63 protein-coding genes (2 of these 63 cut by a window edge) are annotated in these 57671 nt (G+C 34.8%); 25 read left to right on the top strand and 38 right to left on the bottom strand.

All coding sequences use genetic code 11. The annotated features are described in order from the left end of the window. Window positions 1-1098, top strand: partial view of a glycerol dehydrogenase gene (locus RHO11_13745; GenBank protein WVD61509.1) — the 3' portion only. It extends 36 nt beyond the left edge of the window; only the last 1098 of its 1134 coding nucleotides appear in the window; its start codon lies beyond the left edge, outside the window; it ends in the stop codon at window positions 1096-1098. A 5-nt stretch (window positions 1099-1103) separates the two neighbouring features. Further along, entirely contained in the window at window positions 1104-2861 is a 1758-nt protein-coding gene (dhaK, locus tag RHO11_13740; protein ID WVD61508.1) for a dihydroxyacetone kinase subunit DhaK, read from the top strand. Window positions 2862-2927: 66 nt separating this feature from the next. Here the strand turns inward: dhaK and RHO11_13735 are convergent, their stop codons facing one another. The 3 genes from RHO11_13735 to RHO11_13725 form a co-directional block, all read right to left on the bottom strand. Then, on the bottom strand, window positions 2928-3698 hold the full coding sequence (locus tag RHO11_13735; GenBank protein WVD61507.1) for an ABC transporter permease: 771 nt from the start codon (window positions 3696-3698) through the stop codon (window positions 2928-2930). Further along, window positions 3691-4629 carry an ABC transporter ATP-binding protein gene (locus RHO11_13730; protein WVD61506.1) on the bottom strand — a complete coding sequence of 313 codons (939 nt, stop codon included), beginning with the start codon at window positions 4627-4629 and terminating at the stop codon, window positions 3691-3693. Before RHO11_13730 ends, RHO11_13735 begins: the two co-directional genes overlap by 8 nt. 203 nt (window positions 4630-4832) lie before the next feature. Next, complete coding sequence (locus tag RHO11_13725) at window positions 4833-5411, bottom strand: YdcF family protein (protein WVD61505.1); 579 nt, start codon at window positions 5409-5411, stop codon at window positions 4833-4835. A 668-nt stretch (window positions 5412-6079) separates the two neighbouring features. Between RHO11_13725 and RHO11_13720 the strand changes: the two genes are divergently transcribed. Then, window positions 6080-7384: a carbohydrate porin gene (locus tag RHO11_13720; protein WVD61504.1), complete on the top strand. Its 1305-nt coding sequence runs from the start codon at window positions 6080-6082 to the stop codon at window positions 7382-7384. Window positions 7385-7537: 153 nt separating this feature from the next. Here the strand turns inward: RHO11_13720 and mnmE are convergent, their stop codons facing one another. Next, window positions 7538-8899: a tRNA uridine-5-carboxymethylaminomethyl(34) synthesis GTPase MnmE gene (gene mnmE / locus RHO11_13715; protein WVD61503.1), complete on the bottom strand. Its 1362-nt coding sequence runs from the start codon at window positions 8897-8899 to the stop codon at window positions 7538-7540. 251 nt (window positions 8900-9150) lie between these two features. Here mnmE and RHO11_13710 point away from each other — a divergent pair, with 251 nt between their 5' ends. Continuing rightward, window positions 9151-10515, top strand: a complete 1365-nt coding sequence (locus tag RHO11_13710; GenBank protein ID WVD61502.1) for an MFS transporter — start codon at window positions 9151-9153, stop codon at window positions 10513-10515. 85 nt (window positions 10516-10600) lie between these two features. On the opposite strand, the gene RHO11_13705 is transcribed toward RHO11_13710, so the two are convergent. Both RHO11_13705 and RHO11_13700 read right to left on the bottom strand, forming a co-directional pair. Continuing rightward, complete coding sequence (locus tag RHO11_13705) at window positions 10601-11026, bottom strand: MerR family transcriptional regulator (GenBank protein WVD61501.1); 426 nt, start codon at window positions 11024-11026, stop codon at window positions 10601-10603. After that, entirely contained in the window at window positions 11026-11598 is a 573-nt protein-coding gene (locus RHO11_13700) for a DNA-3-methyladenine glycosylase I (GenBank protein ID WVD61500.1), read from the bottom strand. Before RHO11_13700 ends, RHO11_13705 begins: the two co-directional genes overlap by 1 nt. Window positions 11599-11740: 142 nt before the next feature. Between RHO11_13700 and glyQ the strand changes: the two genes are divergently transcribed. From glyQ to ybaK, 4 genes are read left to right on the top strand one after another with little or no spacing between them, the layout of a single operon-like run. Further along, complete coding sequence (glyQ, locus tag RHO11_13695; GenBank protein ID WVD61499.1) at window positions 11741-12661, top strand: glycine--tRNA ligase subunit alpha; 921 nt, start codon at window positions 11741-11743, stop codon at window positions 12659-12661. A 12-nt stretch (window positions 12662-12673) separates the two neighbouring features. Further along, window positions 12674-14740, top strand: coding sequence for a glycine--tRNA ligase subunit beta (glyS, locus tag RHO11_13690; GenBank protein ID WVD61498.1), 2067 nt, complete (start codon window positions 12674-12676; stop codon window positions 14738-14740). A 54-nt stretch (window positions 14741-14794) separates the two neighbouring features. Beyond that, window positions 14795-15625, top strand: coding sequence for a YciC family protein (locus tag RHO11_13685; protein WVD61497.1), 831 nt, complete (start codon window positions 14795-14797; stop codon window positions 15623-15625). Then, on the top strand, window positions 15609-16094 hold the full coding sequence (gene ybaK, locus RHO11_13680; GenBank protein WVD61496.1) for a Cys-tRNA(Pro) deacylase: 486 nt from the start codon (window positions 15609-15611) through the stop codon (window positions 16092-16094). Before RHO11_13685 ends, ybaK begins: the two co-directional genes overlap by 17 nt. A 60-nt stretch (window positions 16095-16154) precedes the next feature. On the opposite strand, the gene RHO11_13675 is transcribed toward ybaK, so the two are convergent. The 9 genes from RHO11_13675 to RHO11_13635 all read right to left on the bottom strand — a co-directional run bounded on the left by RHO11_13675 (window position 16155) and on the right by RHO11_13635 (window position 23725). Then, window positions 16155-18089, bottom strand: coding sequence for a PTS sugar transporter subunit IIA (locus RHO11_13675; GenBank protein WVD61495.1), 1935 nt, complete (start codon window positions 18087-18089; stop codon window positions 16155-16157). A gap of 12 nt (window positions 18090-18101) precedes the next feature. Further along, window positions 18102-18848, bottom strand: a complete 747-nt coding sequence (locus RHO11_13670) for a KDGP aldolase family protein (protein WVD61494.1) — start codon at window positions 18846-18848, stop codon at window positions 18102-18104. 46 nt (window positions 18849-18894) lie between these two features. Beyond that, window positions 18895-20025: a DgaE family pyridoxal phosphate-dependent ammonia lyase gene (locus tag RHO11_13665; protein ID WVD61493.1), complete on the bottom strand. Its 1131-nt coding sequence runs from the start codon at window positions 20023-20025 to the stop codon at window positions 18895-18897. Continuing rightward, window positions 20009-21136: an amidohydrolase/deacetylase family metallohydrolase gene (locus RHO11_13660; protein WVD61492.1), complete on the bottom strand. Its 1128-nt coding sequence runs from the start codon at window positions 21134-21136 to the stop codon at window positions 20009-20011. Before RHO11_13660 ends, RHO11_13665 begins: the two co-directional genes overlap by 17 nt. Before the next feature lie 82 nt (window positions 21137-21218). Next, entirely contained in the window at window positions 21219-21872 is a 654-nt protein-coding gene (locus RHO11_13655; GenBank protein WVD61491.1) for a DUF4310 family protein, read from the bottom strand. A 24-nt stretch (window positions 21873-21896) separates the two neighbouring features. After that, a complete protein-coding gene (locus tag RHO11_13650) occupies window positions 21897-22649 on the bottom strand; it encodes a DUF4311 domain-containing protein (GenBank protein WVD61490.1) in 753 nt (250 codons plus the stop codon). A gap of 21 nt (window positions 22650-22670) precedes the next feature. After that, window positions 22671-22967 carry a DUF4312 family protein gene (locus RHO11_13645; GenBank protein WVD61489.1) on the bottom strand — a complete coding sequence of 99 codons (297 nt, stop codon included), beginning with the start codon at window positions 22965-22967 and terminating at the stop codon, window positions 22671-22673. A gap of 17 nt (window positions 22968-22984) precedes the next feature. Further along, on the bottom strand, window positions 22985-23359 hold the full coding sequence (locus RHO11_13640; protein WVD62909.1) for an SFCGS family glycine-rich protein: 375 nt from the start codon (window positions 23357-23359) through the stop codon (window positions 22985-22987). 27 nt (window positions 23360-23386) lie between these two features. Next, window positions 23387-23725 carry a hypothetical protein gene (locus tag RHO11_13635; protein ID WVD61488.1) on the bottom strand — a complete coding sequence of 113 codons (339 nt, stop codon included), beginning with the start codon at window positions 23723-23725 and terminating at the stop codon, window positions 23387-23389. A gap of 298 nt (window positions 23726-24023) precedes the next feature. Between RHO11_13635 and RHO11_13630 the strand changes: the two genes are divergently transcribed. Further along, window positions 24024-25007 carry an MDR family oxidoreductase gene (locus tag RHO11_13630; GenBank protein WVD61487.1) on the top strand — a complete coding sequence of 328 codons (984 nt, stop codon included), beginning with the start codon at window positions 24024-24026 and terminating at the stop codon, window positions 25005-25007. A 137-nt stretch (window positions 25008-25144) separates the two neighbouring features. On the opposite strand, the gene pnuC is transcribed toward RHO11_13630, so the two are convergent. Then, on the bottom strand, window positions 25145-25822 hold the full coding sequence (gene pnuC / locus RHO11_13625) for a nicotinamide riboside transporter PnuC (GenBank protein WVD61486.1): 678 nt from the start codon (window positions 25820-25822) through the stop codon (window positions 25145-25147). Between the two features lie 14 nt (window positions 25823-25836). After that, window positions 25837-27072, bottom strand: a complete 1236-nt coding sequence (nadR, locus tag RHO11_13620) for a multifunctional transcriptional regulator/nicotinamide-nucleotide adenylyltransferase/ribosylnicotinamide kinase NadR (protein WVD61485.1) — start codon at window positions 27070-27072, stop codon at window positions 25837-25839. Window positions 27073-27419: 347 nt separating this feature from the next. Here nadR and RHO11_13615 point away from each other — a divergent pair, with 347 nt between their 5' ends. The 7 genes from RHO11_13615 to mltF all read left to right on the top strand — a co-directional run bounded on the left by RHO11_13615 (window position 27420) and on the right by mltF (window position 33358). Beyond that, window positions 27420-28577 (top strand): hypothetical protein, encoded by a 1158-nt coding sequence (locus RHO11_13615; protein WVD61484.1) that lies wholly within the window; start codon window positions 27420-27422, stop codon window positions 28575-28577. 57 nt (window positions 28578-28634) lie between these two features. Next, the gene (locus tag RHO11_13610; GenBank protein WVD61483.1) at window positions 28635-29180 is read left to right on the top strand and encodes a hypothetical protein; all 546 of its coding nucleotides are present in this window, start codon (window positions 28635-28637) and stop codon (window positions 29178-29180) included. A gap of 325 nt (window positions 29181-29505) precedes the next feature. Further along, on the top strand, window positions 29506-29835 hold the full coding sequence (locus RHO11_13605; GenBank protein WVD61482.1) for a phage tail protein: 330 nt from the start codon (window positions 29506-29508) through the stop codon (window positions 29833-29835). Beyond that, window positions 29832-29978, top strand: coding sequence for a hypothetical protein (locus RHO11_13600; protein ID WVD61481.1), 147 nt, complete (start codon window positions 29832-29834; stop codon window positions 29976-29978). Before RHO11_13605 ends, RHO11_13600 begins: the two co-directional genes overlap by 4 nt. A 27-nt stretch (window positions 29979-30005) precedes the next feature. Next, window positions 30006-30305, top strand: coding sequence for a transposase (locus RHO11_13595; protein ID WVD61480.1), 300 nt, complete (start codon window positions 30006-30008; stop codon window positions 30303-30305). Then, window positions 30251-31150: an IS3 family transposase gene (locus RHO11_13590; GenBank protein ID WVD62908.1), complete on the top strand. Its 900-nt coding sequence runs from the start codon at window positions 30251-30253 to the stop codon at window positions 31148-31150. The genes RHO11_13595 and RHO11_13590 overlap by 55 nt, the downstream gene beginning before the upstream one ends. A 726-nt stretch (window positions 31151-31876) precedes the next feature. Beyond that, window positions 31877-33358 carry a membrane-bound lytic murein transglycosylase MltF gene (gene mltF / locus RHO11_13585; protein WVD61479.1) on the top strand — a complete coding sequence of 494 codons (1482 nt, stop codon included), beginning with the start codon at window positions 31877-31879 and terminating at the stop codon, window positions 33356-33358. Window positions 33359-33386: 28 nt separating this feature from the next. Here the strand turns inward: mltF and tadA are convergent, their stop codons facing one another. The 8 genes from tadA to RHO11_13545 form a co-directional block, all read right to left on the bottom strand. After that, complete coding sequence (gene tadA / locus RHO11_13580; protein WVD61478.1) at window positions 33387-33902, bottom strand: tRNA adenosine(34) deaminase TadA; 516 nt, start codon at window positions 33900-33902, stop codon at window positions 33387-33389. A 23-nt stretch (window positions 33903-33925) separates the two neighbouring features. Continuing rightward, the gene (gene dapB, locus RHO11_13575) at window positions 33926-34747 is read right to left on the bottom strand and encodes a 4-hydroxy-tetrahydrodipicolinate reductase (GenBank protein ID WVD61477.1); all 822 of its coding nucleotides are present in this window, start codon (window positions 34745-34747) and stop codon (window positions 33926-33928) included. A gap of 135 nt (window positions 34748-34882) precedes the next feature. Further along, window positions 34883-35491 (bottom strand): FKBP-type peptidyl-prolyl cis-trans isomerase, encoded by a 609-nt coding sequence (locus RHO11_13570; protein ID WVD61476.1) that lies wholly within the window; start codon window positions 35489-35491, stop codon window positions 34883-34885. 299 nt (window positions 35492-35790) lie between these two features. Continuing rightward, window positions 35791-36243 (bottom strand): 50S ribosomal protein L9, encoded by a 453-nt coding sequence (rplI, locus tag RHO11_13565; GenBank protein ID WVD61475.1) that lies wholly within the window; start codon window positions 36241-36243, stop codon window positions 35791-35793. A gap of 21 nt (window positions 36244-36264) precedes the next feature. Then, complete coding sequence (gene rpsR / locus RHO11_13560; protein WVD61474.1) at window positions 36265-36492, bottom strand: 30S ribosomal protein S18; 228 nt, start codon at window positions 36490-36492, stop codon at window positions 36265-36267. 17 nt (window positions 36493-36509) lie between these two features. Continuing rightward, window positions 36510-36809: a primosomal replication protein N gene (gene priB, locus RHO11_13555; protein ID WVD61473.1), complete on the bottom strand. Its 300-nt coding sequence runs from the start codon at window positions 36807-36809 to the stop codon at window positions 36510-36512. Between the two features lie 3 nt (window positions 36810-36812). Next, window positions 36813-37211: a 30S ribosomal protein S6 gene (gene rpsF, locus RHO11_13550; protein ID WVD61472.1), complete on the bottom strand. Its 399-nt coding sequence runs from the start codon at window positions 37209-37211 to the stop codon at window positions 36813-36815. Between the two features lie 164 nt (window positions 37212-37375). Continuing rightward, on the bottom strand, window positions 37376-37996 hold the full coding sequence (locus RHO11_13545) for a TfoX/Sxy family DNA transformation protein (protein ID WVD61471.1): 621 nt from the start codon (window positions 37994-37996) through the stop codon (window positions 37376-37378). Window positions 37997-38337: 341 nt separating this feature from the next. Between RHO11_13545 and RHO11_13540 the strand changes: the two genes are divergently transcribed. Continuing rightward, window positions 38338-39006 carry a hypothetical protein gene (locus RHO11_13540; GenBank protein WVD61470.1) on the top strand — a complete coding sequence of 223 codons (669 nt, stop codon included), beginning with the start codon at window positions 38338-38340 and terminating at the stop codon, window positions 39004-39006. Between the two features lie 3 nt (window positions 39007-39009). Here the strand turns inward: RHO11_13540 and glnB are convergent, their stop codons facing one another. Beyond that, window positions 39010-39348, bottom strand: a complete 339-nt coding sequence (glnB, locus tag RHO11_13535) for a nitrogen regulatory protein P-II (GenBank protein ID WVD61469.1) — start codon at window positions 39346-39348, stop codon at window positions 39010-39012. A gap of 32 nt (window positions 39349-39380) precedes the next feature. Next, window positions 39381-40976, bottom strand: coding sequence for an NAD+ synthase (locus RHO11_13530; GenBank protein ID WVD61468.1), 1596 nt, complete (start codon window positions 40974-40976; stop codon window positions 39381-39383). 136 nt (window positions 40977-41112) lie between these two features. Here RHO11_13530 and aroB point away from each other — a divergent pair, with 136 nt between their 5' ends. Beyond that, the gene (gene aroB / locus RHO11_13525; GenBank protein WVD61467.1) at window positions 41113-42195 is read left to right on the top strand and encodes a 3-dehydroquinate synthase; all 1083 of its coding nucleotides are present in this window, start codon (window positions 41113-41115) and stop codon (window positions 42193-42195) included. A gap of 128 nt (window positions 42196-42323) precedes the next feature. Here aroB and RHO11_13520 read toward each other — a convergent pair whose 3' ends face one another. The 3 genes from RHO11_13520 to RHO11_13510 all read right to left on the bottom strand — a co-directional run bounded on the left by RHO11_13520 (window position 42324) and on the right by RHO11_13510 (window position 44735). Continuing rightward, entirely contained in the window at window positions 42324-42560 is a 237-nt protein-coding gene (locus RHO11_13520; protein WVD61466.1) for a DinI-like family protein, read from the bottom strand. A 138-nt stretch (window positions 42561-42698) separates the two neighbouring features. Next, on the bottom strand, window positions 42699-43160 hold the full coding sequence (locus RHO11_13515; protein WVD61465.1) for a GNAT family N-acetyltransferase: 462 nt from the start codon (window positions 43158-43160) through the stop codon (window positions 42699-42701). Window positions 43161-43676: 516 nt separating this feature from the next. Continuing rightward, a complete protein-coding gene (locus tag RHO11_13510; GenBank protein ID WVD61464.1) occupies window positions 43677-44735 on the bottom strand; it encodes a DNA cytosine methyltransferase in 1059 nt (352 codons plus the stop codon). Between the two features lie 62 nt (window positions 44736-44797). Here RHO11_13510 and RHO11_13505 point away from each other — a divergent pair, with 62 nt between their 5' ends. The 3 genes from RHO11_13505 to RHO11_13495 all read left to right on the top strand — a co-directional run bounded on the left by RHO11_13505 (window position 44798) and on the right by RHO11_13495 (window position 46860). Then, window positions 44798-45055, top strand: a complete 258-nt coding sequence (locus RHO11_13505; protein WVD61463.1) for a helix-turn-helix transcriptional regulator — start codon at window positions 44798-44800, stop codon at window positions 45053-45055. Between the two features lie 2 nt (window positions 45056-45057). After that, window positions 45058-46149 (top strand): hypothetical protein, encoded by a 1092-nt coding sequence (locus RHO11_13500; GenBank protein WVD61462.1) that lies wholly within the window; start codon window positions 45058-45060, stop codon window positions 46147-46149. Between the two features lie 483 nt (window positions 46150-46632). Further along, window positions 46633-46860 (top strand): EexN family lipoprotein, encoded by a 228-nt coding sequence (locus tag RHO11_13495; protein ID WVD61461.1) that lies wholly within the window; start codon window positions 46633-46635, stop codon window positions 46858-46860. A 41-nt stretch (window positions 46861-46901) separates the two neighbouring features. Here the strand turns inward: RHO11_13495 and mobP1 are convergent, their stop codons facing one another. The 7 genes from mobP1 to RHO11_13460 form a co-directional block, all read right to left on the bottom strand. Then, complete coding sequence (gene mobP1, locus RHO11_13490; protein ID WVD61460.1) at window positions 46902-48398, bottom strand: MobP1 family relaxase; 1497 nt, start codon at window positions 48396-48398, stop codon at window positions 46902-46904. Next, entirely contained in the window at window positions 48374-48907 is a 534-nt protein-coding gene (gene mobC, locus RHO11_13485; GenBank protein ID WVD61459.1) for a plasmid mobilization relaxosome protein MobC, read from the bottom strand. The genes mobP1 and mobC overlap by 25 nt, the downstream gene beginning before the upstream one ends. Window positions 48908-49020: 113 nt before the next feature. After that, complete coding sequence (locus tag RHO11_13480) at window positions 49021-49974, bottom strand: type IV secretion system protein (protein ID WVD61458.1); 954 nt, start codon at window positions 49972-49974, stop codon at window positions 49021-49023. Window positions 49975-50462: 488 nt separating this feature from the next. Next, the gene (locus RHO11_13475; GenBank protein ID WVD61457.1) at window positions 50463-51497 is read right to left on the bottom strand and encodes a helicase RepA family protein; all 1035 of its coding nucleotides are present in this window, start codon (window positions 51495-51497) and stop codon (window positions 50463-50465) included. After that, window positions 51497-51715, bottom strand: a complete 219-nt coding sequence (locus tag RHO11_13470) for an AlpA family transcriptional regulator (GenBank protein WVD61456.1) — start codon at window positions 51713-51715, stop codon at window positions 51497-51499. The genes RHO11_13475 and RHO11_13470 overlap by 1 nt, the downstream gene beginning before the upstream one ends. Before the next feature lie 120 nt (window positions 51716-51835). After that, the gene (locus tag RHO11_13465) at window positions 51836-52330 is read right to left on the bottom strand and encodes a hypothetical protein (GenBank protein WVD61455.1); all 495 of its coding nucleotides are present in this window, start codon (window positions 52328-52330) and stop codon (window positions 51836-51838) included. Window positions 52331-52635: 305 nt separating this feature from the next. Then, the gene (locus tag RHO11_13460; protein WVD61454.1) at window positions 52636-53859 is read right to left on the bottom strand and encodes a tyrosine-type recombinase/integrase; all 1224 of its coding nucleotides are present in this window, start codon (window positions 53857-53859) and stop codon (window positions 52636-52638) included. Between the two features lie 609 nt (window positions 53860-54468). On the opposite strand from RHO11_13460, the gene RHO11_13455 reads away from it, so the two are divergent. The 4 genes from RHO11_13455 (at window position 54469) to RHO11_13440 (ending at window position 57165) form a co-directional block, all read left to right on the top strand. After that, on the top strand, window positions 54469-55200 hold the full coding sequence (locus RHO11_13455) for an antA/AntB antirepressor family protein (protein WVD61453.1): 732 nt from the start codon (window positions 54469-54471) through the stop codon (window positions 55198-55200). Window positions 55201-55439: 239 nt separating this feature from the next. Beyond that, window positions 55440-56216 (top strand): BRO family protein, encoded by a 777-nt coding sequence (locus tag RHO11_13450; GenBank protein WVD61452.1) that lies wholly within the window; start codon window positions 55440-55442, stop codon window positions 56214-56216. A gap of 55 nt (window positions 56217-56271) precedes the next feature. Further along, window positions 56272-56562 carry a helix-turn-helix transcriptional regulator gene (locus RHO11_13445; protein ID WVD61451.1) on the top strand — a complete coding sequence of 97 codons (291 nt, stop codon included), beginning with the start codon at window positions 56272-56274 and terminating at the stop codon, window positions 56560-56562. Between the two features lie 30 nt (window positions 56563-56592). Next, the gene (locus RHO11_13440) at window positions 56593-57165 is read left to right on the top strand and encodes a serine acetyltransferase (protein ID WVD61450.1); all 573 of its coding nucleotides are present in this window, start codon (window positions 56593-56595) and stop codon (window positions 57163-57165) included. Between the two features lie 93 nt (window positions 57166-57258). Here RHO11_13440 and RHO11_13435 read toward each other — a convergent pair whose 3' ends face one another. Continuing rightward, on the bottom strand, window positions 57259-57671 hold the end of the coding sequence (locus RHO11_13435; protein ID WVD61449.1) for an IS481 family transposase. 628 nt of this gene lie beyond the right edge of the window; the window shows 413 of its 1041 coding nt (coding positions 629-1041); the start codon falls outside the window, past its right edge; the stop codon is at window positions 57259-57261.

The raw sequence follows: 57671 nt of genomic DNA, 5'->3' as shown, positions 1-57671 counted from the left end.
CAAGGTGAAAATGAGTTATTAAACTTAGGTTATTTTGTTAAAAGCTTTGGTACATCAGCACTACTTATAGCTCATAAAGATGATATTGCTAGAGTAAAAACGCAGTTAGATAGTACCTGTAAAACTTTTGGTGTCAGCTTTGTGGCAAGTAATTTTGCAGGAGAATGCTCTCGTCAAGAAGTGAAACGTTTACAACAAATAGCGCAGCAGCAAAAATGTGACTGTATTATTGCATTAGGTGGTGGTAAAGCCATTGATACCGCTAAATGTGTTGCAGAAGGAAATAATCTGATTATCGTTCCAACTATTGCCGCAACCGATGCACCAACGAGCCACTCAGCCGTCTTATATACCCCTGAAGGTGCTTTTGACGACTATGCCTATTTTAAACAAAATCCAAATGTTGTTCTAGTTGACACAACCGTTATCGCTAAAGCCCCTACCCGTTTTCTTGTATCAGGAATGGGGGATGCGCTATCCACCTATTTTGAAGCGAGAGCGAATCAGCGTTCTTATTCAAATGTTAATGCTGGATTACCTTGTGGTGCTCTTAATGGTAGCTGTAGTGGAGCCAAACCAACACTAGCTGCTTTTGCATTAGCCACGCTTTGTTATGAAACACTACTGAAAGATGGTGAAAAAGCGAAAATAGCATGTGATAATAATGTCGTCACTCCAGCGCTTGAAAATATTATCGAGACTAATATTCTCTTATCAGGACTTGGTTTTGAAAGTGGCGGACTTGCTGGCGCACATGCCATTCATGATGGTTTAACTATTTTAGAGCCAACGCATCACTATTTCCATGGTGAAAAGGTCGCCTTCGGTACCCTTGCTCAACTGGTTTTAGAAAATGCGCCACAAGAAGAGATTGAACAGGTGATGGATTTCTGTTTATCAATTGGTTTACCTGTTTGCCTTGCCGATCTAGGTGTTGAAAGCATTAGTGATGATGAGATAACCGCTGTTGCAGAAAAAGCTTGCATTAAAGAAGAGTCGATTCATGCTATGCCATTCCCAATTACTATCGATTCAGTTAAAGCGGCAATTATTGCGGCGGATAAAATGGGCAGTCGCTATAAAGAATTTTGGAGTTAAGCATAATGAAAAAAATAATGAACCAGCCAGAAACAATGGTTTTAGAAATGTGCCAAGGTATTGTGGCTGCCAACCCACAATTAGAATTAATGGCTAAATATAAAGTCATTAAAAAGCGTGATATTAATAAAAATAAAGTCACATTAATTAGTGGTGGTGGTAGCGGCCATGAACCAGCACATGCTGGTTTTATTGGTAAAGGTATGCTAGATGCCGCGGTTTGTGGCGATGTTTTTGCATCACCATCACAAATTCAAATATATCAAGCAATAAAATCGACTAAAAGTGATAAAGGAACACTCCTCATCATAAAAAACTACAGCGGTGATATGATGAACTTCCAAAATGCAGCTTTTTTAGCTGAAATGGATGGAATTACGGTTGATTATGTCAAAGTAGATGATGATATTGCCGTGCAAGATAGCCTGTATACCGTAGGACGTAGAGGGGTTGCCGGTACAGTATTAGTCCATAAAATTGCAGGCAGTGCTGCCGAATCTGGCTTATCACTAGCTCAAGTCAAAACTGTTGCGAATAAAGCAGCTAGCCACGTTCGTAGCATCGGATTTGCATTTGACTCTTGCACAGTCCCGGCTAAAGGTACGCCAACGTTTAGCTTAGCTGATGATGAAATGGAGTATGGTGTTGGTATTCATGGTGAACCAGGTATCAAACGAGAAAAAATTATTTCAGCACAAGCCTTAGCAAAACGGATGGTCGACGCGTTAAGTGAAGATCTAAAACTGGCTAAAAATGAGGAAATAGCCTTACTAATTAATGGTTTTGGTGCGACACCATTATTAGAACTCTATGTACTAAATTATTATGTCACCCAAGAGTTAGCGGCAAAACAGACCACTATCGATAAAATTTTAGTTGGTAACTATATGACCAGTATCGATATGGCTGGAGCATCAGTTTCAATTATGAAGCTTGATAATGAATTAAAACAGTATTTACATATTCCATGCCAAACACCAGCCCTACATATCACAAAAGAAGATAGCAATTATCATTTTGATCCAAAATTACTATTTTCAACGACTATCGTTGATGTTCAGGAAACTGAACTTACTGATATTGGTAATAACCAAGTCATGGGGAATAACTTTTCGTTTGGTAATTTAAAATATCTCATTCATGAAATGGGTGAAATTATTATTAAAAATGAGCAACCATTTTGTGATCTTGACTCATACGCTGGAGACGGTGACTTTGGTATGAGCGTAGCGAAAGGATTTAAGCAACTCAAACGAGAATGGAATGATATTATTGCTCAATCTAAAGATATTGGCAGTTTTCTCGATCACTGTTCAATTGTAATTATGGAACATTGTGGCGGTGCATCTGGTCCAATTTGGGGATTCGCCTTTAAATCAGCAGCGAAAAGCTGTATTGCAAAACAATCATTATCGCTCTCTGACTTTGCCGATATGCTACAAGCAGCAGTAAATGGTATTCAAACCGTTGGTAAACGCTCATTTGGACGAGGGGCTGTAGTTGGTGATAAAACGCTAATCGATGCCTTAGTGCCATGTGCAGATAGCTGGAGTCAGCTGGCTAATTCATCAAGTTCAATAAAAGAAGCCTTTGAAGCAGGAGCTAAAGCCGCTGTTGATGGTGCAGAAAAAACCAAACTCATCGCAGCAAGAATGGGACGAGCCGGTACAGTTGGCGAACGTAGTATTGGTTATCCAGATGCAGGCGCTTATGCATTAGGGGTTATTTTTACTGAGCTTACTACAAAGTTAAAATTTTCTTAAGATTGATAATAAAACTCGCTAATTGCTAGCTAAAATTAGCGAGTTATTTTAAGATATTTTTAGTAATTAGCTGCGTAGTCCACGGCCACTTTCAATAATTCGCCAGCAGATGATATACATCACCACCACAAAAAGAATTAGCATTGAGAAAGTGAATATTAACGAAACATCGGAAACACCTAAAAACCCATAACGAAAACCATTGATCATATAGACAATCGGGTTAAGCTTTGATACCCATTGCCAAAAAGTCGGTAACAATGTTAATGAGTAAAATACCCCACCTAAATAAGTTAAGGGTGTCAATACAAAGGTTGGAACAATACTAATATCATCAAATGATTTTGCAAAAACAGCATTCAATAAACCTGCTAATGAAAAAAGAATCGCTGTCAGTAGCAATGTACAAATTATCATCGCCCAAGAGTGAACATCATAACTAACAAAAAGCATTGAAATAATGGTTACTAATATGCCAGTGAAAACTCCTCGCGCAACACCACCACCAACATATCCCCAAATAATGATGTGAGTTGGAACTGGTGCAACTAATAACTCTTCAATATTGTGTTGGAATTTAGAACTAAAGAATGAAGAACAGACATTGGTATATGAATTGGTGATCACCGACATCATAATTAAACCCGGCACAATAAACTGCATATAACTAAAGCCGCCCATATCACCAACGCGTGAACCGATTAAATTACCAAAAATAATGAAATAAAGCGACATAGTCACGACTGGTGGGATCAGTGTTTGTACCCAAATTCGCATAAATCGGGTGATCTCTTTACGCCAAATACTTTTAAGGGCAATCCAATATAAACTATTCATGACTCTCTCCTTTAAATTCACCACGCACTAAATCAATGAATAGTTCTTCAAGACGATTCCCTTTATTATGCATACTGATGATCTGAATTTGTTGCTGTTCAAAAAGTTTAAAGAGCGGATTTAATCCTTTCACTTTATCAATTTCAATTTCGAGCGACCCCGGCTCTATAATTTTATAGCGGTATCCAGCTAAATCTGGTGTTTTATCAATGGGTAAATAATCAAAAATCAACGTCTCATTTTTAGCATTAGCCAGTAAATTTTTCATTGATGTATTGGCAATCAACTCACCATTTTGAATAATACCAATATTACGGCATAGCATTTCTGCTTCTTCTAAATAATGGGTCGTTAAAATAATAGTAATACCCTGCTGATTAATATCTCGTAAGAAGTCCCACATTGAACGACGCAGCTCGATATCAACGCCAGCGGTAGGTTCATCTAGAATCAATAATTTCGGCTCATGGACTAGCGCTCTGGCAATCATTAAGCGACGCTTCATCCCACCCGATAACATTCGAGCCCGACTATTACGTTTATCCCACAGATCAAGAATACGTAGGTATTTTTCAGCTCTCGCTATCGCTAATTTACGAGGCAACCCATAATAACCACCTTGGTTTACAACTATTTGTAAGACTGTTTCAAACGGATTAAAATTGAACTCTTGTGGTACTAATCCTAATTGCCGTTTAGCATTGACAACATCAGACTCTAAATCATAACCAAAAATTTTAACCTGACCTGATGTTTTATTTACTAATGAACTAATAATACCGATCGTAGTGGATTTTCCAGCCCCATTTGGCCCCAGTAGTGCATAAAAATCACCAGATTTGACGGTAAGGTCAATGCCTTTTAACGCTTGCACCCCATTTCTATAAGTTTTTTTGAGACCTATTAACTCCAAAGCTGGTACTAATGACATGGAATATACCCTAGAATAAAATAAAAAATCACTATTATAATATAAGCTTATATTTACTAATTTCAACCAATCACACTGATTTATCGTACTAATTTGCGACTTTGAAGCAACCTATTTTATTCGCCCTACCTTTGATACTTTTCGTTAAAATATTAATGTAAAGCATGATTATAGTGTAAAAATTGACTTAAATTTGCCTGGATCTATTTGGGGTGATCAAATAGAAAGGAGTTAGCGAGTGCTAATGGCTCTCGCCATAGTGCGATAAATTTGTCAGGATTATCATAATGTGATGTTGCCACTAATGCACTAATATCCTCAACGCCAGAACGTTTGGCAAGCATCATAGAACGTAACATATGAAAGTCACTTGTTACCACCACGACAGAGCCTAGTTTCATCATTTTTTTAGGATAAATAAATTGATGAGCCGTGCGAGTGGATTGATCTTCAATATAGATACGATCAGATGCGATCCCTTTTGTTAGCAGATAAGTACGCATCACACTAGCTTCTGACGCTGATTCACCATGCAAAATACCACCACAAACAATCACGTTTGTTAGTGGATTTTTAACTAAATAATCAGTCGCCAGATCTAACCTTTCCCGTAAAGAGTGACCTGGTTGAGATGAGTTATCCGTGATCCTTGCCCCTAAAACAATTAACGTATCTGCTTTAGGTAGAGCGACTAATTTTGATGCATAATAGTAAATCGCAATATTACTGATCATAAAATAGAGAACAACAATCATCAGTATGTAGGTAATTATTTTTTTCATTTCGTCACAATTGTGTCCACTTTATGGGTATTTTCGCCAATATAATAAATCACATATCAAGTCGATAAATCATGCCTATTTAGCGAATTTTTGTCAAATCGTTTAAGTAAAAAAAACAATAAATATCATCTAACTAGCAGAATAAATATTATACATATCGTGTAAAAAACAGTAGGACATCGAATAATTGAAATTTATCAAAATAGATTATTTTTGGGTTGAAACCGATTCATTTAAAAAAATAATATTTCATTAATGACAATTGCATCACAAAAATAGAAAAATCATCTTGTTTATTAATAAAAATAGAGAGTAAAATTTTTCCAAAATATAAATTTGACATAGTATCTAATTACATGAGGAATTATACCGTTAATTAAACACAAATATTTATCAATGCTTCATCACCGATATAGCGCATATATGATAAAAAAATACTGAATTAAAATAATCAAATTTTTATAGGTGTGTTACTAGATAACACTAGGCATGAACCTGAATAATCTCACTCAGTCAATGGGTGATGTTATTCAGGTTTTTTTATGGGCAAAAAAGTGCAGTAATCTTAAAAATAGCATTACCAACTTATCCCAAATTTAAAACAATTCGGAATCGAGTTGATAAAAATATCAACTTTAATCATGTAATTGTTAATACAAAGGTACTTTATGAATAAAAAAATTATACTCTTATCGCTATTTTTAGCGCTACCTGCAATGGCCGATAATAACAGTTGGAATGGTACGGTACTCGGTTTTGAGCCTGCACCTAAAGGGTTATTTGGTGATATGTTAGGGATTAGACCGATTCTTGCCGAGAATGGTTTTACATTTAGTTCTAACTATCTTAGCCAAGCTGCATCAAATATCGGTGGGGGATATAATACGGACAACCATGTCGCTTATATTGATCAATTTGCTTTTACCTTTAATCAAGACCTTGAACGCTGGACAGGAATTGCTGATGCACGTATCGAAGGTAATATCGTGAATCGTAACCATAATGATGATTTAACGGTTAAACGCATTCAAGATCCCCGAGTATCAGGTACCGATCAAACTCAGGAAAGTTCGGGTGGTGGCTCAGTGACACGTTTAGGTTGGTTAACTTTTGCGCGCAGCTTTGATGATCGGCGTATGACTTGGCGAATTGGTATGATGAATAAAGTTCAAGAGTTTGATCAAATTATTCCATGTGATTTCCAAATTCGAACGTTGTGTGGAGGGAAATCGGCAAACTCACTAACCTGGAGTAATTGGAATATTCATACATGGGGCACAACGCTAAGTTATAAAATAACGCCAGAAGTTACCCTAAAAACAGGTATTATGGAGCAAAATTCACGCGCAACAGATCGAAGCCATGCTTGGAGTTGGTCAACAAAAGGTAGCAAAGGTTTTTTACTGCCATTCGAAGTCGAAACACGTACCTTTGTTAATGATTTACCCGGCGTCTATAATATTGGTGTGTTATACACAAATGCCAAACAACACGATCTCTATAAAGATCGATCATACAATAATACGTGGTTTATGTATGCCGGTTTTAACCAACAACTGACACAACATGCAAATGATCCTAATCGCGGTTTAAGTCTTGCCATTAGTGGTAGCTATCATGATGAACGAACTAATTTTATGAAGTACGTCATCTCGGGCTCATTACGTTATCGAGGACTATTGGATGCAAGACCTGAAGATTGGATCGGCATAGGGATCTCTTATACCGACTTAAGTGATCACTACATTAAAAAACAGCAGCTGCAAAATGAGCAACTCAATATAACGGACTATAACGATCCATTATATAGCCCTGTTCCGTCAAGTGCTTTAAATATGGAGTTCTATTATCGTTTCAGGGTAACATCTTGGTTAGAGATTCAACCCGATTTACAATATTGGCACAACTCTGGCGGTCTATCCGAAACATCCGATGCCTTTGTATTAGGTTTAAAAACAGTGATAACCTTTTAAACATTCATATCGTTATAGCAAAAAGCAATAGCGTTAAGGATAAAACAATAGCCCACTGAAAAAAGTGGACTAAAAATAGTAGTCAATTAAGTCCAAGAATAGATGATGACTATTTGAAGATAATGCATTTAGTCTCAACTAAAATCAATCGTATTACTTACCGATACAAAATGAACCAAAGATTTTTCCTAACAGATCATCAGAAGTAAATGCACCAGTAATCTCACTTAATGCCTCTTGAGCTAGACGAAGCTCTTCCGCTAATAGCTCTCCTGCATGGTAAATCGTTAATTGTTCTTTACCTTGCGCCAAGTGGGTAGCCGCTGTTTCTAATGCTTGTAAATGACGACGACGCGCTAAAAAGCCACCTTCCCCAGTAGTTGAAAAGCCCATCGTCTCTTTTAAGTGATCTCGGAGTAATTCAACCCCTTCTCCTGTTCTCGCTGATAAACGAATCAAAGCATAATTATTGACTTCACTATAACCAAGCGACTCCCCAGTCAGATCGGCCTTATTCCGCACCACCGTTACAGGCACATTACTCGGTAATCGCTGCATAAATTCTGGCCATAAGTTTGTCGGGTTGATCTCATCGGTTGTCGTTCCATCAACCATAAACAATACACGATCAGCCTGCTCTATTTCAGACCATGCTCTGGCAATACCAATACGTTCAACTTCGTCAGTGGCTTCCCTCAATCCTGCTGTATCAATAATGTGTAGAGGCATGCCATCAATATGAATATGTTCGCGTAACACATCACGAGTAGTCCCTGCAATATCAGTAACAATTGCGGCTTCTCGTCCAGCCAAGGCATTGAGCAAACTTGATTTACCGGCATTTGGTCGACCAGCAATAACGACTTTCATACCTTCACGTAATAATGATCCCTGCTTTGCTTCTTTACGCACATCGTCTAATTGTTCAATAACGTCATTAAGCTGATCTTCTATTTTTCCGTCAGATAAAAAATCGATCTCCTCTTCAGGAAAATCAATTGCAGCTTCAACAAAAATTCTTAAATTAATTAATAGACTAACTAAATGGTTAACTTTGTTTGAAAACATACCTTGTAGTGATGACATCGCCGATTTCGCTGCTTGCTCTGAGCTTGCATCAATTAAATCAGCAATCGCTTCTGCCTGAGCTAAATCCAATTTATCATTTAAAAAAGCACGCTCTGAAAATTCACCAGGCCGAGCAATACGAACATGGGGCAGCATTAAAATACGTTTTAATAACAGATCTAATATCACTGGCCCGCCGTGCCCTTGTAACTCAAGCACATCTTCACCTGTAAATGAGTGAGGATTCGGGAAAAAAAGTGCAATACCCTGATCAAGTACTGTTCCATCTTCGTCTAAAAAAGGTAAATATTCAGCGTAACGCGCTTTGGGCGTTTTACCTAAAATCGCCTCTGCTACAACCTTAGCCTGTTTACCAGATATACGCAAAATACCAACGCCACCGCGTCCCGGTGGTGTCGCTTGTGCCACAATTGTATCTAAAACCATATTGACTTACTTATTTATCAACCATGCCTAATCATATCATGGCTATAAAAATCAGTTATAGTAAATTTTATAATATTAGAATTTTATTTGCGCTCTATAGTAACTGATTTTTTTATGACATAATTACCGTCCTTATCCTGCTTTTAGTCTTCTTTTATATAAGATTTTTATCATTATAATGTATCGACTATCGACTTTAATTAAGCAGGAGTAAGCTAATTAAATAAGATAAAAATAAATAAGGTATTTTCATGAGTCAATCAGATATGTCTGCCGAATGGGCACCGAGCGCCCGTCCATTGAATAAGAAAGATTTTAAAACATTAGGACTTTCTTCGCTCGGTGGTACACTTGAGTTTTATGATTTTGTTATTTACGCATTGTATGTTGATTTAATCGTTGCACCACTTTTTTTCCCGTCTTCATTAAGTGAATTTACCAGAGAGATGTTTGCCTGGGGAATTTTTGCGGCAGGTTATTTAATTCGCCCGGTGGGTGGAATTATTATGGCACACTTTGGTGATAAATTTGGACGTAAACAGATGTTTACGCTTAGTGTGGCATTAATGGCACTGCCTACGTTTATTATTGGTATTTTACCGACCTATGAAACGCTTGGATCCTTTGGCATATTATCCCCGATTTTATTGTTATTAATGCGTATGCTACAAGGTGCTGCGATTGGTGGCGAAATGCCGGGAGCATGGGTATTTATTGCTGAGCATACCCCTAAAAATCGTTATGGTTTAGGTATCGGAGTGCTAACTTCTGGTATTACTGGCGGAATATTACTTGGTTTTATTGTTACAATTATTGTTAAACTCTTTTTTACTGATAAAGAAGTACTAGATTACGCTTGGCGTATTCCGTTTATTATCGGTGGGGTATTTGGGATTATTTCTGTCTATTTACGCCGTTTCTTATCTGAAACACCGATCTTTAAAGAGTTAGCCGCACGTAAAGCTCTAGAAAAAAACATTCCCGTTGTTGCGGTAATCAAAGAACATAAAATGGCCTGTTTACTTGTTGCTTTAGTCACTTGGTCGCTATCAACCACCATTATGGTTGGTGTATTGATTACCCCAGGGAAAATACTGGGTGGTATTTATAAAATTCCAGAGACTGATTTTCGTATCGCAGGTTGTATCGTAGCTTTAATGTTAACGATTGGTTGTATTTTATTTGGTTGGTTAGAAGATAAAATTGGTACCGCGAAAAATATGCTGATTGCTTGGGGCGGACTGGCTATTACAAGTTTATACTTTTATGCCTCACTAAGTATCAATATGGAGCTATCAACACTCTATTTTAATTATGGATTATTTGGCTTATTTACTGGCGCTATTGCGACGACGCCAATTGTCGGTACACGTGCATTTCCACCAGCCATTCGTTATTCAGGTTTATCTTTTTCCTATAACTTAGCGTATGCACTATTTAGTGCGATTACACCACCATTAACAGCATATTTACTCAGCCCTGAACATATTTTGGGTGAATATTTCTATATGGGTGCGGGTCTTTATATTGCGTTTGTTGCAGTACTTGGTGCATTGACAGGGCTTTGGCCACTAGCAAGAACCGGTTGGCAACCAGTAAAAAAAGCTAACATCTAAAATGGATATTATGTGCATATGCTACTAATTAGCATATGCACACTTTCGTTATAAAATTGCTGCAATGTGTTATTATAGTGAAAAACTAGATATGACTTTTAACGGCTTTAACCGGCACATCCATATCGGCTAAACCTTGCAAAATACTACAATTATCATCACAAGGCTGGCAATTACTTTGCAATTTTAATAACTGTAAACGCAATGCCTTAAGCTCGGCAATCCGTTCATCAATGTGATGTAAATGACTTTCTAGTAACGTATGGGCATTATGATGCTCTGTCTTCCCCGCTGGTTGCTCAATGATAGAGATTAATGTCCTAATCTCATCATGACTCATTTCAAGCGCACGACAATTACGGATAAAAATTAACCGTTCTAAATGTTTTTTACCATAAATTCGATAGTTACTCTCAGTCCGTTCTGCTTCAGGAAAGAGGCCAATTTTTTCATAAAATCGGATCGTTTCAGTCTTACAGCCAGCTTCTTTTGCTAATTCACCAATTTTCATTATCTATTCTCCGTTCGGCAAAAACAGTCAACCAAATGGTCATTAACTAACCCCATCGATTGCATAAAAGCATAACAGATGGTTGTTCCCACAAAGGTAAACCCTCTCTTTTTGAGCGCTTTTGAGAGATTATCTGAAATGTTGTTACTGGTAGGAACTTGATCTAATGCTGAATAATGGTTAACTATCGGCTGACCATCAACAAAAGACCAGATGAACTGCGCAAAATCCTGACCTTGTGCTTGCATCGCTAAATAAGCTTGTGCATTTTTAATAATTGCATATAGTTTGAGGCGATTACGAATTAAGCCAGTATTTTGCATTAGTCGTGCAATATCCTCATCAGTCATCAAAATAATTTTTTGGGGATCAAAATTGAAAAAACAGCGGCGATATTCATCACGTTTTTTTAGCACCGTTATCCAAGATAAGCCAGCTTGTTGCCCTTCAAGACAAATTTTCTCAAATAACGCTAAACTATTATGCTGAGGTTTACCCCATTCGTTATCATGATAATTTATATATAAAGGGTCATTTGAGACCCATCCGCAACGGATAATATTGTTAGCCACCAAGCTATTTCCTTTTTATTATTGCTTTTTTTTCAATTTAAATTGTAATCTTTTAAGATTAACACTTCCCCAATGATTAATAAACAGTATAAAATAATAGATTATTTTACTCATCTTACATAACCTAATAAAAGATAACATCATGCAAAAGTTTAATGTAAAAACCTTTCAAGGCTTGATCCTCACACTACAAGACTATTGGGCCAATCAAGGATGTACTGTCATTCAACCGCTCGATATGGAAGTGGGCGCTGGTACCTCACATCCAATGACCTGTCTTAGAGCGCTAGGACCTGAGCCAATTAATGCCGCTTATGTACAGCCGTCACGTCGTCCAACTGATGGTCGATATGGTGATAACCCTAATAGGCTACAACATTACTATCAGTTTCAAGTTATCTTAAAACCATCTCCTGATAATATTCAGGAACTCTACTTAGGTTCTCTTAAAGAACTTGGACTTGATCCGACCGTTAACGATATTCGCTTTGTGGAAGATAACTGGGAAAATCCAACTTTAGGTGCTTGGGGACTCGGTTGGGAAATTTGGTTAAACGGTATGGAAGTAACACAGTTTACCTATTTCCAACAAGTCGGTGGGCTGGAGTGTAACCCTGTTACTGGTGAAATTACTTACGGTCTTGAGCGACTAGCGATGTATATTCAAGGGGTCGATAGTGTTTATGACCTCGTCTGGAGTGATGGTGTCTTTGGTAAAACGACATATGGTGATGTTTTTCATCAAAATGAAGTTGAACAATCTACCTATAACTTTGAATACGCTAATACTGATTTCTTATTCTACTGTTTTGAACAACATGAAAAAGAGGCGCGTTACTTGTTAGAGTTGGAGAAACCGTTACCCTTACCGGCTTATGAACGTATTTTAAAAGCAGCACACTGTTTTAACTTACTTGATGCACGCAAAGCTATTTCGGTCACTGAACGTCAACGTTATATCTTACGAATTCGTACACTAACTAAGATGGTAGCTGAAGCCTATTACGCGTCCCGTGAAGCGTTAGGATTCCCGATGTGTAACAAGCAAACTGCATCAAAGTAAGGAGACAACATCATGCAAAAAACATTTTTAGTGGAATTAGGTACTGAAGAGCTACCACCAAAATCTCTCCGAATATTTGCAGAAAGTTTTGCTGCTAATTTTATTGAACAATTAGATAATGCAAATTTAGAGCACGGCGAAGTCCTATGGTATGCATCACCGCGTCGCTTAGCATTAAAAGTATTAAACCTTAGCGATACACAACCTGATACGCAAATTGTAAAACGCGGGCCTGCAGTTAGCGCTGCATTTGATGCAACAGGTAAACCAACTAAAGCTGCCGAAGGCTGGGCTCGTGGTTGTGGTATTACGGTAGAGCAAGCCGAACGCGTACAGACCGATAAAGGTGAATGGCTTTCCTATACGCTTAATCAACAAGGTCAACCTGTCGTAAATCTATTATGTGATATGGTTAAAACAGCACTTGCTAAATTACCAATTCCAAAACCAATGCGCTGGGCAGCTAAAAAAGTTGAGTTTATTCGCCCTAGCCATACAGTCACAATGCTTTATGGTACAGATTTAGTTCCTGGTTCTATTTTAGATATTGAATCAGATCGTATTATTCGTGGTCACCGCTTTATGGGTGAACAAGAGTTTACCATTGATAATGCCGATCAATATCCAGAAATTTTAGAACAACGTGGTAAAGTTATTGCCGATCACAACAGACGTAAAACGATGATCAAGCAGCAAGCTGAGCTTGCGGCTGAAAAGCTAGCAGGTAAAGCTGATTTAACTGACAGTCTACTGGAAGAAGTCGCGTCATTAGTTGAATGGCCGGTAGTTTTAACCGCAAAATTTGAAGAAAAATTTTTAGATGTCCCTGCTGAAGCTTTAGTCTATACCATGAAAGGCGATCAAAAATATTTCCCAGTTTATGATAAACAAGGTAAGTTACTACCGAATTTTATCTTTGTTGCCAACATTGAATCAAAAGATCCACAGGTTGTTATTTCTGGTAATGAAAAAGTAGTACGTCCTCGTCTTGCAGATGCTGAATTTTTCTATAAAACTGATTTAAAACAGCCTTTAGAAGCTCGACTAGCTCGCTTAGAAACCGTATTGTTCCAACAACAACTCGGTACCGTGAAAGAGAAAGCATTACGTTTAGAAGCGCTATCAGGCTATATTGCAGAGCAAATCGGCGCTAATGCTCAGCATGCCAAACGAGCTGGCCGATTAGCGAAGTGTGATTTAGTGACGAATACTGTATTTGAATTCCCTGAAACACAAGGGATTATGGGTCGTTACCTTGCTATTAAAGATGGTGAACATATCGACGTAGCCATGGCTATTGAGCAGCAGTACAAACCACGTTTTGCTGGTGATGAGTTACCCGGTAACCTAACCGCTAGCGCTGTTTCTATTGCAGAAAAACTCGATACTTTAGCCGGTATTTTTGGTATTGGACAAAATCCAAAAGGCGATAAAGACCCATTTGCATTACGTCGTGCTGCAATTGGGGTATTACGTATTATTGTTGAGAAATCACTCCCACTTGATTTGGTTGAACTTGCCCAATATGCAACGTCACTTTATGGTGACAAACTGACTAATAAAGCGGTGATTGATGATATTGTAAGTTTTATGCAAGGTCGTTTCCGCGCATGGTATCAAGAACAAGGCTTTGCGATTGATACCATTCAATCAGTATTAGCACGTAATCCAACAAAACCGGCTGATTTTGATGCCAGAGTTAAAGCAGTAACGCATTTTAGAACGCTACCTGCAGCATCTTCACTAGCTGAAGCGAATAAACGTGTGGCTAATATTTTATCGAAAGCTGGCGTGGCAATTCCTGAAAAAGTTAATGCGGCACTATTAGAAGAGGGCCCTGAAGGTACACTTGCTAAACAAATTGCCATTTTAACCGATAAACTTGAACCATACTTTAAGCAAGGCCGTTATCAAGAAGCATTAGCAGAACTCGCTACATTGAAAGAGCCTGTTGATGCCTTCTTTACTTCAGTCATGGTTATGGCTGATGATGAAGAGCTAAGATTAAACCGACTCGCTTTATTAAATAAATTACAAAGTTTATTTTTACAAGTCGCTGATATTTCATTATTACAATAATCTATTGGGTACCCTTAAGTGGGTACCTAATTTATCTAACGTAAGGAGTTTATTTTGTTGTCGTTCTCTTCGATATTATCTGACGCCCGCAATTTTATGAGTAATAATATTGCGATTATCTTTATTATGGTTTTGGTTTTATCGATCGTCAATCAAATCATCTCTGCCATTCTTTATCCAAATATTGAATCGATTAGTCAAATCCAGTCGTTACTGCAACAAACTATCGAGACTTATGGTGGATTAACGGCTGATGGATTATCTAAAACACTACTTGCGCTGAGTGAGCAGCAACAACAGCAGCTTGTTTCAGCAGCAATGAACTATTTGATGCAAGCCAGTATGATATTTTTTATTAATAATATCATTTTAATGAGTGGGATATTATCGCTTATTTATGTCATCTCACACCAACAGTTTTCGCTTAATAATGTCTTACAACGAGCTATCCAATTTGCCCCACAGATCGCTCTGTTTATGCTATTGATTATTCCAGGCTTTATTATTTTATCAATTTTTGCCAGTATTTTAATGCCTCTTGCTGCCCCACTTGCTATATTGGCCATCATATTTTATTTATCGATGTATGTTATCTTTTTATCTGTGATTATTGAGCCGACATTACAAATAAACTTTATACAGAAGCTCAAAATAACATTCCGTTTTTTAAAACGTGAGATTCGTCTTATTGTACCAATAATTGCAATTTGGTTTTTTACGACCTTTCTTTTAAAAAATATTGTTGATATGTTAATGGCAGATAATTTTATTATTAGTATTGTCATTAATGTCATTAAATCATTATTGATCTTTATTACTATTTGTTACCTTTATCGACTATTTTCTTTATCAAATAAGGAATTACCTTATGACTCCCGCCATTGATTTATTAAAGAAATTGAAGCTTACGTTTCATGTTCATCAATATGAACATGATTCCAATGAAACTCAATTTGGTAAAGAAGCCGTCGAAAAACTAGATCCCAATTTACACGTGGTCGCTGAACAAGTTTTTAAAACACTGGTTGTCACCCTTAATGATAATATTAAAGAGCTAGCCGTGTGTGTCGTTCCTGTAGAGCGTCATTTAGATTTAAAAAAAGCCGCTAAAGCGCTACATTGTAAAAAAATTGCTTTAGCCGATCCCCATTTAGCGCAAAAAGTCACAGGATATCTAGTCGGTGGAATTAGCCCTATTGGACAGAAAAAACAGCTACCCACATTGATTGACGATAGTGCTAAGCAATTTGCAACCATGTTTGTCTCTGGTGGTCGACGTGGACTAGAAATTGAAATCTCGCCACACACATTAACAGCGGTACTTAAGGCAGAGTTTGTAGAAATATCGGTATGATTTTCACTATAATCACATATAACAGCAAGATTATAACGAAAATAGTACTGTTATAATCTATTAGGCTATACGACCAAAACTATCTTTAACGATTGCCTGAAATTCACCGAAAGATCGACTATTGAGTAGCCGTTTGGTTGATTTTTCTTTAACGAAATTGACAAATAGGTTGTAAATACTCATCGCATCTTCATATTCATCTTTACTAATCGCCAATAAAAAAATAACGTTAGCCACTTCATTTTTATTTTTATCCCAAACCACCCCTTGTGGCGCTAAAATCGTCACGACCATTGTTTTTTTAGCTAACAATCCCACCGTATGAGGAATGGCTATATTCTCACCTAATAATGTAGAGACGATCTCCTCTCTTTCTATCAATGAATTATAAAAGTCACCATCAACATACCCCTGTGCTGCAAGCTTATCACTAGCGAGTTTAAACAGCTCTTGTTTACTTAAGGGTTTATCAATAACCATAAAAAAGCGTTCATCAAAAAAGCGCTCTAAAATATATGGCATAGTACGATCGATCATCGCTAATCGGCCTAACTGTTCCAATTGATACTGGGTTGGGAAAGGTGCAATTTTGACAATCGGTTTATCTTTCTCACTTAATCGTGTGGTGGTGACAATAAAATCTTCATCGATCGTCGCGAGCTGCTCATACTCTCGAGAAGAGATAGTTTTTGATATTTTAACTTGTGGAAAATCTCGTTTAATCTGAAACTCAATCATCCGTAAAGTGGAATTACCTAATTCACTAACCAATAAAATATGTGGGTGGCGCTCATACTCTGCACTAAAATTACGCTCAAGTGCGACGCCAATATGGACAGCTAAATAGCTGATGTCATCTTCCGTTAATTTAAATGCGGTGTATTGTTCCGTATTATTCACTGCTGACAATGAGATATCATAGGCAAATGGATAATACTGTTTAATTTCGCTAAGTAGTGGATTCGTTGTATGAATTTGGTGTCGAATACGCGATAACATTGAAGATATATGTAAAAACAGATCATTTTTAAGTCGTTCATCATATCGCATATCATAGTTATAATAACGATTAATATAACTCAAAATATGTTCAATTAAACCATTACTATTTTCTTGTATTGCATTAGAAATTGATGAAATATCGCCTCTCGCTCTAAATGCAATTTGAGCACATAAATAATTAAATTCAGCATCAGATAGTGATGAGCCAATAAAATAGGTGAATCCTTTCGCTATTTTAGTCGCCGCAGCGATAATATTACTATCTAAACAATCTGTTTGATAATCAATAAGCTCTTGCCCACGTGTAATACGTGCAATAGAAACCGCACAACTATAAAGTAGATATCCTTGCCCTTCGGCTGTTAAGGTTAAATTAAAATGTTCGAACTGAATTTGTAATATCTGCTCCAAATAATTAAGATCAACATTATTGATAATCATCTGTTGCAAACGAACCATATTATGATTGTCTTCAGTCGTATAAAATTGCCACAAGATATCACTTAAACAAGAACGGATTGCCAGCTCTTCGCCGACTAATCGCATACCTTGATAAGGTTTTTTGTCTAAAGAGAGACCGTATTTATCTAAATAATCTTTAACTTCAATCAGATCACTTTGAATTGTGCTACGACTAATAAACCATTTGTCTGCAATATCATCAATTTTGACTGATTTAGTTTCGGTTAAAAAGTGAATAAGTAGATCCAGTACTCTTTCCCGGCTACTTCGCGGTAACGATTTGAGTTGTTTACCTTGAACAGGAAGAGAAGAGTACTGCTTTTCATCGGTAATAATCAGTTGATAACCGATATTTTTCTTATAATCAATTTGAGCACCAAATTTCTGCAATATATCATTAAGTGCGATGACATCAGTCCGAATGGTTCTTGCCGACACGTCAAAACGTTTCGCTAACTCTTGCTGAGGTAACGTTTCATTTTTTATTGCATCATATAAATATGCAAGACGCTGATAAGGAAATAATGCCATCAGTAGCTCAATTTATTTCAGTAATTTTTGGGTTATCGTTAATAGTGTTTTAACATCATCAGGTCTCGTTTTACCTGATACTGGATCGATGATCGAACTATAAATATGTGGAATAATTTTTTTAACTCCAGCATCTAATGCTATTTGTAAAATCTCCCCATAATTATTGAGATCAATTCCCCCAGTTGGCTCTAGATAAAAATCGAGTTCAGCACAACATTTTGCTACATACGCAAATTCATCTTTATGCTTTAATCCCCCCATTGGGAAATATTTTACTGAACTTCCCCCCATATCTTTTAATAATTCAATAGCCGTTTCGACAGGTACAACACCATCTGGAGCTTTAGAACTTAAAGGACCGGTTGAAATCTTAACAAGCCCGACCTTACCAGTTGGTGAAATAAGTCCATTAATCACAGTATCATTTTGCCCAAGCAAAGCACGACTTGCCGCTACGCCTGTAAATACCTGATTAACATGCTGGGGTTGTAATACTGCTGAAATTTCCGAAACCATTTTAGATTGGTTCGGATCTCCAGCACCGAGTCCAACTGAAATCGCATTATCAATCGCCTGCGCATATTTTTTCATATCAGCAATAGCTGATGAGTTATCAACATAATTTTTTGATAACACGCCGACCACAACATGTGTTTGTGCGGCATCATAGATTTCTTTTGCGTTATCAATCGAGTTAGCTAACACATTTAAACAGACTCGATTTTGTAAGTAATTAGGGATACATTTATTCGACATTAGTTTACTCCTTGAATATACGCGTCTTGTAGACACGTATTTTTAATTAATGTTGTGTAATAATTGTTTTAATTTTCTGATAGATAAAATTAAGTTGCTCAGCGGATACTGAACGTACATCCGCATCAACCTTACCTTCATTCGCTTTATACTCTCGAAAATAGACTGCAGTATCACCTTGTTTCATTAGCTTAACCATTTCAACCGCAGTTTTACCAATTATCTTTTCATCAAAACTGATTTCAGCTCGCGCAATATCTCGGCCAGCACCATCCCAAACAACTTTGGCTGAAACGCCAGTTAATGTATTAATATTATCAATAAATGGCGTCATTTTTTGCACCATCTGTTGACCTAATTCACTGATAGGATCTTTCATATAAAGTTCAATCGCTTTGGTTAGACCTAATATGCCTTCTTTACCAACTTTCATTGGGCGGCCAATACCATTAGATTGCTGTTTTACCCATTCAATAGCCTGATGGCGTCCCACAACAAGACCACTCGTTGGCCCTTCAATTGCTTTAGCGCCACTATAAATAACGATATCAGCGCCCATATTGTAATAAGCCTGTAGATCTTCTTCTGCTGCCGCGTCAACGATTAAAGGAATTCCGTGTTTTTTAGCAATTTCAGCCGTTTGACCTACCGATAGGATACTTTTTTGTACACAGTGATGTGATTTAACATACAATATTGCGGCGGTATCCGTATTAATTAGAGCTTCAATGTGTTCAGGTTTACACTCATTAGCATAACCCGCTTCAACTACAATCCCACCGCCAAGGGCTACCATTGTGCCGACTGGTGCGCCAAAATTCACATTATGACCTTTCGGTAGAATAATTTCCCGTGGTACATATTTATCACTAGCATGTAGATCATAAAGTAATTCTTTATCATCTTTAACAATAAACGCAGCAACAGCTTGTACAATCCCCGCTGAAGCACAAGAGACTACCGCCGCATTTTCAGCATTAAGTAATTTAGCAATATATTGCCCTGTTTTATCAACCAAATCCTTGATCTCAAAATATTCATTTAAGCCATGAGCAACCGTGTCAACCACTTCAGCTCTTGGAGTTGATACACCTAAAATAGTCATTCGACCAGACGCATTAATTACTTTTTTTAAATTATATTTGCTATATACATTATCATTAGTCATTGAAGCCATTTTTATGTCCTTCTTCGGTTATTACTAATTGCCCGGCGGTTATACAAGCCAATGGTACAAACCGCTGTTCGCTTTGGCGAATTACCCCTTCCGCATCGGATAAAGCAATTTTTTCATTTTTTAAATCAAAAATAGTGATGTCTGCATCATAACCAACTTTCAATTCACCCTTATTTTTAAGATGCAAAATTTGTGCTGCATTTTTAGTTACACTATCAATAATTCGTTGCTTACTGTAGCCTAGACAGATAAATTTAGTCATTACATTGGCTAAACTATATACGGGTCCTTGTAAGCGATTTTTTGAGTAAATATCAGAGCTGATCGTATTAGGATAAACATCCAGATGTTTTGCTCTTTCAGCCACCGCAAAACTAAAACTCTCGCCACCATGGCCAATATCTAAAATAACACCACGTTCAATAGCGCGTTTGATTGAGTCTTTGATGTTATTCTCTTTATCTAAAATTTTATTCGGTTTACCATTAAAACAGTGAGTAATAATATCACCCTTTTCTAATAAATCAGCAATTTCATCGAGATCAGGAGGATTATTACCGATATGAATCATCAAGGGTAAACCATGTTGTTTTTGCATGGATTTTGCTTTTATTAATGGTTTAATACCATTTTCACCAACGACACTTCGACTAAGACGCACTTTAATACCAACGATAAAATCAGGATATTTATTGAGCGTCTCATGAAATAGTGTTTCGTCAATATCATTCATATCAGATAACTCATTTTGTCTAATGAGACCAATTTTTGAAATATTCAAAAACGAATAAACATGGGTCTTAGCTTGCTGTGCTAAAGTATAGAACTCATCAGCATCTAAAGCACCAATACTGCCTGCATCGACAACCGCGGTTACGCCAGAGTTAACTCCGATAAAATCAGGTTCATCAAAATAAATAGGAGATCTAGCAAAACAGTGAGTATGTGAATCGATCCATCCAGCACTAGCGTACAATATCCCTTTTAAATCAAGATATTGTTTAGCGGAATCATGAATTGTTCCCATATCTACAATTTTACCATTCGAAATCGCGATATCAGTAATGCTATCATCAATTAGTCTGGCATTTTTTATAATTAACTCATACATAACTATTTCTCAGTTGGTTACTAGATTACCGTTTGAAGTCGGCTACCACCTTGGTTAACCGATCAAACAATAGTAAATAAACTTATGCAATTGGGAAAATTCCACCGAATACCATTGCACCAAGAATCGCGCCACCGGTAATAGGTTTTTTCCAAATATAAAAAAGCAATGCACCCAATAAAGAACCAAGCCCAATTGGAATAGATGCAGCCATCGCAGATAAGATAATCATTGGACCTAAAAATCGTCCCGAAGCATTACCTGCCCCCATCATAACATCAGCACCGAAGGTTGAACCGCCACCACTATTAATCGTAAATTTACGAATTAAAATAATAATTAACCCAACTGCACCACCCAATATAAATCCAGTGATGACTGCGGCAATAAAATTTTCAACAGGTAAGGTATAACCACCCGCTAATAGTAGCGCCGGAACACCTAAACCAATACCCGTTTGTAAAGCCCCACCAATATCTAAGATCCCAACAAGCGAGCCTTCAATAACGCGGGCAAATAGAAAACTGGCACCAAAAGCGGCTACAGCACCATAATCCCCCGTCGACATACCTGACTTTAACATGGCGACAAACGCAATTTCGTTAAATGCACCAACGCCATAGACATAAAACATATGAGTACCAGCAAAAATTCCCGCGGATAAAATGCCGCATAAAATAGGAAATGACCAATCCGCATACCAAAAACTTTTATTTAATGTTGTTTCTGTATTCATTATTTGTATCCTAATTATCCACTGTTATTTAAACCAATAGGCCAAACCATCTCTAAACGAGTTGATCACTTTCATATCAAAGCCACGGAAATAGCCACTGAGAACAAATAATACAATCACAGCCAGTAACATTATTTTCATCACTCGATTCCAACCAGTATCATCAACACCTTTACCGATTAAAATGCCTAAGACTAATCCTGGTACAGCATTGCCCATAATTAACTGTGCTAAACCACCAAATAGCGTACCCCAAAAGCCACTACGACGCCCTGCATCAATAGCTGCTAACCAGAAAATGACAGGCATCACTGTTGCTACTAATAAATTAGCGGCGGGTACTAATACCGCAGTTGCTGTCGTTTTAAATGATTCAGGAATCGCGGATGTCGTCGTATTTAAAAATAAAACAACTAAGATACCAATAAATGTACAAACAATTGCCATTTTTCGTGGGTCGTGCAAGGTCTCTGCAACATTACGATTTTTGATCATTAATAATGCGGCCCCCCAGTTAGGAATAATACGGTGGTCGACATCTTGTGTAAAAGCACCGGTCGCCACTGAAGATGCCCATGCATTGAAAAAGAATCCTAACCCAAATGAAAAATGTGCGGCAGGATCACCTTCACATGAATTTAACTCACCTAGCGTTCTAAATGCTCCCATTCCCTGACTTGTCGGCGCGTGAAACATTCTTGCTGCACCAACCCCAACACCAAAGCCACAAAGTCCCCCAATAATAATCGACTTTAAAGCGATAATGATAATTTCCATAATTTGCTCTCTTTGCTAAGGTTATTTAGTCACAAATTCAATTTTATTGATTTCAACAAATGTCACATCTACAACAACATCTACTGTAATTTCGTAGTGCTCTTTTTTACGAGGCAAAAAGAAAAATAAAAATTTTTCAGTCGAAATCTTAGCTGATGCTGTCACAACCTGTATATCTAACGGTTCTATGCGTAACAAAACAGTACTGCTATTTTTAAGCACTTCTCTTTGTACTTGAGATAAGGCGGTTGCTAGAGCCTTTTGCTTGGAATTACCTGAGCCTTTAACTCTGACGGTCATTTGTTCATTTTGTTTCATACTATCTGCCTAATATTTTAAGATGATGAACGTGGATATTTTTTTAAGTAAGCATTAGCAATACGTTTACCTAACTCTTCAGTATCCATAAAACCGAAACCTAATACTTTACAACCATCAGCAATCGCTGTTTCACCTTCTTCTGCAGAACGCATGCCATGACGTTCACTGTAACCATACTTATTTTTTGCAGTTAATGCACCGGCACCACCACTTCCACAAAAAGAGATTCCTAAGTCCGCATTCTCTTTATGCATAACATCACCTAATTTCATATCAGCTGCCATACCTGGGACAACAATTGCACGGCATCCTGGAACAGAATCAATACCAGCAGCTACTTTTTGTCCTTTGCCCATTCTGTCACCAATTACAATAATTACATCTGTCATCATATTACTCCTTTTAGATTGTTAAAATTATTCTGCATTTGCTTTAGCAACTTCATAATGCACAGCTAATAAATAAGCCTCTTCCATCGGTAAGTTGTTAAATAATTTTATGGTTCGCTTAGCGAGTTCCATTGACTCTGCCGATAATTCGGCGAATAAGGTTGGATCCACGTCAGGTAGTTGTTCTAATGTTTTCGCGCGATGAACCATAGCTTGCACATGAGATAACAACATCTCTTTTTGTACGGCATTTTGTTTGATATGTTCATCCGCTAACCATTGATTAATAATGTTCATTATTTCAGGAATGATCTGTTGCGGATCTAACTCATCTTCAATCATGCGGAATGGTAGCTGTTGCGTCATTAATATTTCTCTTTGCCTAATATTGATGAAACAAGATTAATGTAATTGATAGTTAATGTGGATAGCGAGTTTTTCCCAGAGCAAGAGGAAATTTTTCATAAATTATCAAAATAATCTTTTATAACAATGTAGTAGCTAAAAACGTCCTGAGAATACCATCATGCTGTTATAATTAAAATAACAAATGAAATAACCGTTCCATGATTAAAAACTACTTTTATCACAAACAATTTGTAGATTCAGTGATAAAATACCGAGAAGTACATCATTATTCTGCCAATTGTAAAAGGACATGATTATGTTTAAAGCTATACTTATTGAAAAAGATAATAACGGTTACCACGCCAAGTTGACTAAACTTGACCAATCTCAGTTACCTGCAGGGGATGTTACTGTTGAAGTCAGTTACTCTTCACTTAATTATAAAGATGGTTTAGCAATTACAGGTAAAGGCCCAGTGGTAAGACAATTCCCAATGGTGCCGGGCATTGATTTGGTAGGTAAAGTAATTGGTAGTCAATGTACTCAATATAAGTTAGGTGATCTTGTTTTACTAAATGGCTGGGGTGTTGGTGAAAAACATTGGGGGGGACTTGCACAAGTCGCCCGTTTAAATAGCCAATGGTTAATTCCCTTACCTAAAAAAATAACGCTAAAACAGGCAATGGCAATAGGTACAGCTGGCTACACAGCGATGTTAGCAGTTATCGCATTAGAAAAAAATGGAGTTACCCCCGATAAAGGTGAAATTTTAGTTACGGGTGCGAATGGTGGTGTTGGTAGCTTTGCTATCGCTCTACTTGCTAATCTTGGATATAACGTGACTGCATCAACGGGCAGATTAACAGAACATCAATATCTTACCGAATTGGGCGCGAAACAAATCATCGATCGACAAGAGTTATCTGAGCCAGGTAAACCATTACAAAAAGAGCGTTGGGCTGGAGTGATAGATTGTGTTGGTAGTCATACACTGGCTAATGCTTGTGCATCGACGATGTATGGTGGCACGGTTGCTGCTTGTGGACTTGCACAAGGCATGGATTTTAATAGTAGCGTGGCACCTTTCATTTTACGCGGTGTAACACTCGCAGGAATTGATAGCGTAATGTGTCCTTACGCTGCCCGCGTTGCAGCATGGCAACGTTTAGCTGATATTATGAGTGACAGTTTACTTGCAAAAATCAGTCATGAAATTACGCTTGAACAAGTTATTCCAACGATAACCCAATTGATGGATGGAAAGATTCGCGGTCGAATCATCGTAGATGTAAATCGCTAATAACGAATTTTTATAAGCCATATAGAGACCAATGATATTTATCGTTAGTCATATAGATAAGTGATCTGGATACACTAAATAATAAAAAAGCATTACGTTATAAATGTAATGCTTTTTATTTTAACGCTATTTTTTAGTTATTGTTTTGCTGTCTTTTTCCACTCACAAACACCATATACTGAGTTGAATAAATAGATTAGGTATTGAGTCGCAATAATTGGGTTATCTGTATAAATATTGAGTCCAATCACCAGTACATTCAAAATAATCCATAAGTACCAATTAAATGAAAAGCGCATCATTAATAGTAATTGAGCAACAACACCAAGACCAAAAATAAAACTGTTAGTGATTAATTGATAGATAGTATTATCGATTCCTAATGCACCTGTTAAATAAATATTTAAAAAGACGGCCATAATCAGAAAAATCAGTGTACCTAAAAAGGCATTTTCACTCAGAAAACGGACTTTTACAGTTTTGTTGTCATCCTGATTTTTATGCCATGTAATTAGACCATAAACATGAGAACAAAAGTTGTAGATTGCGGGTAAACTGGCGCCTAAATTACTACCTAAAAAATTAGCGACACACTCGGCTGATACCGCAAACAGACCAAATACATTACCGGTATTTTTACGTTTAGCGAGCAAAATAACACATAATAAACCACATACAGCGCCAATAAATGAGATACCATATCGCCATGTGAGTGATGTAAAAGGATCCGTGTAGATAAACGCTAATGTAACAAGTAAAATACAGACATAAGGATAAAATCTATTTCTACCAATTAATAAAATAATATTCACCATAATATGTACCCTGCCTATTGGTCTTTATGTTCAATAATTTTTGCGATTAAATCCATGCAACTAAGATAACGCTCATCGTAATCAGGAGAGTCGATAGTCACAAACTTAATATTGTTTTTATTTAGCATTGTTATTAATAATTTTTGAAAATCTTTTCGTTGACTTGGATTCCCTAAATGTCGTAAACCATCAGAAACCCATGGGGTATTATTCTCAAGTAAAATCACTAAATCAAAACGATAATTTTGAATCATAGCTTGAACAAAGGGATGCTCTTTACCTTCATATTTTTTACAAAATGCCTGTGTCGTTACAAAATCAGTATCAATAATCGCGACTTTATTCGCGTATTTAACGGCAAAATCGATATATTGAGCCTGCCCTAAAGCGATTTTATCGTAATCAGAGTATTGTAATGCTCTTTCGTCGCCACCTAAATTAGAGAAGACATATTCACGCCCGAATTCCCAAGCACTGGTAGTATTAAAAACATTGGCTAATTTATTGACTAATGTTGATTTACCGCTGGATTCACCGCCTAATATTGCCACTGTCCTTACGAAAAATGGTCTGACTTCAGTTGGAATATATTGCCAATTTTTTAAGGGTGCTCGACGAATTTGTGTTGCACTGATTTTCATAAAATTACGTTCAGGGTCGACAAGAATAGTCTCTAAATCAAAAAGATCACGATACATTTTTACATCTTGCGGTTCACTAGAATAAACGCAATTCGGTTCAATGCCCTTTTCATGGAATAATGATTTAACGCGATCACTCCATTCATTCCAACCGTTTGGATAAGATGGAATACCATCCTCTTCTAATAACTCGATATGAATATTTTTTTGATATTTAAATGTTTGTAACAGCCAACGCATCCGATCATTGATAGTTGGTTGGCGAGACATCGCACTATCTCGGAAAAGCTCTTCATCGCGTTTAGTATCTGAACAAAGAATAATATAAAGTTCATCAACCTGGCTTATCGCTCGCTGAATAAGATAGATATGGCCTGTATGTAATGGATAAAATTTACCAAAAATAATACCGACTTTTTTGTCTTTAACAGGATATTCAATCTGTAAGTAGTGATGAATGGCTTCTAATTTTTGTGCACTCGGTCTTTTGACCTTGTCATTGACCAATTGGCTAAGGTAACCTTTGGTCATACCACAAGCATCCGCAACAGTTTGTAATGAGATATTTTTGCGTTTAATCACCGCTTTTAAATAATTGAAATTAGACATAATCGCCTCGCTTTATTTTTGTTTAAAATATTAAACGACATTAACTAAATTTGATTATATATGTTTAATATTTAAAATCAATCATTACTCATCAGCTTTTTAAGATTATTTTAACAGTTAAATCGACTGATATTTTTTGATCATTGAAAAAAACAGTAAAATCGTTAATGTTATAGAGAAAAGTATCGTAAAAGGTATCGATATATAATGGAGGAAATCGAAATTTTGTTGACCGTTACAATGCTCAAAAGCAAGCCGAGGAACTCGCAAAGCAAGAGGCAGAGCGACAAAAATTAACAGAAAAGGCAACAGGGGAGTATGAAAATCAGCTCAATATTTTAAATAGAATGCTTGAGCAATATAACAAAGTCGATGCGTTATCTAGTGCTAAAAACTTTATGAGTGGGACTTCAAGTACTTATTTGTCAGACGATCAAAAAAAGGCGTTACAATCAAAACTTGATGAAATCGAAATAGCCAAAAAAGCCGATGAGCAAGCCAAAGAGGCTGAAAAAAAACGGCTAGAAGCACTAAAAGCTAGTGAGGAATTAAAAAGAGAAAGTGAGAGGCAGCGAGAGCAAGCACAAGCTAAATATAAAGAACTGACACTATCGTTAAGAACAGCTGAACAAAAATCGTTAGATGATATGCGTGAAAAGTATGATTTAGTTTCAAAAGTCGTTGAGTCAGAAAAAGAACGCTACGCAATAATGCAAAAAATTTCAGAGCAAAGTATTACTGCAGCACCAGGCTCGGCATTATCAAGTTATACAGGGATCGGTAGCGATATGATTAATATCGCAACTCAAGATAAAGCGCTGGATGATTGGCGAAAAACTGAACTTCAAAAACAAGCTGAATTTTTAAATCAGAAGTTTATTTTAAAATCAGATCATGAAAAAAATGTGGCAAAGATTGAAGAACAGTTCAGAAAAACAAAAGAAGAAAACGAATCAGCAATGCAAATGGCAACACTGGGTGTGTTTTCTTCAATGACGGGTAATATTGCCGATATGTTCAAGGAAACTGCAGGTGAATCATCTTTAGCGTATAAAACCATGTTCTTGGCAAGTAAGGCCGCATCGATTGCTCAAGCTATTATTAGCACTGAAGTTGCTGCAAATAAAGCATTAGAGCTTGGCCCTATTTTAGGTATTTCAGCATCATCAATGGTTCGTGGGTTAGGTTACGCATCTGTTGGTTTGATTGCAAGTCAAACATTGGCAGGTATGGCGCATGATGGTATTGATAATATTCCCCGTGAGGGAACTTGGCTTTTAGATAAAGGGGAGCGCGTTGTTGATGCGAGAACAAATGCTGATTTAAAAGATTTTATTAAATCAAAACAATCTTCTGGCAATTTAACTATCACCATTCCCGTTAATATCGCCGATGGCTCAGTATCAGAGCAAGATGGACAAAATTTGGGTAGAATGATCAAACAATCCGTTATTAGCGTGATTGAGGAGCAGCAACGACCAGGGGGAGTATTAAATAAACGTTAGACATTAGCAACCAATAACGATTATCATATTGTCACTTTAAATTAATAAGGTGGCGATATGAAAAAAATAATTTTAATGTCGATTTTAGGTTTTATTTTGGCCGGTTGCAGTGTGCATCATCAATTTAATGAAAGATTATCATATCAAGTAGTTAAGCAGTTAAAATCGGAAATAGATATAAATCCACGCCCATCAATCAATATAATTTGGATGCCTGAAAGCTTTACTCAGCGTATCGATATACAAGGAGCTTCAGGATTCGTTGGAGGAGGAACAAGAACTAGGATTCCCATTGGGTTAGGATTGTCATCAAGAATAGAAGAGGCGATAAGCACTTACGCAAATCTTAATAATAATGGTGATAGTTTAGTTATTACTGTGAATGAAGCTAAAACTAAATTTACATATGGATTTACCAATATGGATTCGGCAGATGTGTTATTAAATTTAACTTTTAAATTTAATGGCCGTGAATGGTCTAAAGTTTTTACTAGTAAGCAGTCAGATGATGGCGTGCGAGATGCTAGTGTTACGTCCGTGATTGAGTACGCGTGGGATGTGATTGCATCTGATGTGGCAAAAAATATAGCGGATAATATTTAACTATAGATCTATTGCATAAAAACAGTCCTCGATTGTTCTGATTTTACTTGATACATTCCATCGGTCACTAATTTAATATGCAGTCTCATTCTTTCGGCCGACAAAGTCGGCCGGGCTTATTTCCCTTTCAGGTATTGTATTAGCCACTCTCTCGACATATAAAGTCAAAAATCAGGTACAAAAAAATAACACTGACGGGTGAACTGTTCGCTTTGTTAAGGTTTCTACGCCTCAACGATAGATACAAAATATAAATGATCGTGTCAAATTGAAAATTATCTACGCTCCTTAATTGGGGTTTTTTATTGTCAAAATAGAGGTACTTATGGAGTATTTCCATTGGTGTGTAGCACCAAATATGCAAGTGCCAATTCAGCCAAAAGTAAAAACAATTAAGTTTGGTGATGGATATGAACAAAGAATTCAAGATGGGATTAATTCAGACTTAAGAAGTTATTCGATATCACTTACGGTTAGGCGTGATGAAGATTTATGGATTGATCAATTTCTTACTCTTCACGCTGGATATAAAGCTTTTCTATGGCGTAATCCACACACTCATAAAGAAGTAAAAGTTAAATGTCAAAGTTGGTCTGTTAATGTAATGAATACTACAGCAACGATAACAGCCACATTTGAAGAGGTAGTGTCATGACATCTCCAGTATCAACTAATACAATTAAGTTACTTAATCGATTTGAGCAAGGAACAATTATCGAGCTTTATGACGTTGATATTTCTGAAATAGTTGGAACTTGTAACGGTATACTTTTCTTGGAGACATACTTAGCGGTATGATAAACCATCAACTAAGGAGATTACCCCGTGACAAGACAACAAAGTAGTGAATTTAAACGAGAATGTGCAGAGCTCGTTCTTAATTATAGTTATGCACATAAAGATGCAGCAAAAACAATGAATGTGAGTATTTCATCAATTGGGCGTTGGGTAACACAATATAGAAAAGAACGACAAGGTATTACGCCTAAAAGTAGTGCGCTGACCGCTGAACAAAAACGAATACAAGCTTTAGAAAAACAAGTTAAGCAGTTGCAAAGTGATAATCAGTTATTAAAAAAAGCTTCAGCCTTCTTCGCCATCGAAATGATAAGCAGCAACAAATAGCACTAATACTGAAGAAGGCAGGAAATGAAACCGTTCAAATCTGTCGGTGTTTATCATTAGCACCGAGTACTTTTTATTATCGAATTAAACATCGTGCATTTAAATTAATTAATGCTAGGCTTGAAATTGCCATGAAATCAATTCATAACGAAATGGACGGTATATATGGAAAAAGAAGAATGTTAGTTGAACTGGTTAAAAAAGGGTTTAAGCTTGGTTTAGATAAGGTCCGACGCTTAATGAGAAAATTAGGCCTAGTGGCTAAAAGGCCTAAACAGCATTCCTATCCTCGTGGCGGTAAATCATCGCTACTGGCACCCAATCATTTAAATCGACAATTTAATCCAGCAACGATTAATCGCTATTGGTCTGGCGATATTACCTATATTCGGACAAGGCAAGGTTGGCTCTATCTGGCTGTCGTGATGGACCTATGCTCTAGGCGTATTGTTGGATGGGCCTTTTCTGAAAAGCTAAACAGTTTACTGACGGTTAAGGCACTAAACATGGCGATACAGCGTCGAAAAGGAGAATGCCCTACGTTATTTCATTGTGATCAGGGGATTCAATATCGTAGTGAACAATTTCAACAGTTATTATCATATCATCAAATTACCTTTAGTATGAGTAGAGCTGGAAATTGTTTAGACAATGCCGTTACTGAACGATTTTTTAGATCATTAAAATCAGAAAGAATTAATTATCGAGATTATATAACAAGAGAGCAAGCGATGGTCGATATTATTGATTATATCGAACCGATTTATAATCAAAAAAGAAGACATTATAAACTTGGATTTATTTCACCAGCAGAATTTGAACATAATTTACTAAAAACTGCCTAAGAAGCTCTCCAATTTTTGTTGACCGTTACACCAATAAAGAGACTATTTTTTCTCGTCGTTGAACTGTATTAAAAATACTATTATCCATTGCTCCACATTTAATAAATTTCGTTTACTTATTAAAGTCTAAGAAAAACAACGGTTCGAAAACGATAAGTTGGTCACAAAGTCGCATTAATCAAAATTACAAGAAAAAACCTTTCTAAATGAAAGAGTTCGAAAGGTGAAGGGAGAAGGGTGTTAATCCTATGACTAAAAATCGTTTTTATTATCAATTTGTTAGAGCACAGTATGAGATATGTGATAAAAATATTATCTTTCCTATTCAATACACTAGGATTTCGTTATTCCATGTGATACAAATCACAAAAATAATATTTCACCCAAAATATGATAGTAATTACATCGTTAATCAGCGAAAAATCGTTGGTATAAAGTGAATAAAAATCGACAGATCGATCAAATTACATTTTATTATAGATCTTTTCATGTTTACGATTAACTCAATTAATGGCGAAATATTACGCTTATGGGTCATATTGAATGGTTAAAATACACTAAATTTAGTGCTATTTTTTGTTTCAAAAACTAAACAAAATTAAACAATTTAATTTTAATAGTTTAATTTTAAAAACCGGATTAACACCAATTACAGAAAGGTTTTTGATGATATTCAATTGATTGATATCAGATAAATTTTTTGAAGATCAGCATATACATGGTATTATGACGCCAATTATTGTTATTTGTGGTGTTTATAGTTTGATAAAAAAAGTTGCGTTTTGGAGTGGTAGTCTCATCACTGTTCTGTTGATTATTTTGGCTATCACAAGTGCCCTTTTTTATAAGGAAAGCATTGGTGTAGTTTTTAATAAAAATCCAAATACAGTTTTAAATCAAATTACTGAACGACAAGAACTCCGTGTTGGAATGTTGCGCTCACTAACAACACTCTATGTTGACTACCGTAATCCCAATCAAGTCGGTGGCTTTGAATATACATTACTAAAAAAATTCGCTGACTCTCTTAATCTTAAGTTAAAAATAACGTTTGCAAATAACCTAACCGAATTAATTACCAAAAGCAAAGAGGGGAAAATCGATTTCATTGCTGCAGAGATAAAGGGCTATGAAGATCAACTTGACTCATTTATGCAAAGCCAGCCATTTCATTATAGTAATCAACAATTAGTTTATCGAATCGGTTCTGTAAAGCCCTATTCATTAAATGAAATTACGGGTAATTTGACTGTACCAACGAATTCATTACAGAGCTATATTTTGAAGCAGAGCCAAAATGATTACCCTGAATTAAATTGGAATGAATCAGAGAGACTAAATCAAGAAGAGCTGCTTAAAATGGTTGCTGATGAAGAGATTGATTACACCATAGCGAATAATCGCACTATTGCTATTATGCAACGCGTATACCCATCGTTAACGGTGGCTTTTGAAGTCAGTAGTAATAATCCTAAAACATGGTATTTACCAAAATCTTACGATACTTCATTGCTCAATAAAATAAATAGCTTTATTCAAAAATCACTTAATGATGGGTCGATCAAGAAATTAGAATATCACTATTTTAATTATATGAATAAATTTGATTATGTTGATACTCGTGCATTCATTCGAGCAATTGAAACCACATTGCCTAAATATCAATCCTTTTTCGAAGATAATGCTCAAATTAATGAGTTGGATTGGAAATTGATTGCCGCAATGGCATATCAAGAATCCCATTGGAATCCCAAAGCAGTATCTTCAACAGGAGTTCGTGGCATAATGATGCTTACTAAGTCTACAGCAGAGTCGTTAAACGTCATAAATCGTTTGGATGCAGAACAAAGTATCCGTGGTGGAACTCTTTATTTAAAGCAGATCATCAATCGCATGCCAAAGAGTATTCCTAAAGAAGAGAGAGTCTGGTTTGCACTGGCAGCCTATAATATGGGGATTGGTCATTTGTGGGATGCAAGAAAACTGGCTGTAACGCAAGGTAAAAATCCAGATAGTTGGCAAGATATCCGTCAAATATTACCGTTACTTAGTGAAGAAGAGTACTATGCTGACCTTAAATATGGTTTTGCAAGAGGGTATCAAGCGGTTCACTTCGTTGATAGTATTCAACAATATTATATGAGCTTAGTGGGTTACATATTAGAAAAAGAGTATCGTCAAAAATATATTGACGAAAAATCTTCATAACCAATTATTTCAATAAAATATTAGGTTATTAGGTTTTACTCTTGCTCATTTTTATCTCAGCTCTTCTGCGTTTAAAAAATTGACTGAGTAATTGCGATGCCTCATCAGCACAAATTCCCGATTGGATTAACGGTAGATGATTAATACCTGGGTAAGCAAGTATGTTAATAAAAGAACCGGCTGCTCCCGTTTTATAGTCTGTAGCACCAAATACCACCCGCTTAATACGACTATGAATAATCGCGCCAGCGCACATAGAACAAGGTTCAAGGGTAATATATAATGTGGTATTAATTAAACGATAATTATTTAATGTGCTAGCGGCTTGACGTATTGCGATCACTTCCGCATGAGCGGTAGGATCATTAAGGGTAATAGATTGATTCCACCCCTCTCCGATAATTTGATTGTCATAAACAACAATGGCACCAACGGGTATTTCACCTCTTTGTTCTGCTTTACGAGCTAACATCAATGCCTGTTGCATCCAATATTCATCGGAATATAGGGCTGCAACATCGGCTTGTTGAAAAGAATTGGTCATAAAAAATAGGTTATTATTACTAACTATAAAGCGTTCAAATCTAATACATCACGCATATCATATAATCCAACAGGCTGACTATTTAACCAGATTGCAGCGCGAACAGCACCATTAGCAAATGTCATTCGGCTTGATGCTTTATGAGTAATTTCAACACGTTCACCAATATCAGCAAAAATGGCTGTATGCTCACCAATAATATCGCCGGCACGAATTGTAGCAAAACCAATAGCACCTTTAGGTCTTTCACCAGTATGGCCTTCTCGGCAATATACAGCTTTCTGCGCAAGATCAACATTGAGCGCATCAGCAATCACTTCACCCATTGCAAGTGCAGTCCCTGATGGAGCATCGACCTTATGTCGGTGATGAGCTTCAATAATCTCAATATCGCTATAATCTCCCATCACTTTTGCTGCTTTCTCTAATAACTTAAGGACAAGATTAACCCCAACGCTAAAATTAGCTGCAAATACAACGCTGATTTTTGTTGCAGCTTGTTTAATTGCCTGCCGACCAGCATCGTCAAACCCGGTTGTACCAATAACAATACTTTTATTATTCGTGACACAAAAATCAAGATGACGTAAAGTCCCTTCAGGACGCGTAAAATCAATTAATATATCAAAATGATCTTTAGCTTGTTCAAAGTTATCCGTCACTAAAACACCAACTTGACCGATACCGGCTAATTCACCAGCATCAGAACCAAGTAACGATGAAGTAGACTGTTCAAAAGCAGCGCCAAGAGTAACTCCGTCAATTTGAGAGATAGCTTGGATAAGCTGTCTACCCATTCGCCCGCCAGCGCCAACAACCGCTATTCGAATTGAATTAGTTTGCATGATAATTCTCTTTTATCTAACAATAATAGTACTCATGATACATCATAATGATATTTTGATAAAATAAGAAAAATTACTACCTAAGCAGTAGTAATTTTAGATTTTTATTATCACTAAAAGTAACTAAATCAAAGATTAGATAATTGCCAGTAGTTCAACATCAAAAATTAAGGCACTGTAAGGTGGAATTGACGCACCTGCACCTTGAGGACCATAAGCAAGCTCGTGAGGAATATATAAACGCCATTTTGAACCAACTGGCATTAATTGTAGAGCTTCAACCCAGCCTTTAATCACGCCATTCACTGGAAACTCTGCCGGTTGACCACGCTCTTCTGAACTATCAAATACCGTACCATCAATTAAACATCCCGTATAATGTACTCTCACTCGATCATTTTCGGTTGGGATCTTTCCATCACCTTGTTTAAAAATAGAATATTGCAAACCAGATTCTGTCGATTTAACATTTTCATTACTTAAGTTCTGTTTTAAAAAGTCTTGTCCTTCACGTGCAATTTCTGCTGCAGCAAGCTCTCTTTTTTTCATCGCTTTTTCATGCACTTGACGTAATGCATCGTGTAACTCTTGTAATGGCAAAGCAGGTTGTTTATCGGTTAATACATCTTCAAGCCCTTGTTTTAAAGCAGATAGCTCTAAATCGTCAATTCCTGATTCTTTTAGCTGTTGACCAATTTGTAATCCAATTCCATAACTTGCTTTTTTTTCAATTGTATCAAACATAATCATTTTTCCTTTTTTGATTAAAAATCTCACTTTTCTGTCATGAGATGCGATTTAACAATTTATCTCTATCAAGATAACCTTTATATCACAACCAAACAATCTATTTGGCATAAAAGATAGGATCACAATGTATTTATAGAGCTAATAAATATTCCCCTGCTGATGATTAAGCTCAGGCGTTTCTATTCTTACCTACCACATTGTCCTATTAAATATATTGATAACCTTAAATTATATGGTATCAAAAAAAAACCCACTATAAAAAGTGGGTTTTTTATACAGATAACTACCTTTAATTATGCTTCAGGCACAATATCAATAATTATCTTAGCAAAAACTTCGCTATGAACTTGGAATGAAACTTCGTGTTCACCAACAGTGCGAAGAACACCGTTTGGTAGACGAACTTCACTCTTAGATACATTAACACCACGCGCTTTAACAGCGTCAGCGATATCTCGAGTACCGATAGAACCAAATAGTTTACCTTCATCACCAGCTTTTGATGCGATGGTAACTTTTACTAATGCATTAATTTGTGCAGCTTTCTCTTCTGCAGCTTTTAATACATCAACAAGTTTAGCTTCTAATTCAGCACGACGAGCTTCAAAATATTCAATATTTTTCTTAGTCGCTGGTACTGCTTTACCTTGTGGGATCAAAAAGTTACGAGCATATCCTGCTTTAACATTAACTTGATCGCCTAAGCTGCCTAAATTAGCAACTTTGTCGAGTAGAATAATTTGCATTATGTTTTCCTCTGTTGCTAATTACTGATGGTTGTCAGTATATGGTAATAAAGCTAGGTAACGAGCACGTTTAATTGCACGAGCTAGCTGACGTTGATATTTTGCACTTGTACCAGTAATACGGCTTGGTACAATTTTACCACTTTCAGTGATATAACCTTTTAATAAAGAAATATCTTTATAATCAATCTCTTTTACGCCTTCTGCTGTAAAACGGCAGAATTTGCGACGACGGAAATAACGTGCCATTTGGCTGTTCTCCTAATTTAATCTATTAATTTAATTTCGCTAGCATGTAAAACCAACTGGGTTATGTTATTGCGCTTTGTATGTGCACTAATAAAACCAACTACTGTAATTTTACTGCCCTTTTTTATACCGTGAACTAATTCATTTTGCCCTGCAACAACAACTGGCATAATACACCAAGCCTGTCGCTTAAATCTCACTTCAATCTGTTCAGAGACATGCTCTAAGTAAAACTGACAATGTGAAATTCCATTCGGACTGACTTTTCGTATGGGCGTCTTTAATATAGTACCAGACAATTCCAAACGATTAGACATCAATTAGTCTTCAGATCCTTCAACGCCTTCAGAATCATCTGCATCGATATCACTAAAATCATCTTGTGAATTTCTACGTTCATCTTTTGCTTTAAGCATAGGTGAAGTTTCTGTCACAGCATGTTTAGTACGCATAATTAAACTACGAATCACAGCATCGTTGAAACGGAAGTTATCTTCTAACTCGTCGACAGCTTCTTGAGAAGCTTCCACATTCATTAGAACATAGTGTGCTTTGTGAAGTTTTTCGATAGGGTAAGCCAATTGACGACGGCCCCAATCTTCTAAACGATGGATAGTACCACCAGCGGTAGTTAAAGAACCAGTATAACGTTCAATCATACCTGGAACTTGTTCACTTTGATCTGGGTGAACCATAAAAATAATTTCGTAATGACGCATTATCGCTCCCTACGGATTAATCAGCCTTCTGTCAGGGTCAACCGTAGCCCAATGAAAGCAAGGAACATGAATATTTATCGGTTGAAATCGACGGCGCATTATATATCAACACAAATGAAATAGCCACAAAAAAATAGCATTGTTAATATATACTGCATTACCGCTCAACGACTAGTTTGAGATATCAATTTACTACACTCTTTTTTTAATTGGCTTTTTTGTTCATCGGTTAAGGTCGCAACATGTTTACCGACTAGCGCTGAGTGCAATATGAATAAAACATTGCTCGATATGTTTTTATTAAATTGTTTTAATTTGAGATAACTTTGTAACGCTCCTTCTTGACGTAACAACGTGATATTTGTGATCCCCACTTTAAATAAAGCACGTTCAAGTGATATCGTCATATTTGGTAGATCTTTAATTCTTTCTTCTTTCAATTTATATCGCTGATTCTGGCTAGAATACTTAATAACCATTTGAATAATTTTTATTAATTTCTTTTCATCTTGCCACAAATAATCGGTAATTTGGTAATACTGTAATAATTTTATTGTAACGCCCGTATTAAACTCTAGCGGCTTCATTTGATATCGAGTAAACATTGCAATATAGTCAGCATGACCTTTTAGATACAATTGATTATCATATATCCAAGCGAACATCGTCGCATTCGAATAAACACCTACCCCACCAAAAAGAGACATAATGGTAATATTATTCATCTCATTATTTGCAAAAAAGGATAATAATCGCTCAAAAATATTTTTATCATGTTCTTTCATTATTTATTACCATAACAATGATTAAAATTGAATTAGCTAATTAACTTACTCAGCATGGATTTTCAATTTATCGTAAACTTTTTGTAAATGAAATCATTAATTAGTAGCAAAACGATCTTTTGCGATCTCTCTCCAAATAAAAGCGTTAAGACATATATTTTGTATAAAATTATAAGGTTCTTAATATAAAATAATCTTAACATTCCCATACAATAGATAATTGATGCAGGTACAACTTCTTATCAATTATGTTAAACTAGATAACCGATAATAATATTGTTATACTGCCGCAAAAATAATACAATTTTAGCTAATAATAACCATAGTTCCTCACGTAGGGTATGATGAAAAACTTTTGTTCACTTCTAATTATTTTCTGCTCGTTGATTGCTAATGCTAGCGATAAGCGGGATGATATAGATCATTTAATGGAATCATTTATCGAATGTGATTCTCGTTTTTTTTCAGAGATTGCCTTACATAAAAAGAGTCTAGAGGATTATGCGGAGGTTCAAAATATTGATCAATCACAAGCTTATATTGTTGTACCTGATCGCAATAAAACAAATGCAAATCACCATCAATTTACTACCCCCATCTACTACCTCTCACTAAAAATTACCGGCTATTATGATAGTGCATTAAAACTAGGTAAATATGGTGATTACTATTTTTGGGGATTTATAATCGATAATACCGTAGAAGAGATAAAAACGGCATTTAATACTGTAGTTTGGCGAGAAATGGAAAAAGAGCTATTGTATACTGCGAATACAAAGATTCATTACAATAATGATCCTTTAGATGTTTGGCATGATAATGCCAATATGATGATTGGTGTTAAAACATTACCAGCCAGTGGTACGGTAGAAAAATTGTTATTATTAGAAAAAAGCCCTGAAATGACATTATTAGTCTGTTCAGTCCAAGGATTTTTTCCACCTAAGCTATTGCAAACCATTCGACCAGATATTAAATTAAATAGCATCGATAGCAATAATGCTCATTAATAATTAGATTGCAGCTTCGTCCATTTCACCAGTACGAATACGGATAACTTGCTCTACATCGTAAACAAAAATCTTACCATCACCAATTTTACCGGTCTGAGCTGTTTTCATGATCGTCTCAATACACATTTCAACAATTTCATCAGAAACTACGATTTCAATTTTTACTTTAGGTAAAAAATCGACCATATACTCAGCACCACGGTACAATTCAGTATGCCCTTTTTGTCGACCAAAACCTTTTACTTCAGTGACCGTCATCCCTGTAATACCCTGATCAGCTAAGGCCTCACGTATATCATCTAATTTGAATGGTTTAACAATTGCTTCAATCTTTTTCATAATCAATTCCTGTATATTCGTTTAATTTACCGCTACCAATTTTTCATACCAAATGATGATGTAATTGGATAGCGCCGTCCTTTACCAAAATTACGAGAGGTAATTTTTGGACCGACGGCAGACTGGCGACGTTTATATTCATTAATATCAACTAATTTAATCACTCTACGAATAGTAGGTTCATCAAATCCCTGTTTTATCAGATCATTTACGGATAGGTCTTGCTCGACATAACCTTTTAAAATCGCATCTAAAATATCATAAGGTGGTAAACTATCTTCATCTTTTTGATCGGGAGCTAATTCTGCTGATGGTGGTCGGGTAATGACGCGTTCAGGGATCACATAAGATAATGTATTGCGATATTTTGATAGTGCAAACACCATTGTTTTTGGTACATCCTTAAGCACATCAAAACCACCGGCCATATCGCCATATAGCGTTGCATAACCGACTGACATTTCACTTTTATTACCCGTGGTTAATACCAGTTGTCGACGTTTATTCGATAACGCCATCAAAATAACACCACGACAACGAGCTTGTAAATTTTCTTCAGTGGTATCCCGAGTAGTATCGGTAAACATTGGCGTCAATTGAGCCATAAATGCATCAAACATCGGTTCAATAGAGACAATATTAAACTCAACTCCTAAAATTTCAGCCTCTTCTTTCGCATCAGCAATGCTAATATCTGCAGTGTAACGAAATGGCATCATTACTGCTTGTACTTTATCTTTACCTAATGCATCAACGGCAATAGCCAACGTCAATGCAGAATCAATTCCACCCGATAGCCCTAAAATGACCCCATTAAAACCATTTTTCGTCACATAATCGTGTGTAGCAAGCACCAGTGCCTGATAAACACAAGCTAACTGATCCTGATTCTCTATCTGATGAACCAATTGATAATCATTAATTACGGTAACTTCCGCTTTAAATGAACTAAGTTGCTGAGTAATTTCACCTTTATCATTGCAGATTAATGATGCACCATCAAACACTAGCTCATCTTGTCCGCCGACTTGATTAACATAAACAATCGGTAATCCAGTTCGTTTGGCATGATTTTGAACCAGTTGCTTACGATGTAACTGTTTTTCATAATCATAAGGTGAAGCATTAATAGCGATAACGAGATCAACATGACGCAGCTTAAGTTGATTAATCGGCTCATCTTGCCATAGATCTTCACAAATCACCAAACCAAGCTTTTGTCCTTTAAAATCAACAGCAACAGATTGTGTTCCCGCCGTAAAATAGCGTTTTTCGTCGAACACATCATAATTAGGTAAATATTGTTTGTGATAGAGAGCAAGTCGCTGACCTTGATAAAATAAAGAGAGTGAATTATAAATTTTACCATCCACCCAAGTTGGGTGACCAACAATGACACCACATTGTTGACTTGCTTGCTCAATCGCTACCATAGCAGACTCACAACGCTGCTGAAAATCAATACGATAAATGAGATCTTCTGGTGGATAGCCACAAACAGCGAGCTCAGAAAAAATCAATAAATCTTCTGACAAATGATCCTGAATTAATGCAAGAATTGATGCGGTGTTGCCTTCAATATCACCCACACGAAAATTTTGTTGTGCTAAAACCAGAGATAAAGACATAGAAAAACTCATTATACTGATAAAATAAGCGTTAAGTTTAAATGATTCTAAGTTGCGCTGCCAGTTTTTTATGTTTAAGATATCCAAAGTTCAACAATATCATCACTCTCCTTAATAAAGAAGGACAGCAAGTACTATGCTAAAAACGCTGACAGTTTCATTAAATGAACGTAGTTACCCAATCACTATTGGTGAAAATACATTAAATTCTTTCGAATATTTTAAATTAAAATCAGGACAACGTGTTTTAATTGCAACGAATGAAACAATTGCTCCTCTTTATTTATCTGCGCTGACAGCAATGTTGGAAAAGAATGGTATCAAAGTCGATAATGTTATTGTTCCCGATGGTGAACAATATAAGACTATGGAGACATGGAATACTATTTTATCAACCCTACTTAAAAATAATCATACCCGCAATACTGTTTTAATTGCACTTGGTGGTGGGGTTATTGGTGATGTTGCAGGCTTTGCTGCAGCATGTTATCAACGGGGAATAAAATTCATTCAGGTACCGACGACCCTTCTTTCACAAGTAGATTCATCGGTTGGCGGTAAAACAGCGATTAATCATCCTTTAGGCAAAAATATGATTGGCGCATTCTATCAACCACAATCCGTTGTTATCAATCTTAACTGCTTAAAAACATTACCACAAAGAGAACTTTCTGCTGGGCTTGCTGAAGTCATAAAATATGGCATCATTTTAGATCCTGACTTTTTTTCCTGGTTAGAAAATAATATTGACGCGTTATTAGCTTTAGAACCACAAGCAATGAGCTACTGCATTTATCACTGTTGTAAACTTAAAGCAGAGGTTGTTGCGGCTGATGAAACGGAACAAGATATGCGCGCGATTCTTAATTTAGGTCACACGTATGGTCACGCGATCGAAGCGGAACTAGGCTACGGTAATTGGTTACATGGTGAAGCGGTAGCAGTAGGAATGGTAATGGCAACTCAGGCAGCTAAATTATTAGGTCATTTTAGTAATAGCGATATTGAGCGCATTAAAAGTTTATTACTTAAAGCTAAATTACCGATTAGTAAACCGCAACAAATGACAGCTCAAGCTTATATCCCACATATGTTACGTGACAAAAAAGTACTATCTGGTAAATTACGTTTAGTCCTACCAACTAAAATTGGTCATGTCGAAGTCGTTGATAACGTTAGTCAAGATCTAGTATTAGAGTCCATTGAGCTGACACGTTAATCTCCCATTCCATCGTAATGATTGATGGTAATTTAGCGATATTGCCATCAATACTCAATTAAAATAAAAAAAGCCCCAGATAAACTGAGGCCGAAAATATTATCCAAAGTAAGGATAAAATGAACACATTATTCTGGTAACCAATCTTCTGACATAAATACGTTTTCGATAATGGCTAATACTGTCTCTTTATCTTCTTTAGTACATCCAGATACTTCTATATTTTTGCTTGAACTGACACGAACTCGAACGATTGAATCAACACGCATCGCTTGAATCTGTTTTTCTAATTCCATTTGTAAGGCATCAATAATTTTTTGGGGAACTTTATCATCTTTAGATAATAAAACATCGACTCTAAGCATATCCGACTCATAAAAAATACTGTATTAAAATACAGTATAAATTATTTATTAGATTATGCAAGAAAGTTAATATATTAATGATATATCATTAAAGTAAAATTATTATAACCAATTGAATTATTGTTTTTATTTAAAATATTAAAAATATTTTATCATTGTGTAATTTATTAACACGATTCCATTATGAATCACTTTATTTTCAGCTTCAACATGGTAGCCCTGTTTTTTAAAAAACGGTTTTGCTGTAATTGAAGCATTCGTTTTAAAACATAATACCCCCATATTGCACATCCGCTTTTCTAATTGGTTTACTAAGGCTGTCGCGATACCAATACGTAGAAAATCTTTATGGACATAAAGCCGATCTAAATACCCCGCTTTATCCATATCTGCAAAACCAACAATAAGTCCATTTGATTCTGCAATCAATGTATTATTCTGTAAAAAAGAGTTATTCCAAGCAACTAAATCAATATTTCCAGTTGCCCATTGGTCTAATTGTTGTTTGGTATAATCTTTAGCATTGACCTGATGAACCGTATCATAAAATAACTTTGCTAAAACAGGACAATCATTTGATGAGTATGGTCTAATTATCATGATTACTCCTTATTTATGTAATCTATTATTTTAGCTTATATAATCTTTTTGAGCTGGCGGGAGTTGAATTACTGCAAATAAACCATTGTCATTATTGAATTAGTTATGATTCAGAATAAGTAAATCCCTTTATTTATTCCCTTATTAATATTATATAAAAAAAGTGAGTTTTTTTGAAAAAGTAATCTTACTAATCTTAGTAAAATACTTTAAAACTGATATGGAAAAAGGAGTTAATGTTTGAATGGAGTTTTTGAGTAATCTTAGTTGGGCTTAAAAAAATAAAATAAAAAATTTATTATTACTTAAGCGCGGAGCGCAAATGAAAAATAAACACCAATGCCTATTTTTCGATTGTGTAGTAACGGTGAATTAATGTTGGAAAGTTGTTTGAGGCTAGCCATCAATAACTTTTCAACATGGTTGCGTTAGCAAAATTCACGGTTAATGCACATAAGAATATTTATCACATGTAATTATTATCTGTACTGTTTAAAAAATTTTACATCTATTCATTTATTTAACATTGTTATTTTCGGTTAAAGACAAAATACGTAACTTTACTACTTCAGCAACCACTTGAGCCAATTTGCAGGGAACAGCATTACCTATTTGGCTAAAAATTTTCGACTGTGGACCTATAAATATATAATTTTCTGGAAATGTTTGAAGTACAATTGCTTCATCGATGGTTAATCTTCTCAATTGTTTAGGTGCGTCTCCATATTTTGCTTGCCTTGAACCTTCAATCAATGACCTATGGTATGTTTCAACCCAACTTGACATATTATTATATAAATGATTTTCATCAATTATTGGTGTTCTATTTCCCCCCATACTTGCCGGTAGTGTACTTGACCAAGCATCAGGATTTAATGGTCTTCCTTGTCCATTAAATAGCATCCCAGCATAAGGGGACTTTCTCAAAACAGGTTTTTCTGCAAGAGTGATTTTTGCTTTTGTAACTCTACTATTTCTTTCACTACCTGCTGGACCTAAATGAATAATAGATTCCCGTAATGAAATTGCTTTTTCTTTTTTACATTCAAAATCTGAATATGTTATCTGTTTACTCTTGCCATATACACCTATGATAAAAACTCTCTCTCTTGATTGTGGCACACCAAAATCCTTAGCATTAAGAATTACCATTGACATGGTATATCCTTTTGATAGCATTCTTTCAAATATATTTTCTCTAATAGATTTGAATTTTTCTAGCGAACCTAGTGCTTTGACATTTTCCATAATAAAGGCTTTCGGCATTACTCTCTCTATTACATCACAAAATGAAAATACTAACTTTGAGCGCGGATCATCCGGATCCATTTTACCGGCAATTGAAAATCCTTGGCAAGGAGGTCCTCCAATTACTAGATCTATATTTTTATGAGTTCCTATTGCGTCAAAATTATTTTCAATATCTCCTTCATATAGAATCGTCTCTTTGTGATTTTCTCTATATGTCTTGCAAGCATAGGCATCCAGCTCATTAGCAGCTACAATTTTAAATCCAGCATTTTGGACACCCACATCCATACCGCCAGCACCACAAAACAGAGATACTGCTTTCATAAAACCTCTTTAAAATATGTAAATTTCGAATATTTTGTTACTTATAGCATAATTTGTCCACTATGAACATAAAAAAATCCATTCACAGCCCTATTTATAGCTCATTAATAGAACATTTGGCTGAAGAAAGAAAGCGCCTCGGACTATCTCAACTAGAAGTAGCGAATGCGCTTAACCTAACACAAGCTGATATATCAAAAATAGAACATAAAGAACGACGGTTAGACGTTTTAGAATTAAAAAAGATTTTAGAAGTTTATAGAGTATCTGAAAACAAAAAACTAAGAGAAATTATAATTGATTTTTTCCTTATGGAATAATAATGAATATAAAGACAAGAAATGAAAAAGCTAAACAATTTGTCCTAGATCAATTATCTATGGTACTTCAATTAAATGAAAATGATTTCACCGAGCTACCTAATTATGAGCAATTGAAGACGATAACGCAAGATCTTATTTATGTAAAAGCTATGGGGTTCCGTGGCGTTGTTGCGACGGCTTTAACAGGTAAATTCCTTGACAATTCTTTTGATTATTTAAATAATTTTTATGCGTGTAATCCAAGGTCTATTTTTGAAAATGGAATTTTTTATGCTTTCCAGAAAATGAAAATACCTTGCGGTAAATCAGACCCATTAAATGTGGCGAAAAATATCAATGTCTTAGATGAAAACTGGGCTAAAGGTCGAAGACCACAAAAAACAGCTATGGCGGCAGTCGGTTTATTAAGAATAATAAATAATGAAAGTGATAATGCTACACAACAAAAAATTATTAATTATTTCTTTTTCCGATTATTATCTTATTCACAAGAATGTAGCTCTATAATTATTCAACCTATTCACGATGAAACAATATCCAATCAATTAATAGCTTCAAAATTAGTAAAATTTGTACTTGGTTATCCTGAATCAGGAACCATCCCTCAGCTAGTTATTTCAAAAATATTATCATTAATTTATAAAAATTCAAATATAAGGGTTATCGGAGGAGACGAAAGTGTATTTGGAACAAATACTACATCCAAAAAACCTGCTGATTTATGGATTAATAATGATGGAGAAATCTCAAATCTATATGAAATAACAGTAAAAAAAATAGATTACAAACGCTTGGATGATAGCATTCAATCACTTGCTGATACTAATTGTTTAGATAAACCTGTAATATTTATATGCAGATTACCAGAAGATATTAATACTTTAGGGGGATATCAAGATGGTACTTTAATCTATAATAATAAATCATTTAATTTTATTGATATTTCAGAGTTTATAAGAACAGCAATCGCTTTATTATCTCCAAATACAATAAATTTACTTATTACAGATATCGAGGAATTTGTTGGTTCATATATGCGTCCTATAAAAACTAAAAATGGATGGAATGAGATTTTTTCTAATCAAGAATAGTTAATATCTTATTAAATTTGTAACAAAAACATATTTATTAAAAATAAACTAATTCAGCAGAAAGAATTAAATATATACTCTATTATTCTTTTTATATTCATAATCAAAAGTATTTTTTTATTAGGTTATCTGCCAAAATAAATTCTTTGAGTTCTTGATTGATATTTCTTAAGATAAACCAATTTCATCATTGGTCAAAAAACTGCATCCATCATATAGAGCAACCAAATTGGCTAAAAGTTCTGTCTTTTTTTATGCTAAACATAATAAGTATTGGTATAATAAATGAGTATATTAATATTACAGTAATAGCAAAATAATCTCTAAAATTAATAATCAAACTAATCAATCGTTATGCTTAATTATTTTTGATCGTCAACACCGATCAATGGACGTCAATTGATCTACATAAACAATTGGATTTAACAATTAAAAAATAAAACAATATAGTTTTAACTGATCAATATTTTCAAGAAATAAACGATGAAAAAAATATTATTTTTAATTCCATTAACTACTTTTTTATTTGCCTGTAGTGAGGATATTAAAACGGTGGAATACTGGAAACAGCATCAAGATGAACTTAAAGTATTTTTGAAAAAATGCCGTAATGGTGAAATAGATAAAAATTCACAAGCATGTGAAAATGCAAGATCTGCGGCAAATCATAATCTCAATAGTATTTTTCCTAATTACGGTGAGAAAAAATAACCAAAATTTTAAATATGTGATCTGTAAAGATCACATAATAGTTAATAGTCTCGATCCATCTTTTTATTACTTTTCTGTTTTTCATTATCTTTTTTACTTTGAATTATTCTATCTAATGCACTCCTTAGACTTGGCTGTTTTTGTTCATTAAACAATGAATCAGGCTGAACCTCTATTTGTTGTTTTGGCAATGTATTTGCTTTCTGTTGTGTTTCAATCTGTTGCCTTACTGTCTGCTTTAAATTCGGTTCTTTTGGTCTAAACTGCTCATTAATTGGCTCTATTGGATTAAATTTTTTCTGAGTTTGGTAAGTTTCAACTTGTTGCCTTATCGTTTGTTCTAATTTGGGTGCTTGTAGCTTAGATTGTTCAATAGTTGGATCTATTGGATTAAGTTTTCTCTGAGCTTCGTAAGCTTCAACTTTTTGTCTTACCGTCTGCTTTAATTTTGATTCTTGTGGTTTAGGTTGTTCATTAATTGGTTCTATTGGATTAGGTTTTTTCTGAGATTGGTAAGTTTCAACTTGTTGCCTTATCGTCAGTTTTAATTTTGATGTTTTAATTATTTTAGGCTTTGAAACTTGAGGATTGTTATTCGTCTTTTGTTGTAATCTAATTCGTTCACGCATTGTCATTGATTTATTAAAATCCTTTTCTAAATGCTTTTGAATAACGTTTATTCGCCATTGATTAATTTTTCCTGTATTGGTCTGTTTGGTTTGTTTAATTATGCTCACTCTATCACCTTTTTCAATATTATTTTTAGTAATTTCATCTTTAAGTCCTTTCCCCCAAAGAGTAACTTGATTTCCTTTTTGAGTTTCATAAGTGACAAAAAAAGACGCTTTGCCATTTGACCTATTCTGATAGGGAGCATTACCATAATCCTTAATGACAAATTGATTATAGTTATTGAGCTGTTTAATATGTTGCTTATCTTTATCTGAGTAATAGTTTGTAGACTTACTTTGATACCCCAATTTATTTAGCTCTTTAGAAAAATTATCTCGAAATTCCTGCAAGTCTTTTTTGTTAGGATTAATTCGTTTCCCTTTGGTGTTTTCTAATTTTAAAATCACATGACAATGAGGATTTTTGGTATCCTCATGTACTGCCATAGCATAGTAATTATCAGGATATTTGTTATCAATAGTATTTTTTATTGCCTCAAACAAATGCTCTCGTTTTGCTTCATGGTAAGAAAAAACAATATTCAATGTTTCTCTTTTATCACTTTCAAGAACATCAATAAACTGATTAGACAAATGTTTTCTATCAGTATTTGATTGCATTTCTAATCCATCCTTATCGATTATTTTTTCATTACCATTCCTTGATATATAATCAATATGATTTTTTATACTTTTAACGGTTTTGCCTGAACTTGTTATTTTAATCACAACTTCTTTTGATTTATCATATTTAGGCTGTGACTTTTTGGCACTAACAAATGATGATCTTAATTTTTTTGTTTTTTCATCCAAATAAATTTTTTTAGGTGTCAATTCATCTTTTATTTTTCTACTTCGTAATGCCATCGTGAACCTGCCTTAATAATAAAATCTTTATTATTTTTGTAATGTATTTTTATTAAAATATTAAGTTGAGAAACCTCAACTTTTAGTTGTTCATTCAAATTTAAAATACTCTCATTACTGTTCATCAATCTAGCAATTTGGTTTAAATTATTTCCAATTCTTATCAAAGAGTTATTGACTGTTTTTAATAGTGATATTTCTTCTTTTGTTGCATTAGGCTCTCTTGTAAAAGTACCAATTAATCTAAACAGAATTTCATCATTAATTTTGTGATTATTGGCTAACGCAAAATGATTTAATAACTCATATTCAGATATTGTTAACCTTATTCTTTTTTCAATTTTTCTTTCTCTTCCTTTAGGCAAATACTGCTTATATTTTATGTCCTCACTAAAATAGTCATCAATGATATAACGCATAAGCTGATTAATCGAAATATCATGACTTTTGGTGTAGTTTTCTAACTTATCAAAAACGTTATTATCCAATCTTAAATTTATCCGTTTCATAAAAAACCTTTAGGTGAGCATCGCAGATTTTAAAAATGGCCTGTGCCACTTTTGGGCGCATTGCGCTATCCTGCACTAGAACACTTCTTATTAAATTTTTAGGTTAGTATTTATTAATTATTTGCAGTATATTTGTTCATAGCTCTATTGAATGCACCCCTTGCTTTTGATGCTCCTCTTGAAACATTTTTTGCAATAACTGGAGTTGCATTAGCTACGCTTTTTCCTGCCCGTGATGCACCTTTCGTAATTAAATTACTTGCATTGGCAGTTTGAGCCATACTTGCCCCTTCAATAGATACTTGTCCTATTGCTTTTGCTATTTCTACAGATATTTTTGCTAAAATATAAGTTGCTATACAAATTAAAACAGCAGTACCGGCTACACCAAAAATATTAGGAATTTCATTCTCTGCATTTTCTGTAATTAGCAATATTTGTTTTTCAAGAAAATTAACAGATATTTGGAGGATTAATCCTAAAAAGAGATAAGTAAGCACGCTACTAACTACCAATGATAGCCATTGTGTAAAAAGATTTTTAAACCAACCAAACATCAAACACCCAATAAAAAGAGGAGCAGTTAATGTAAGTAATTTCAACGTGACAATATTTACCATGATGATAAATATTGGAGCAGAGCAAGCAAAAAAAACAAACACCCAAACAATTAATGAAGCAAGAGAACCTGACACCATGTTGCCCTCTTCATATAATAACGAAGCAAGATTTCCTCCTGTTTTGACTGTTTGATCGAGCATTGCAAAAATATTTGTGTTTCCACTCACAAAATCTTTAAAACCATTAATAGCCTTAAATACTAAATCTAAATAACCATTATAATTAGAGGCAAAAATTATAATAACAGCGTATTTTAATCCTATATAAATAGACTCTGTAATTGGCGTTTGTATTCGTCCAAATTGAGTCATATAACCCATCCACATTAGTCGAAAAGTAAAATAGCCTACAATGCTATATCTGAATATATCAAAATAATCAGTTTGAATTACAATACTATTAACGATAGCTTCAAATGAAGTAAATAAATTTTCAAAAAATCCCATTATTTTTCCTTACAAAAATATAATATTGAATGTATAAAACAGGAATGAAACGGCTACATTCATCAAAAATAATCCAACTGTTTGGTGGTGGTTCATCAGTAAAAAAAATTGATTTAAACGAAAACTAGCAAGACTGAAAAACCAACTAACCAAATAGGCAAAGAAAAATGTAAAAAATTCAATGTATGCAAATAATTTTGTACCAAAAAAATTTAATAAAACTATTTTAAAAATGAGAAAAAAACTCACTATCACTACTTGTTTTGTTTTACTAAGTTTTAAGTAATCTGTTTTCATGTTTATGCTTCTTAATATTTAATTTTCTCCTCATTTCTTTACTCACTTTACATATAAAAACGTGAGTAATTAGTGAGGAATGTTCAAAAATATAATTAATAAAATCAATTAATTATTCCGACTCATTTTTTTTGCATATATATGAAAAAAGTGAGGAGAAAAATAGCCTTCTTCACTTTTTCCTCACATAATTACTCATTTTTATTTACTAGAAAAATAGAGTTGTTATCAACTCGAATTAGATCGCTATCAACTAATTTAGTTAACCAACGACTAAAGTTTTTTGTATCAATCCCGAGTTTTTTAACATCTTCTCGAATAACTGATTTAAAACAGACATCACTATCAACAGTTCTAGAACGAATACAATTCCACACTGCCAAATGATTTTTCGAAGTATTACTTGTATTATTGAATGGCTCATCTTGGATTGGCTCTCGTCCTTTGTCTATAACACATAAAGACGTAATTACCTCACCATCTTCATCAAGATATAATTCAAAGGCTTTTAGGTCATAGGCAGTTGATGGCATTTCTTCTGCATCTTTCATCTTGGTACATTTCATTATTAATGCACCTTCATCACCTTCTCTAATTATTTGATATTCGGCATCAAGAGCAGCCCTAAAGGCGCTTGAGCCTCTAGCCCCTTTGCTTTCATCTTTACCAGAATGATGAAGAATTAAAACCGTTGCCCCAGTCTTTATTTTCAATTCATCACATCCACGTATAAACGCTCCCATATCTTTTGCATCATTTTCATCTGCACCACCAAAGCAACGAGCCAAAGTATCAATAACAATCATTTGAATAGGTAATTCTGTCTCTTTCTTAATATGTTCTACGATCCTTAAAATATTTTTTACTTCCCTGTTAGATGCTAAAAATATAGGGGTATTAATCAAATATAAATAATTTATAGATTCGTTATAATTTAATTCCCATGCTTTAATTCTTCTTGGCACACCAATACCACCTTCGCCAACAATATATAAAACAACACCTTGAGATACTTTTTTATCTCCCCAAGCAATTCCAGATGAAATATGGCAAGCCCAAGATATAGCAAGAAAACTCTTATATGCTCCACTTGCACCATAAATACTACATAATGAATTAGCTGGGATAACATCTTTTATTACATAGCTTAATTTAGCATTAAAGCCTTGAGAGCCAATTGTAACTAATGATAATAGTGCTTGCTGTTTAGAATTATTATTCGCCATTAATTAGCTCCTTGCTCTATATAAGAGTTAATCCAATTGGCTACATCTTCAGCCTTCCAACGGCTACGACGATTAAATTTTATGGGCTTAGCTAAACGACCCGCATTTATTTCATTATAGATGTGGGCTTTGGTAAAACCTGTGACCTTAGTGATGTACGTTATATCTACCAAGTTGGGAATATGTGTAGTTAAGTTAGATTGATCTATATTAATCATTGTAATGTTCCTTTTATGTTTGTTGACATCAAGAAACATTAAAAACAAAAAAACAAATATATTCAATTAACTAGTTCGTTATTAACAAAGTCTAATTCGTTAATAACGAATATTTGACGCCTATTTTAACTTTATATACTCATCATCAAACAATTTGTAAATATGTGCTCCTCCAATCTCACAAGGATATCCGAGTAACTGTAATTCTTTATTAATTACTGATAAAAGTTGATTTTTAGATTGTATCGTCCCGTTTTTATAAACTTTTTCATATAACAAATAAAAAATAGCCTTGTCATTTTTGGATATTCGAGAATTTTTCTCTTTATTCTTTAGGTCATGATAATCACGTTCTAAATCAGTATACTTTTCTTGAAGGAATTCATAATCTTTCTGTATACTAACATCAGACTTTCCTGCATCAACAGCATCAATACCATTACGCCATAAAAAAATGACTCCACCGATAACACATATCGAATTCGATATGAGTAATGTATATGCCATTGGTTTCAATACACTTATAAATGAAAAAATTGTCATCATTAAGGTAACCGCTAGATAAAAAACAATCATTTGTCTTTGTTTTATATATTTTCCTTCTTCCATTTCCATCTATCCCCTCTTTAGATTTATGTTTTGATGATTTATGAGTTTTCTCATGTGTATTAACCGTGAATTTTGCTTACACAACCATGTTGAAAAGCCATTGATGGACAAGCCATCAACAACTTTACAACATTAATTCACCGTTACTACACAATCGAAAAATTAACATTGGTGTTTATTTTTAATTTGCGCTCCGCGCTCAAGTTATAACAATTATTTTTATTTTATTTTTTTAGACAAAACTAAGATTAGTAAGATTACTTTTCTAAAAGTTTTTACCTCAAGTTAAAATAAATTGACGTCAATATCTGTTAATAGATATTCAAACTTTTACTTTCAATAAAATTTCCCCACCAATTCAACATTTCAAATCGTTTTTCAAGATAATCGGCTCGGTTGTATGCCATTCTTATACGATCTTTATTAATATGGGAAAGAGCCACTTCAATAAGATCAGAATTGAAACCCTGCTCATTTAGTGCTGTACTGGCGATAGAACGCAATCCATGAGCAACTAATTTACCGTGATAGCCCATTCTTTTAATCGCCGCATTTGCAGTTTGAGTATTAACATGGGTTGATGGATCTTTAATACTAGGGAAAAGATATTCACTGTTACCACTCATTTTTTTGATTTCACCTAGCAACTTAAGTGCTTGTTCTGATAATGTGATTTTATGCTCTCTGCCTAGATCATTGGTTGTGATACCTTTGCTAATATAAATCGTCCAAATTTTACTTTCGATATCAATATCAGACCATTTGGCAGTAGCAGATTCAGCAGGGCGAGTTAATGTATAAAGTTGCCATAAAATCAGGTAACGAGTTTGTAACTTGATACTGGCTTTATACAGCAATTGGATAAACTCACCTAAATCATCAGGCTTAATAGTTTTCATGTGTTGAACTTGAGGGCTATCAAATTCACGAGAAATATATTGCGTAGGATTTTGGTTAATTAAATCCCTATGCTGTGCAAATACCATTATTTCATTTAATTTTTGAATGGAACGTTTAAGCGTTTCCAATGTTCCTTTTTGTTGAAGTGGTTTAAGTGCTTCAATAGCCATATAAGCGGTAATGGATGAAATAGGCAATTTTGCAAAGGTAGGAAATAAATTGCGCTCGATTAAGCGCCATGTATCCTTAGCGGTTTTATCTGAAAAATTAGCTCTTTGTTTACGATACTCAAACCATTGTTCTGCTACTTTTTCAAATGTGTTAAACAACTCTTTTTTCTTTTGATTCGTTTGTTCTTCAAGGTAAGTTTTAGGATCTATATTTTGAGCGAGCTGTTTGCGATAGTGCTCTCTAGTTGCTCTTGCATCAGCTAAACTAATTTGTGGATAGCGACCAATGGTAATATCGGTTTCTTTATTTGTATAAGGTCGTTTATAACGAAATCGCCAAACTTTGTTACCTCTTCGACTAATAAATAAAAATAGTCCATAACCATCAATTAATTTGTAGTCTTTGTCTTTTGGCTTGGCATTCTCTATTTCTACAAAGGTTAACGGTTTTACAATTCTCGCCATAATAACTCACCGAATAATAAGGGGATGAAATTATTATATAGAAAAAGATCCCCTTATCAATCCCCTTATTATTTTATGACGGCGGTATATGTCAGTTGATTTTCATATACAAAAAAAGCCTTAAATTTAAGGCTTTCTATATGATTTTAAACGTTATTTTTACTTCAGTTTACGTCTATTGATTTAAGTGGTGGTGGAGCTGGCGGGAGTTGAACCCGCGTCTATAAAAATATAATTCCTTATTTTTTATAAATAAAAATAACATTAGAAATACTCACGTGCAATATACGTACACTTTTTAAAAAACACAAAACAGGGAGTTGAACCAGCGTCCGAAATTTAACTTTATATACATTTTTATTGATATTTTTTGCTGTTAGATTATATTAATAGGTAGCCGAGTGCAGACGGCTGGATATGTGGAGTATGATTGATAAACAGAGTGCAGACTGTGTATTGATAATTTGAGTCGTGGGATCAATCCATTCAAATTCTATATTCTTTCAATTTCATATTATTAAAATCTCGCACAATCTTGGGCTAATTATTGTATGCCTATATTTTAATTATCGTTAAGTTGCAGATAACGAAAAAAGTGGAGTATTAAAAATGAAACATACTAATCTAATTGAGATTCAAACAACAGAATTAAATAATGAAGCCATTCAAACAGTAAACGCTCGCGATCTACATTCTTATTTAGAGAGTAAGCAACACTTCACAAATTGGATTCAAAGTAGAATTGCGGATTATGGTTTTATTGAAGGAAAAGACTTTTTAATAAATTTATTAAAAACCCCTAATGGCGGTCGTCCAAGCAAAGAATACTTCATTACTATTGATATGGCAAAAGAGCTATCAATGGTAGAACGTAATGAAAAAGGTAAACAAGCTCGGCAATATTTTATCGATTGTGAGAAAAAATCAAAACAACAACCCAGATCTATTAAAATTGATAACTCAGGATTACCAGAATATAGAAAAGCTAAAGCTGTCGATTTATTAGTAAAGTCAGCTAAAGAATGTTTTATTGATCTTCCTAATTTAGGTGAAAAATCTAAACAGACTCTATATGCATCATTAATTAATCCTGTAATTGGATTTGATGTAATTCCTTTACCTACAGTTGATAAGACCTATACAGCAACAGAAGTTGGAGAAATGCTCGGTGTCTCATCAAAAAAAATAGGAGTATTAGCCAATCAACTCGATATTAAAAATAGTGAATATGGTATTTTCGTCTTAGATAAATCCCCCTACTCCAGTAAACAGGTTGAATCATTTCGATATAATGATAAAGCTATAGATTTAATAAAATCTGAACTAACAATGGTCGTATAAATTTGACAGATTAGATATCGGGTTGTATAGTTGAGTTTAGGTGTCAGAACCTAAACCATAAGCGGATAGTACGCCCCGATAGCGCGATTTTTTTATGTCTAAAATCTATGCCGAGAGGGCGAGGAATAAAAGACCCAAATAGGGAAATAACTCCAGCCTTTACTTATGGTAGGCTTCTGAACCTCTTGGCACCTATGTCAGAATGGGTCTTATCAGAAAAACCATAAGGAGACAGTTATATGTCTATTCAATTACAAGCCTTTAATTTTGAAGAATATCAAGTCCAATCTTTTACTATCAATAATGAACTCTTTTTAAGAGCTATTCAATTAGCTGAAATTTTAGGTTATAAAAATCCTAGGGATGCTATTAAAAATCATGTAGATAAAGAGGACGTCGTAAAACACGACACCCTTACAAATGGTGGTAAACAAAAGGTTTTATATGTTAATGAAAGTGGAATGTATGCTTTAATTTTAGGATCAACGTTAGATACAGCAAAACGATTTAAACGATGGGTAACAAGTGAGGTTTTACCTACAATCCGTAAAAAAGGCTCATATTCATTAACGATTAATCCGCAGCAACAGCAAATTATTAAGCAAGCAGTAAAAGGCCGAGCATATAGAACAGGTGAACATTATCAGATTGTTTATGCTAAGTTATATGAACAATTTAAAATACCACGATATCAAGAATTGCCAGCATCCCAATTTGATAATGTTATTGATTTTTTAGGTGGAGTATCATCTAAATCAGATATTTTAACTAGTGATGAACTTTGTGATCTGGTTTGGGTGGTTAAAGCTGCTGAACATATGCGTGCTGAACTTGAGGAAATAGAGCCTGCATTACAGGCATTGAAATCGGAACGAGCAACAAGGATTTATACTATGAGCCGAGAATATCGTCGTACTATTAATCGTTGTAAACAAATTGTTCAACAAAAAATGAAAACTATAAAAATAGATAGAAATGATCTAAACTGGCAGCGAGTATTACCATTTATTCAGTAAAAAAGCCCGAAAGGGCTTGTTTTATATTATTATAATCGAAAAAGAGATTAATAAAATGAATAAAAAACACACAAAGACAATGGTTGACTTAGAAAAAGCTATGCTTAACACTGATGCAGCAAAAGAAGCCTATGCAAAAGCTGAATATGAATGGAAATTAAAAGAATTACTTGCTGAAGCTCGTGAAAAAGCTAATTTAACGTCATCTGATGTTGCTAGAAAACTCAACGTTGCACCGTCAAATATTCATCGGATTGAATGTAACCCAACTAAGTCTAGCATGCAAACCATTTTTAAGTATCTAGCTGCTTGTGATGCAAAAATAGATTTAAACTTGTTATTTTAACTACATATTTTCTATGTAAAAAGGATCATTATGTTTAAATATTTTCATATCATTAAATTCTTAATGACGCATGATTTAACTTTTTTAAAAGAATGTTTGGAGGTTGAGTTTATTATAGGAGAATTCTCTTGGCGAAAAGTTATAACAAGAATAATTAAAAAAAAACAAGAAAATTATTACTTTTGGTGGAGGTTGGCGAATGAAATGTTCAGAAATGGCTCAAAAAAACAGAAAAGAATTGCTACAAATATACAAACAAGATTAATAAGACAATACAATGTTGAAATTGGACTTGGCGCTACAATTGATTATGGATTAAAAATAGCACATTTTTTCGCTATAATAATAAGTCCAAATGTTGTTATTGGTAAAAATTTATTTATACATCAATGTGTGACGATAGGAAGAAATTATACATGTGGGCAAGATAAAATAAAAATAAATGATAATGTTGTAATATGTAGCAATTCAGTAATTATTGGTGGAAACATAAAAATAGGTCACAATGTAATAATAGGCGCAATGTCTTTCATTAATAAAAACATTCCAGATAATTGCACCGTTTATACTGAAAAAAATAATAAAATTTTAATTAGGAACTAATTAATATCCGGATTCGTTAAATTATTATAATTTAGGTGTACTAGCTCAAACCTGATCTGACAGTTACCCGTTTTTCATTAGGTGTCTGTCAGGTTAAATCTGGTTCAGATTTTTCTCTTCCCAGATCAGTTTTCCATCAAGTAATGTTTCCATTGGTGTCCTACCACAGCACATTTTACCCTGATGAGTTCGTTCATTATTGTAATAATCTAACCAATTGTCCAGATCCGTTTGCAATGCCCCCAAATCTGAATACAGTTTTTTACGAAATGTGATCATATAAAATTCATTTAAAATGGTTTTATGAAAACGTTCGCAGATCCCATTGGTTTGTGGCGACATCGCTTTAGTTTTAGTATGGTCAATATCATTGATCGCCAAATAAAGCTGATAATCATGCTGCTCCACCTTACCACAATACTCGGTTCCTCTATCGGTTAATATCCTTAGTATTGGTAAATTGTGGGCATTGTAAAACGGTAGCACTTTATCATTAAGTAGATCCG

It is taken from the genome of Orbaceae bacterium BiB (genome assembly GCA_036251205.1).
GTDB classification, from domain to species: Bacteria; Pseudomonadota; Gammaproteobacteria; order Enterobacterales; family Orbaceae; genus Orbus; species Orbus mooreae.
This window is presented reverse-complemented; position numbering and strand designations above follow the sequence as displayed.

What these genes read in the sequence shown, in the direction of transcription:
- dhaK (WVD61508.1), top strand. Translation starts at nt 1,104, where the DNA reads ATGAAAAAAATAATGAACCAGCCAGAAACAATGGTTTTAGAAATGTGC.
- RHO11_13735 (WVD61507.1), bottom strand. Translation starts at nt 3,698, where the DNA reads ATGAATAGTTTATATTGGATTGCCCTTAAAAGTATTTGGCGTAAAGAG.
- RHO11_13730 (WVD61506.1), bottom strand. Translation starts at nt 4,629, where the DNA reads ATGTCATTAGTACCAGCTTTGGAGTTAATAGGTCTCAAAAAAACTTAT.
- RHO11_13725 (WVD61505.1), bottom strand. Translation starts at nt 5,411, where the DNA reads ATGAAAAAAATAATTACCTACATACTGATGATTGTTGTTCTCTATTTT.
- RHO11_13720 (WVD61504.1), top strand. Translation starts at nt 6,080, where the DNA reads ATGAATAAAAAAATTATACTCTTATCGCTATTTTTAGCGCTACCTGCA.
- mnmE (WVD61503.1), bottom strand. Translation starts at nt 8,899, where the DNA reads ATGGTTTTAGATACAATTGTGGCACAAGCGACACCACCGGGACGCGGT.
- RHO11_13710 (WVD61502.1), top strand. Translation starts at nt 9,151, where the DNA reads ATGAGTCAATCAGATATGTCTGCCGAATGGGCACCGAGCGCCCGTCCA.
- RHO11_13705 (WVD61501.1), bottom strand. Translation starts at nt 11,026, where the DNA reads ATGAAAATTGGTGAATTAGCAAAAGAAGCTGGCTGTAAGACTGAAACG.
- glyQ (WVD61499.1), top strand. Translation starts at nt 11,741, where the DNA reads ATGCAAAAGTTTAATGTAAAAACCTTTCAAGGCTTGATCCTCACACTA.
- glyS (WVD61498.1), top strand. Translation starts at nt 12,674, where the DNA reads ATGCAAAAAACATTTTTAGTGGAATTAGGTACTGAAGAGCTACCACCA.
- ybaK (WVD61496.1), top strand. Translation starts at nt 15,609, where the DNA reads ATGACTCCCGCCATTGATTTATTAAAGAAATTGAAGCTTACGTTTCAT.
- RHO11_13675 (WVD61495.1), bottom strand. Translation starts at nt 18,089, where the DNA reads ATGGCATTATTTCCTTATCAGCGTCTTGCATATTTATATGATGCAATA.
- RHO11_13670 (WVD61494.1), bottom strand. Translation starts at nt 18,848, where the DNA reads ATGTCGAATAAATGTATCCCTAATTACTTACAAAATCGAGTCTGTTTA.
- RHO11_13665 (WVD61493.1), bottom strand. Translation starts at nt 20,025, where the DNA reads ATGGCTTCAATGACTAATGATAATGTATATAGCAAATATAATTTAAAA.
- RHO11_13660 (WVD61492.1), bottom strand. Translation starts at nt 21,136, where the DNA reads ATGTATGAGTTAATTATAAAAAATGCCAGACTAATTGATGATAGCATT.
- RHO11_13655 (WVD61491.1), bottom strand. Translation starts at nt 21,872, where the DNA reads ATGAATACAGAAACAACATTAAATAAAAGTTTTTGGTATGCGGATTGG.
- RHO11_13650 (WVD61490.1), bottom strand. Translation starts at nt 22,649, where the DNA reads ATGGAAATTATCATTATCGCTTTAAAGTCGATTATTATTGGGGGACTT.
- RHO11_13645 (WVD61489.1), bottom strand. Translation starts at nt 22,967, where the DNA reads ATGAAACAAAATGAACAAATGACCGTCAGAGTTAAAGGCTCAGGTAAT.
- RHO11_13640 (WVD62909.1), bottom strand. Translation starts at nt 23,359, where the DNA reads ATGACAGATGTAATTATTGTAATTGGTGACAGAATGGGCAAAGGACAA.
- RHO11_13635 (WVD61488.1), bottom strand. Translation starts at nt 23,725, where the DNA reads ATGACGCAACAGCTACCATTCCGCATGATTGAAGATGAGTTAGATCCG.
- RHO11_13630 (WVD61487.1), top strand. Translation starts at nt 24,024, where the DNA reads ATGTTTAAAGCTATACTTATTGAAAAAGATAATAACGGTTACCACGCC.
- pnuC (WVD61486.1), bottom strand. Translation starts at nt 25,822, where the DNA reads ATGGTGAATATTATTTTATTAATTGGTAGAAATAGATTTTATCCTTAT.
- nadR (WVD61485.1), bottom strand. Translation starts at nt 27,072, where the DNA reads ATGTCTAATTTCAATTATTTAAAAGCGGTGATTAAACGCAAAAATATC.
- RHO11_13615 (WVD61484.1), top strand. Translation starts at nt 27,420, where the DNA reads ATGCTTGAGCAATATAACAAAGTCGATGCGTTATCTAGTGCTAAAAAC.
- RHO11_13610 (WVD61483.1), top strand. Translation starts at nt 28,635, where the DNA reads ATGAAAAAAATAATTTTAATGTCGATTTTAGGTTTTATTTTGGCCGGT.
- RHO11_13605 (WVD61482.1), top strand. Translation starts at nt 29,506, where the DNA reads ATGGAGTATTTCCATTGGTGTGTAGCACCAAATATGCAAGTGCCAATT.
- RHO11_13600 (WVD61481.1), top strand. Translation starts at nt 29,832, where the DNA reads ATGACATCTCCAGTATCAACTAATACAATTAAGTTACTTAATCGATTT.
- mltF (WVD61479.1), top strand. Translation starts at nt 31,877, where the DNA reads ATGACGCCAATTATTGTTATTTGTGGTGTTTATAGTTTGATAAAAAAA.
- tadA (WVD61478.1), bottom strand. Translation starts at nt 33,902, where the DNA reads ATGACCAATTCTTTTCAACAAGCCGATGTTGCAGCCCTATATTCCGAT.
- dapB (WVD61477.1), bottom strand. Translation starts at nt 34,747, where the DNA reads ATGCAAACTAATTCAATTCGAATAGCGGTTGTTGGCGCTGGCGGGCGA.
- RHO11_13570 (WVD61476.1), bottom strand. Translation starts at nt 35,491, where the DNA reads ATGTTTGATACAATTGAAAAAAAAGCAAGTTATGGAATTGGATTACAA.
- rplI (WVD61475.1), bottom strand. Translation starts at nt 36,243, where the DNA reads ATGCAAATTATTCTACTCGACAAAGTTGCTAATTTAGGCAGCTTAGGC.
- rpsR (WVD61474.1), bottom strand. Translation starts at nt 36,492, where the DNA reads ATGGCACGTTATTTCCGTCGTCGCAAATTCTGCCGTTTTACAGCAGAA.
- priB (WVD61473.1), bottom strand. Translation starts at nt 36,809, where the DNA reads ATGTCTAATCGTTTGGAATTGTCTGGTACTATATTAAAGACGCCCATA.
- rpsF (WVD61472.1), bottom strand. Translation starts at nt 37,211, where the DNA reads ATGCGTCATTACGAAATTATTTTTATGGTTCACCCAGATCAAAGTGAA.
- RHO11_13545 (WVD61471.1), bottom strand. Translation starts at nt 37,996, where the DNA reads ATGAAAGAACATGATAAAAATATTTTTGAGCGATTATTATCCTTTTTT.
- RHO11_13540 (WVD61470.1), top strand. Translation starts at nt 38,338, where the DNA reads ATGATGAAAAACTTTTGTTCACTTCTAATTATTTTCTGCTCGTTGATT.
- glnB (WVD61469.1), bottom strand. Translation starts at nt 39,348, where the DNA reads ATGAAAAAGATTGAAGCAATTGTTAAACCATTCAAATTAGATGATATA.
- RHO11_13530 (WVD61468.1), bottom strand. Translation starts at nt 40,976, where the DNA reads ATGTCTTTATCTCTGGTTTTAGCACAACAAAATTTTCGTGTGGGTGAT.
- aroB (WVD61467.1), top strand. Translation starts at nt 41,113, where the DNA reads ATGCTAAAAACGCTGACAGTTTCATTAAATGAACGTAGTTACCCAATC.
- RHO11_13520 (WVD61466.1), bottom strand. Translation starts at nt 42,560, where the DNA reads ATGCTTAGAGTCGATGTTTTATTATCTAAAGATGATAAAGTTCCCCAA.
- RHO11_13515 (WVD61465.1), bottom strand. Translation starts at nt 43,160, where the DNA reads ATGATAATTAGACCATACTCATCAAATGATTGTCCTGTTTTAGCAAAG.
- RHO11_13510 (WVD61464.1), bottom strand. Translation starts at nt 44,735, where the DNA reads ATGAAAGCAGTATCTCTGTTTTGTGGTGCTGGCGGTATGGATGTGGGT.
- RHO11_13505 (WVD61463.1), top strand. Translation starts at nt 44,798, where the DNA reads ATGAACATAAAAAAATCCATTCACAGCCCTATTTATAGCTCATTAATA.
- RHO11_13500 (WVD61462.1), top strand. Translation starts at nt 45,058, where the DNA reads ATGAATATAAAGACAAGAAATGAAAAAGCTAAACAATTTGTCCTAGAT.
- RHO11_13495 (WVD61461.1), top strand. Translation starts at nt 46,633, where the DNA reads ATGAAAAAAATATTATTTTTAATTCCATTAACTACTTTTTTATTTGCC.
- mobP1 (WVD61460.1), bottom strand. Translation starts at nt 48,398, where the DNA reads ATGGCATTACGAAGTAGAAAAATAAAAGATGAATTGACACCTAAAAAA.
- mobC (WVD61459.1), bottom strand. Translation starts at nt 48,907, where the DNA reads ATGAAACGGATAAATTTAAGATTGGATAATAACGTTTTTGATAAGTTA.
- RHO11_13480 (WVD61458.1), bottom strand. Translation starts at nt 49,974, where the DNA reads ATGGGATTTTTTGAAAATTTATTTACTTCATTTGAAGCTATCGTTAAT.
- RHO11_13475 (WVD61457.1), bottom strand. Translation starts at nt 51,497, where the DNA reads ATGGCGAATAATAATTCTAAACAGCAAGCACTATTATCATTAGTTACA.
- RHO11_13470 (WVD61456.1), bottom strand. Translation starts at nt 51,715, where the DNA reads ATGATTAATATAGATCAATCTAACTTAACTACACATATTCCCAACTTG.
- RHO11_13465 (WVD61455.1), bottom strand. Translation starts at nt 52,330, where the DNA reads ATGGAAATGGAAGAAGGAAAATATATAAAACAAAGACAAATGATTGTT.
- RHO11_13460 (WVD61454.1), bottom strand. Translation starts at nt 53,859, where the DNA reads ATGGCGAGAATTGTAAAACCGTTAACCTTTGTAGAAATAGAGAATGCC.
- RHO11_13455 (WVD61453.1), top strand. Translation starts at nt 54,469, where the DNA reads ATGAAACATACTAATCTAATTGAGATTCAAACAACAGAATTAAATAAT.
- RHO11_13450 (WVD61452.1), top strand. Translation starts at nt 55,440, where the DNA reads ATGTCTATTCAATTACAAGCCTTTAATTTTGAAGAATATCAAGTCCAA.
- RHO11_13445 (WVD61451.1), top strand. Translation starts at nt 56,272, where the DNA reads ATGAATAAAAAACACACAAAGACAATGGTTGACTTAGAAAAAGCTATG.
- RHO11_13440 (WVD61450.1), top strand. Translation starts at nt 56,593, where the DNA reads ATGTTTAAATATTTTCATATCATTAAATTCTTAATGACGCATGATTTA.